The organism is Aurantiacibacter flavus, assembly GCF_039710615.1.
GTDB lineage: Bacteria > Pseudomonadota > Alphaproteobacteria > Sphingomonadales > Sphingomonadaceae > Alteraurantiacibacter > Alteraurantiacibacter flavus.
Genome location: NZ_JBDLBR010000001.1, coordinates 901347 through 958393 on the forward strand (window position 1 = coordinate 901347; position 57047 = coordinate 958393).

Sequence of the window (57047 nt, forward strand, 5' to 3'; positions counted from 1 at the left end):
TCAGGCCCATCGAGCGCGGCAGCGACAGGTCGCTGACGATACTCTTCAGGCGCTTGCGGTCGGAACCCGACGAAATCTTGCGGCTGATGCCGCCGCCATGGCTGGAGTTCGGCATCAGCACGCAGTAGCGGCCCGCCAGCGAGAGATAGGTGGTGAGGGCAGCGCCCTTGTTGCCACGCTCTTCCTTGACGACCTGCACCAGCAGCACCTGGCGGCGCTGGATAACGTCCTGAATCTTGTAACGGCGACGCAGCGCCTGACGCTTGGCGCGGGCTTCGTCGATTTCCTTCGCGCGGCTGCCGCCGCCACCGCGACGGCCATTGCCCTGACGGCGCGCGCGGCCCCGGCCCCGGCCACGACGCGAGCGCTGCTCGCCGTTGTCGTCCTCGCCGGACTCGCTGTCGTCACCTTCGTCATCGCCGTCAGCACTGGCATCTTCGCCATCGCTGTCGTCGTCCTCGCCGTTTTCGACGTGGCCATCCTCGATCGTCGCGACGTCGTCCTTTTCGGAGGTGTCGATCTCTTCGACGCCGGGTTCGCCCTCGTCGTCGTCTCCATCGTGACCGTCGAGGTCGCCATCGTCGCCGTCTTCCTGCTCGCGCAGCGCGGCTTCTTCCTCGGCGGCGGCCTGTTCTTCGGCCAGCAGCGCGTCGCGGTCGGCCTGTGGAATCTGGTAGTAGTCGGGATGGATTTCGCTGAAAGCGAGGAAGCCGTGCCGATTGCCGCCAAAATCGACGAACGCGGCCTGCAGGCTGGGTTCTACCCGTGTAACCTTGGCGAGATAGATGTTGCCCTTGATCTGCTTGTGTTCGGCAGATTCAAAGTCGAATTCCTCAATGCGATTTCCCTGGAGCACCGCCACCCGAGTTTCTTCCGGGTGGCGCGCATCGATAAGCATGCGCGTAGCCATTGATAAGTCTCCGGACAGCGGGGCGCGAGCAGGCGGCGCCTGCGCGGCTGCGCTGTCCCAATGTGTGAATCCCCGTAGCCATGGGCATTTTTCCAGTAGGCTGCGGGGGAGATGGACAGATTCCACGGGCGTTCCGCCCGACGGAACCGTGATTCGTGTCTGCAGCAATGCCAAGGCGCAGCTTCGTGTTCTGCGCAAAGCCCGGTTCGCCTGCGCGGCAGCACAGAGGCTGCGGCTGGGCGAGGGGACTTATGCTTGGCATTACGACATCAACCTGTAACTGCGGCGGAAAGAGGGGGAGCCCTTCCTTTCCAGACCTTTGCCGACCACTTTGGTCGGATTGCATTTCGCTAGCATTCGGGGAAAGGCTCGGCAACCTTGTTGCGCATTCGGGTCAATTTCTCTTTGCATCGTGCTAGGTAAATGCTCGAAGGGCCGACAGTGCCGTGGGGAATAGTGCAATACGGTGTCTGATCGCTTAAAGATAATGCTGATCTTTCTGGCGCCCGTGCTGCTGCTCGGGGTTATTTATGCCTGGGGTCTCACCATTCCTGTGCCTGTTCTCGGCCGCGGCTATGTGGTTCGGATCGATCTGCCTCAAGCCGGGCAACAGCTCGATCTCCCCGAAGTGCTGGGGCCGCAGGACAAGAGCCGGCCGCTGGTGGTTATCGACGCGGGCCATGGCGGGCTTGATCCGGGCGCAGTGGGGCCTGGCTTTCAGGAAAAGCGCATTGTGCTCGGTCTGGCGAAGGCTCTGCGCGACCGGTTGCTCGAAGACGGTGGCGTGCGGGTCGCCATGACGCGCGACGACGATAGCTTCGTGGTCCTCGCCGAACGCGTCGTCATCGCCCGCGAGCTTGGCGCGGACCTGTTCGTCTCGATCCACGCCGACAGCGCCGGCGAGCAGGCTGACGTCCGCGGCGCCAGCATCTATACGCTGAGCGATGCCGCAAATTCGCAGGCGGCCGCCCGCTTTGCCCAGCGCGAGAACGAGGCCGACGTAATCAACGGTCTCGACCTGTCCGGGCAGAATGAAGCGGTCGAGACGATCCTGGTTGAGCTTTCCCAACGGCAAACCGCCGCGCAATCGGACGAGTTCGCCTCGCTGATCGTGCGCGAGGGGGAGGGGCGGCTGGCATTCCATCCCCAGCCACGGCGGCAAGCCGCGCTGGCGGTGCTGCGTGCGCCCGATGTGCCCGCAATCCTGTATGAGGCTGGCTTTGTCAGCAATCCCGACGAGGCCAGGCGACTGGCCTCTGCCGAAGGTCGTGAAAACTTCGCTGAGACCATGGCGAGCGCAATCCGCATCTTTCTTGCCCGCAATGCGGCAGCTCCCTGAACGATCACGTTCAAGCTGTCGCATCTATCTGGCGCCGCACGGCAAGGCCATGCTAAAGGGCGCCGCAAATGAGTGACGATCATACCATGGACGACAGCTCCACCAGCCTTCGCATCCGCCGCAATGCAGGGGCCGCCTTTGGCCGCATCGGCGAGATCTGGCGTGCAAACCTGCTGGTCCGCCTTGCGGGCTACGCGCTGTTGCTGGGGCTGCTGCTCGCCGCCGCCCTGTGGGCCGTGCTGGTGCGCGATCTGCCCGATGCGGAAAGCCTGCTCGACTATCGCCCGAACCTGCCCACCGTTGTGCGCGGGATCGATGGCGAGATCGTCAGCCGCTACGAGCGTGAACGGCGCGTGGAGCTGCAGTTCAAGGACCTGCCGACGCAGCTGGTCAACGCTTATACCTCCGCCGAGGACGAGACCTTCTGGAGCCATGGCGGCATCGATGCCGGCGGCTTCGTCAACGCCGTGATCGACTATATCTCGAAGCTCGGCTCGGGAGAGCGGGCGGTGGGCGGCTCGACCATCACGCAGCAGGTGGCCAAGAACATTCTCGTCGGCAACGAATATTCGGTCACGCGCAAGCTCAAGGAGATGATCCTCGCCACGCGTGTCGAGAGCGTGCTGTCCAAGCGCGAGATCATCACCTTGTACCTGAACGAAATCCCGCTCGGGCGGAGGTCGTTCGGGGTGCAGGCGGCCGCGCGTGCCTATTTCGATAAGGATGTCGACGATCTCGAACTGCACGAGATGGCTTACCTCGCGATCCTGCCGCGTGCGCCGGAAGTCTATAGCCGCGCGAAGAACTTCGAGACCGCGCGCGCCCGGCGCAACTGGGTGCTCGAGCAAATGGAAGACAACGGGCATATTACCGGTGCCCAGATGGAGGCAGCCCAGGCCAGGCCGCTCGGTATCGTCAACAGCTCGAGCAGCAGTCAGACTGCCGATGCGGGCTACTTTCTCGAGGAAGTCCGGCGCGAACTGATCGAACGCTACGGTGAGGAGGCCGACGACGGGCCGAACAGCGTCTATGGCGGCGGGCTGTGGGTACGAACCTCGCTCGATGTCGAAATGCAGGATGCCGCGCGCGACGCGCTGCGCAATGCCATCCTGCGCTACGACAACAACCGCCCCTGGAAAAAGCCGATTGCCACGGTCAATCCGGGCGATGGCGATATGAAGAGCCAACTGCGCAGCTCCTATATCGGCATCAACTATCGTGACTGGCGGATCGCCGTGGTGCTCAGCCGGTCCGGCGGCTCGGGCAGGGTTGGCTTTGCTGACGGTGATGAAGGACGCCTGGCAGGATCGCTGCCGGATGCGCTGAAAACGGGTGACATCATCGCCGTTTCGCCCGAGGGCAATGGCTGGCGCCTACGCGGGATTCCCGAGGTCTCGGGCGGCTTCGTCGCCATGAGCCCGACCACGGGCCGCGTGATGGCAATGCAAGGCGGCTTCGATTCGCGGCTCGGCGCTTTCAACCGTGCAACCCAGGCGCTGCGCCAGCCGGGTTCGACCATCAAGCCGTTCGTCTATGCCACCGGGCTCGACAACGGTATGACACCGGCTTCGCTCATTCCCGACCGGCAATATTGCTACTATCAGGGTGCCAACCTGGGTGAGAAATGCTTCACCAATTTCGGCGGCTCGCGCGGCGGCGGGGAATACCCGATGCGCTACGGGCTGGAGCAGTCGAAGAACCTGATGACCGTCCACATCGCGATGGATTCGGGGATGGAGAACGTGATCAAGACGTTCGAGAACGTCGGCATTGCCGACAAGGATCAATACGATCCCTATCCCGCCTTCGCGCTTGGCGCGGGCGATACCACTGTAATGAAGATGGTGGCCGCCTATTCGATGATGGTGAACCACGGCAAGCTGATCCAGCCTTCGCTGATCGACTATGTGCAGGATCGTAATGGCAAGGTCATCTGGCGCGCCGACGAGCGGGCGTGCAACGGCTGCAACATGGACGAGTGGGACGGCGAGCCCATGCCCCGGTTCGAGCGCATGGGGGCGCAGCGGATGGACCCGCGCACCGCGTTCCAGATCGTCCATATGCTCGAAGGTGTGGTCCAGCGCGGCACCGCAACCCGGTTGAAAGTGCTCGAAATGCCGCTGTTCGGCAAGACCGGCACCAGCTCCGGCCCAACCAACGCCTGGTTCGTGGGCGGCTCGCCCGATATCGTGGCGGGAACCTATATCGGCTTCGACCAACAGTCGCGCACGCTTGGCGGCTATGTTCAGGGCGGCAACACGGCCGCGCCGATCTTCGTCGATTTCGCCAAGGCGACGCGGGATCGCTGGTCGGAACGGCCCTTTATCGCTCCCGATGGGGTGCGAATGGTGCGGATCGACCGGCGCAGCGGACGGCGCGTGTTCGATGGCTGGCCTTCGCAGGAAGCCGATGCGGTGATCTGGGAAGCGTTCAAGCCCGATACCGAGCCACGCCGCAGCGGGCGTGATGGCGATACCATTGCCGCCATGCGCGACCTGATCCTGGCGCAGTTGCGCAGGCGCGAGCAGGGCGGCGGCAATCAGGGCGGTGCTTCCGAGGGCGAGCCGAGCAACTTTGCCGAGGATCAGGGCGGCATCTATTAAAGCGCCGCCCGCGTTCCATGTCCTCAGCCCTTTCCCTTAGCGCCCGGCTGCGCTAGTCGGCGCGCTTTGTTTTAGCGGAGACCAATGCCATGCGTGCCGAAGGGCAGGCCCATATCGACCGGATCGAAGCCGCGCTGGCGCTGGTTCGGAAATCGCTCGACTGGGACGCCGCTCTGCGTCGGCTCGACGAACTGGAAGCGCGCGTGCAGGATCCGGACCTGTGGAACGATCCAAAGCACGCGCAGGCTGTCAGCCGCGAGCACAAGAACCTCAAGGACGCGGTCGAAACCGTGAACGAGATTGCCTCGGAAATGTCCGACGCGGTCGAGTTCATCGAGATGGGTGAGGCCGAGGGTGACGACGAGGTGGTGGCCGATGGCATGGCCACGCTCGCCTCGCTGGCCGAACGGGCCGACCGCGACAAGGTGAAGGCGCTGCTCTCGGGCGAGGCCGATGGCAACGACACCTATATCGAGATCCATTCCGGCGCGGGCGGCACCGAAAGCTGCGACTGGGCCGAGATGCTGTTCCGCATGTACTATCGCTGGGCCGAGAAGCGTGGCTTCAAGGTCGAGGTGGTGGAATATCAGGCGGGCGACCAAGCCGGCATCAAGTCGGCCACGCTGCTGATCAAGGGCGAGAACGCCTATGGCTATGCCAAGACCGAGAGCGGAGTTCACCGCCTTGTCCGCATCAGCCCCTATGACAGCTCGGCGCGCCGCCACACCAGCTTCTCGAGTGCCTGGGTCTATCCGGTGATCGACGACAATATCGAGATCACCGTCAACGATTCGGACCTGAAGGTCGACACCTACCGCGCCTCGGGCTCGGGTGGGCAGCACGTGAACACGACCGATTCCGCAGTCCGCATTACGCACATTCCTTCGGGGATCGTGGTCGCCTGCCAGTCCGACCGCAACCAGCTCAAGAACCGCGTTACCGCCATGAACATGCTCAAGGCCCGCCTCTACGAGCGCGAGATGGCCGAACGCGAAGCTGCGGCGGCAAGCGAATACGAGGAAAAGACCGAGATTGGCTGGGGCCGCCAGATCCGCTCCTACGTGCTCCAGCCCTATCAGATGGTGAAAGACCTGCGCACCGGCGTCACCAGTCCCACGCCCGACGATGTGCTCGATGGCGATATCGACGCGTTCATCGCTGCGGCGCTTGCGCTCAAGGTGACAGGCGAGGCGGTTGAAGTGGACGACGTCGACTAGGATCGCGCGCAATGGAAGGTCATCCAGCTTGCGATCTTTGCCTTCCGCGCTCTGGCGGAGTAATGGCGCCTGCCATGTCTGGCTTGCGCTCTCTGGTTGCCCTTGCATCATTTGCGTTGCTGGCTGCCTGCCAGCAGCCGGACGACGCTCGCGCACCGGGATCACAGGAATTTCCCAAGGCCGACCGGCCCGTTTCCGCTGGCGGGGCGACCGCCTTTTCGAATGAAGAGGCGCGCGACCGGCGGCAGGAAGCCGAAACGGTGATGGACCTCGCCGGGATCGAGCCCGGTATGAGCGTGGCCGATGTCGGCGCGGGTGAGGGCTATTACACCGTCCGCCTGGCCGCCCGCGTGGGCGAAACCGGACGCGTGCTGGCCAACGATATCAACGAGGATGCGCTGCGCCGCCTAGGTAGCAGGGTCGAGCGCGACCGGCTAGATAACGTGTCGATCAAGCCGGGCCTGCCCGACGATCCGCGCCTGCCGGTAAACAGCTTCGACCGCATCATGCTCGTGCACATGTATCACGAGGTGGAGGAGCCCTATGCCTTCCTCTGGCGAGTGCGTCCGGCGCTGCGCGAGAAGGGGCATGTAGTGGTGGTCGATGTCGATCGCCCGATCGACCAGCACGGCATCAGTCCGCAATTGCTGTTTTGCGAATTTGCCCGTGTGGGCTATCGGCTGACCGAGTTTGTTCGCAAGCCGGAAATCGCCGGCTATTATGCCGAGTTCGAAGCGGTCGGAGAACGGCCAGAACCGAGCGCGATAGAGCCGTGTGTTCAGGCCGATGTGGAAGATATGTCCGCCACCAGCTGATCGGTGGCGGCTCAGGGGAAGTAGATGACGTTCAAGGGTTTGAAGCCGATTATGTATGGTGGCCGCGAGGTGTGGCCGCTGGTGGAAGGTGGCAAGGGTGTTTCCGCCACCAACCACGCCAGCTCCGGGGCCTGGGCCGCGGCGGGTGGCATCGGCACGGTCAGCGCGGTCAACGCCGATAGCTACGACGCCGAGGGCAAGATCGTGCCCCAGGTCTATGAGCAGCTGACGCGCAAGGAACGGCATGAACAGCTGATCCGCTATGCCATCGACGGCGGCGTGGAGCAGGTGAAACGCGCTTACGATATTGCTGGCGGCAAGGGCGCGATCAACATCAATGTGCTGTGGGAAATGGGCGGGGCGCAGCCCGTGCTCGAAGGCATTCTGGAGCGCACCAAGGGCCTGGTCACCGGCGTGACCTGCGGCGCGGGCATGCCCTACCGCTTGTCCGAAATCGCGCAGCGCTATGACGTGCACTATCTGCCCATCGTCAGCTCCGGCCGTGCCTTCCGCGCCTTGTGGAAGCGCGCCTATCACAAGGTTTCGCACCTGTTGGCGGCGGTGGTCTACGAAGACCCTTGGCTGGCGGGCGGTCACAATGGCCTCTCGAACGCGGAAGATCCGAAGAAGCCGCAGGATCCCTATCCCCGTGTGGCCGAACTGCGCGCGATGATGCGCAAGGAGGGCGTGGCCGAAAGCGTACCGATCGTGATGGCTGGCGGCGTCTGGTATCTGCGCGAGTGGAACGACTGGATCGACAACGACGAGCTTGGCCCGATCGCATTCCAGTTCGGCACCCGCCCGCTGCTGACCGAGGAAAGCCCGATCCCGCAGGGCTGGAAAGATGCGCTGCGCACGATCCAGCCCGGCGATGTGGAGCTGCACCGCTTCAGTCCCACCGGCTTCTATTCGAGCGCGGTGCGCAACCCGTTCCTGCTCGACCTGATGGCGCGGTCGGACCGACAGATCCCGTATAGCCGCGTCTCGGCGGGCGAGCACACCGTGCAGCTCGACGTGGGTGTGAAAGGCAAGAACTTCTGGGTCACACCCAAGGACCTGGAACGGGCACGGGCCTGGGTGGCCGAGGGTCACACCACCGCGCTTAAGACGCCTGACGACACGGTGATCTTTGTCACCCCGGAAAAGCGCGCTGAAATCCGCAAGGATCAGGCCGATTGCATGGGTTGCCTGTCGCACTGCGGGTTCTCGAGCTGGAAAGACCATGACGACTACACCACTGGTCGCCTTGCTGATCCGCGCAGCTTCTGCATCCAGAAGACCTTGCAGGAAATCGCCCATGGCGCTCCGGTGGAGGAGAACCTGATGTTCGCCGGCCACGCGGCCTATCGCTTTGCGCAAGACCCGTTCTATTCGAACAACTTCACTCCCTCGGTGAAGCAGTTGGTCGACCGCATCCTGACCGGGGACTGATCTGGGCGGCAAGGCCAATCCGCCGCCCTTGCGCAATACGCTGCGCGAGGGACTGGCTTTGCCGGCTTTGCTTGCCAACCCTCTTCGCCCGCCGCGCAAAGGCAAGCGGATCGGGGAAGGGCGGGCGGTGCTGGTCATTCCCGGCCTGGCCACGGGCGATGTGTCTACCCTGCTGATGCGCCGCACCTTGCGCGCACGGGGGTTCGTGCCGAGCGGGTGGCGGCTCGGGATGAACCACGGGGCCGACCTTGCCAAGCTCGCCCGGCTCGAAGCGCGGATTGCCGCGCTGCACAGCCAGACAGGGCGCAAGGTGGTGCTGATCGGGTGGAGCCTTGGTGGCCTTTATGCCCGTATCCTTGGGCAGCGTGTGCCCGGGCATATCGCTTCGGTCATCACCGTCGGCAGTCCGTTCTCGGGCGGGCGGCGAGACAACGCCGGGTGGCGATATTACGAGATGATCAACGATCACACCGTCGACAATCCGCCTTTCGCCGAGGATTTCAGCATAAAGCCGCCGGTGCCGACCGTGGCAATCTGGTCGGCTATCGACGGGATCGTCGCGGCCCATTCGGCGCGCGGGCGCGACGACGAGAGCGATCTGCGCCTCGAAGTCAGGGCCCAGCACTTCGCACTCGGCACCTCGCGGCGTTGCATCGAGCAGGTCATCGAGGCCATCACCATGGCCGATGCGCTCGGCTGAGCTTGCTGCTCGGCGCAACTGCGGCTAGGGCGCGTGCCAATCTCTTTGAAATCGGAAGCAGACCCATGAAGATCAGCGGCGTGGACATCCGTCCCGGCAATATCATCGAATACGAAAAGGGCATCTGGAAGGTCGCCAAGATCCAGCATACCCAGCCCGGCAAGGGCGGTGCCTATATGCAGGTCGAGATGAAGAACCTCATCGACGGCCGCAAGACCAACGTCCGCTTCCGCAGCGCCGATACGGTCGAAAAGGTGCGTCTGGACACCAAGGACTACCAGTTCCTCTATGAGGACGGCGATATGCTGGTGTTCATGGACACCGACACCTTCGAGCAGATCCATCTGCCGAGCGACCTGCTGGGCGATGCCCGCCCCTTCCTTCAGGACGGCATGCAAGTTTCGCTCGAACTGTGGGAAGAGCGTCCGATCTCGGTCGAGCTGCCAAGCCAGATCGAAGCCACCATCGTCGAGGCCGACGCCGTGGTGAAAGGCCAGACTGCTTCTTCGAGCTACAAGCCTGCCGTGCTCGATAACGGCGTGCGTATCATGGTCCCGCCGCACATCGAAAGCGGTACCCGGATCGTGGTCGACGTTTACGAACAGAGCTACGTTGGGAAGGCTGGCTGATGCAGATCGCCCAGGCCGGGATCGATGATCTTGACCTGCTTGTCCCGCTGTTCGAATCGTATCGCGCCTTTTACGGCGGCCAACCACAACCCGAAAAGGCCCGCAACTTCCTGCGTGAACGCATGGAGCGCAGCCAGTCGGTTGTTTTGTTGGCTCGCGAGGGTGAAGAGGCTGGCGGTTTCGTTCAGCTCTATCCGCTGTTTTCCTCTGCCGCGATGGCTGACGTGCTGGTGCTCAACGATCTTTTCGTCGCGCCCAAACATCGCCGCAAGGGTCTCGCCGCAAGGTTGGTGAAGGCGGCAGAAGAATACGCTGTTGGGCAAGGTGTCAGTCGGCTTCGCCTGAGCACGCAGCACAGCAACACCTGCGCACAGGCGTTATATGAAGCTGCGGGTTGGGAACTTGACCGAGAATTCCGTACCTATAACCGCGCCCTCTAGATTTCAGGAAAAGGCATCATGGCAGCAATTTCAGGCCTCATTCGCGTGATGGAAAAGGCCGCCCGCAAGGCGGGTGCCCGCCTGCGTCGCGACTTCGGCGAAATCGAGAACCTGCAGGTCAGCCGCAAGGGCCCGGCCGACTTCGTATCCAAGGCAGACGAAGCCTCCGAGCGCATCCTGTGGGATGAATTGAAGGCGGCGCGGCCCGGTTGGGGCTATCTGCTCGAAGAGGGCGGCGAGATCGAGGCGGAGCCGGGGCAGCCGCGCTTCATCATCGACCCGCTCGACGGCACCAGCAACTTCCTCCACGGCCTGCCGCACTTCGCGATCTCGATCGCGGTGCAGGAGCGCAAGCTCGGCTCGGACGAGTGGGGCGAGGTCACGGCCGGTGTCATCTATCAGCCGATCACCGACGAGACTTTCTGGGCCGAGAAAACGCGCGGCGCTTGGCTGCAAGATGCACGGCTGCGCGTTTCAGGTCGCAGGCAGCTCAGCGAGGCGCTGATCGCCACCGGCACGCCCTATCAGGGCCACGGCAACTTCTCCGAATGGACCCGCATCTTTGGCCGTGTCGGCCCGAACGTTGCTGGCATTCGTCGCTATGGCGCGGCCTCGCTGGATCTTGCCTGGCTCGCCGCTGGCCGGTTCGACGGGTTCTGGGAAAGCGATCTTTCGGCTTGGGACACCGCCGCGGGCTGTCTGCTGGTGCGCGAAGCTGGCGGTTTCGTCTCCGACTATCGCGGGCGCAGCCTCACCATTTGCGACAAGCAGGTGATCGCCGGGAATGACCAGATGCACTCGCGTCTCCACAAGCTGGTGACAGAAGCGCTGAAGGCATAGCTTGTCATGGCGTGCGGCGGGCTGTATCGGCTTGCCGCCTGACCGATGCCTCCGTGGCGGAATTGGTAGACGCGCTCGACTCAAAATCGAGTTTCTTCGGAAGTGCCGGTTCGAGTCCGGCCGGAGGTACCAGGCATCGAGAGGGGCGCTCACGGCGCCCCTTTTTCGTTTTCTGCGTACAAGTTGCTATGATGTCTTTGCTTCACCTGCGCGCAAGGCTGGGATAGAGGGCGCTTATGCTCGCAATGCCTTCTTACCATGCGCTCGCAGCCATGGTGCTGACCGTCGCCGTGTTCTACCTGTTCGCGCGGGGGAAGATGTCGACCGAGATTGTTTCGCTCGGCACCATCGCGGTGATTGCGGTTGGCCTCTATTTCTATCCCTTGCCCGATACCCTGCCGACCGATGGCTTCGCGCTCGCTTTCGGGGGATTTGGCCACTACGCGCTGATCACGATCTGCGCGCTGATGATCATGGGACGCGGGCTGGTGGTGACCGGCGCACTCGATCCGGTGTCGCGCGCGCTCGAACGGGTGTGGAAGGTCAATACCCAGCTCGGCCTGTTCGTCTCACTGGGAATCGCCATGGGCCTTTCCATGATCGTCAACGATACGCCGGTGCTGGTGTTGCTGTTGCCAATCTTCGTCGCGCTCGCCCAACGCGGGGCGATGCCTGCTTCAAAGACACTCATCCCCATCAACGCCGCCGTTCTGATCGGCGGCATGGCGACCACCATCGGCACCTCGACCAACCTGCTGGTGGTCGGCATCGCAGTCGATCTCGGCATGCCGCAGATGAGCGTGTTCCACTATACCCCGATCGTGCTGGCGGCGGGTCTGGTCGCGTTCCCCTACCTGTGGCTGGTGATGCCGCGCCTGTTGCCCGATAACTCGCCCGACAAGGACCATGTCGAGCGCCGCTTCTTCGCCAAGCTGCGCGTAACCGAGCTGAGCGGGCTGGTGGGCAAGCACTTCGATGAAATCGTCGACACGCTGCCGGAAGATTTTCGCTTCGAGGAGCGGCCGACGGGTCCGTTCGAGGCGGGCCAGCGGATGATGATCTCAGGCACCCATTCCGGGCTTGAAAATGCAATGCGACTGCTGCGCGGGCCGGTAGCGCCCGCTTGGGTGATCGACCGCATCCAAAGCGAGGGGAAGGCGCGGGGCGAGGACATCGAGGTCGTTGAGATGATTGTGACCGGCGACAGTCGCCTGATCGGCCGCACGCTGGCCAGCAGCAATATCGCCGATCACTATGGCGTGGCCGTGCTAGGCATCCACCGCCCGGCCAAGCCGCTGGCCGAGGATCGCGGCAATGTCGATGCCGATGTGCGCCTCGCTGAAGGCGACGTCTTGCTGGTGATGGGGCTGGGCGATGGGCTGGAAGCCTTCACCGCTGGCGACGGCCTGCTCCGGCTCGAGGGTGCGCGCGAGATGCCGCGTCGGTCCAAGGCGCTGATCGCGGCTGCGATCATGTTCGGCTCGGTCGCCTTCGCCTCGGCCGGGCTGGTGCCGATTGCCATCTCCGCGCTGGCCGGCGCCATCCTCATGTTCGTGACCGGCTGCGTGAAGTTCGACCGGGTGGGCAGGGCGCTCTCGGGCAAGGTGATCGTGTTGGTCGCCGCCAGCATCGCTATCGGGCGCATCGTGCTCGATAGCGGCGCGGCCATGTGGCTGGGCGAGGCGCTGGCGCTAGGCCTGCAACATCTGCCACCGGCAGGCGTGATCGCCGCGATCATGCTGTTCGTTACCGTGTTGACCAACTTCGCCTCAAACGCCACGGCAGCCACTGTCGGTACGCCCATCGCATTCAATCTCGCCACGCAACTGGGCATGCCGCAGGAGCCGCTGGTGCTGGCCGTGCTGTTCGGCTGCAATCTGTGTTACGCGACGCCCATTGCCTATCAGACCAACATGCTGATCATGGCCGAGGGTCGGTATTCCTTCGCTGACTATCTGCGCACGGGTGTGCCGCTAGTGCTCATAATGGTCACCACGCTCAGCATCCTGCTGGCGATCAGCTACGGGATGTAGGCTTAGTCGCGCCGGGCCTTGCCGCTGCGCAAGGTAGAAGCGCGTTCGAGCGCTGCCAGCTGGATTTCGCGCTGGGTTGGGTCGAGCATGCCTGCCTCACGCAAGCCCTCGACCAGCGCCTCGTATTCCTCCTCGCTAAGACTATCGAGATAGGCCTGCGAGTAGCCCGCAAGGGACGAGCGAGTTCCTCCGCTCATAGCTCGGGACGGTGCGATCATACCGCCCGCTTGCACCGGCCGCATCATCGGTGCTCCGAAGGTGTCATCTGACTCCTTATAGAAATCGCCCGATTCGTCTGCGTTGGCGGATCTGTTGCTGTCGCGGCGCAGCAGCCTGGGATTGTTTTGCACGGCATCGGCTTGGGGGGGCTCGGCCTGTTCGGCCTGTACTTCACGATGGCTCCCGTCTGCCAACAACGCCACGAGCGTGGTGAGCGCAACCGTGGCCATAGCAAAGTGCTTGAAAAGGTTGGCCGGTACGGGGGGCTTCCTGATCTTTGCCATCGCAGGTCTAGCTAACTGATTAACCCTTAATATTCGCGTCCAATTTATGGTAAATTTGGTGTTTCGCACATTCCAGGTTGCGCGCTCCAGGCCGCCTGGTTGTAAAATTTACCGACAATTTATCCTTATCGGCTAACGCTCAGTGGCCGGGCTCGTGACCGGGGACAAACGGCAGGAATCATGATCCGACTATTCAAACACTACATCCCGCACGCTGTGCTGCTGCTCGGCTTGCTCGATTTCGTGTTGTTGCTACTGGGTGCCAATCTCGCGTGGACCTTCCGCGCGACGCAAATTGGAATGGAGCCCGGAACCCTGCCACAGCGGCTCGTTCCGCTGAGTGCCTTTGCCGTGACCACGCTTGCCGCAATGATCTCCGTGGGCGTTTACGGCGCCGACGCGCTGCGTTCGATGCGATTTGCCTGCGCGCGCCTGCTCGTCGCGGTGAGCCTTTCCATCCTTGCGCTTGCGCTGATCGACTTCCTCTTGCCGGGACACACCTTCTGGCGATCGACGCTTCTTTATTCGATGGGACTCTCCATCGCCCTACTGGTGACGAACCGGCTGCTGGTGGGCGGGCTGCTCGGCACGGCGGCCTTTCGCCGCCGCGTGCTGGTGCTTGGCGCGGGCCCACGAGCGCAGCGCTTGCTTGAACTGAGCGAGCGGCCCGGGAGCGGATTTGGCATAGTCGGCTATATCGCCATGGGCGAGCAGCAGAACAATCTCATCGCAGAGGCCATCGCGCGTTCGGCGATCCACGATCTGGCCAAATTCGTCAGCAATCTGGGTGTGACCGAAGTTGTGCTGGCGCTGGAAGAACGACGCAATGCGCTGCCTCTGAAAGACTTGTTGAGGATCAAGACGGCAGGCGTGCACGTCAACGACTTCTCGAGCTTCCTTGAGCGCGAAACAGGCCGCGTCGACCTCGATACGCTCAACCCGAGCTGGCTGATCTTCTCCGATGGCTTCTCATCGAGCCGGATGTTTTCGAGTTTCGGAAAGCGCGTTTTCGATGTGGCCGCCAGCCTCACCTTGCTGGCACTGACCTTTCCGGTGATTTTGTTTTTTGCTCTTGTCATCAAACTGGATTCGAAGGGCCCGGCTTTCTTCCGGCAGGAGCGGGTGGGGCTCTACGGCCAGAAGTTTGAGCTGGTGAAGCTGCGTTCGATGCGGACCGATGCTGAAAAGGACGGGGCCAAATGGGCTGACAGGGACGATCCGCGCATCACCCGCGTTGGCCGACTGATCCGCAAGATCCGCGTCGATGAGCTGCCGCAGGTGTGGACGGTCCTCAAAGGCGAGATGAGCTTCGTTGGCCCGCGGCCCGAAGTGCCCAAGTTCGTTGACGAACTGGATGCCGATCTGCCTTATTATGCCGAACGGCACATGGTGAAGCCGGGCATCACGGGCTGGGCGCAAATCAATTACCCTTATGGCGCATCGGTCGAGGATGCGCGCGCCAAGCTGGAGTATGACCTCTACTATGCGAAGAACTATACGCCCTTTCTCGACCTGCTGATCCTGCTGCAGACGCTGCGTGTAGTGCTCTGGCCTGAAGGTGCCCGGTAATGGGGCCGCTGTGGTTCCTGTTTGTCTCTTTTCTGTTCGTGGCAGCGGCTTCGGGCGCGGCAGTGCTTGCGCTTTGGCTCATTTCCAGCGAGCGCGCAAAAAGCCCGTCTAAGACGGCCAGCGCAATCGCACTCGGGATATCGAGTGCTTGGGCCTTTTGCGCGACTGGTTTCGGCTATCTCTCCATTCCGGCGCAACTGCTGCTCTCCGCCTCCTATCTCGCCTGGCTCTGGCTGCTCTATCGACTGTTTGGAGACGATGACCGCGACAAGAAGCTGGCACCGATCCGGCCTGTGGTGGCCTCGTTAGCGCTGGTCGAGCTGCTACACCTGGCAACGCTGCTGACCCTGTTCAACCATCTGGGCAACTCCGCGCAGGCGCAAGTGATCGGTCATTTTGTCGTCATATTTCGCCTGTTGTTCTGCGTTGGCGCGCTGGTCTTGGTACACAACCTCTATGCCGGGGCCGAGCAGCAGGCCCGCCAATCGCTGCGCTGGCCCGCCGCGGCGATGGGGGCAATGTGGCTTTACGACCTCAACTTCTACACCATTGCCTATCTGCTCAACCAACCGCCAGAGCTGCTGGCGCAATTGCGTGCAATGGCATTGCTGGCGGCGGTGGTGCTGCTCGCGGTCGGTTCGCTCCGCAACGAGTCCGAGCTGAAATTCCGGCCCTCGCGCACCTTTGCGTTTCAGTCCTTCTCGCTGCTGGTGATCGGCACCTACCTCGTGGTGATGGTGGTGGTGGCGCAGGCAATTTCCTATGCGGGCAACGCCTATGCTCCAACCATGCAGGCCGTCTTTATTCTGGCGGCGAGCGTAGTGGCCCTCGCGGTGCTGCCTTCGCCTAAGCTGCGCCGCTGGTTGCGGGTAATGGTGTCCAAGCACCTGTTCCAGCACCGCTACGACTACCGCACCGAGTGGCTACGCTTCACGGACACCATTGGGCGCGCCGGGCCGCAGGCACCTCCTTTGCCGCAGCGTATCGTGCAAGCCGTGGCCGACGTTACCGATAGCCCGGCAGGGTTATTGCTCACTCCGCTTGACGAAGGCGGGCTGGCGCTTGCCGCGCGCTGGCAATGGAGCACGATTGAGGTTCCGGGCGTGGCTGTTTGCTGCGAGAGCGCGCGCTTTTTCGAGCAAAGCCAGTTCATCCTCGACCTCGACGACCTGCGCGCCGGACGCGAACAGGATATCCCTCAAGGCGCCTATCCCGACTGGCTGTTTGAGGACGAGCGCGCGTGGGCGGTGGTCCCGCTTGTCCACTATGAACGCCTCGTTGGCCTCGTGGTGCTGGCACGCCCGCCACTGGCACGCCAGCTAGACTGGGAGGACTTCGACCTGCTGCGCGTGGTCGGCCGTCAGCTCGCGAGCTACCTCGCCGAGCATGCGAGTCAGGATGCGCTGGGCGAAGCGCAGCGGTTCGACGAGTTCAACCGCCGCATCGCCTTCGTGATGCACGACATCAAGAATCTCGCCAGCCAGCTTTCGCTGCTGGCACGCAATGCCGAACTACACGCCGACAAGCCCGAATTTCGCGCGGACATGCTGCTGACGCTGAGAAACTCGACCGACAAGTTGCAGGGCCTGCTGGCACGCCTCGGTCGCTACGGGGCCCAGTCCGGTGCGGTTCGCGAGCAAATCGATCTGGCAGCCCTGATCCGTTCGGTCGCCGGGCAATACAGCGCGCGGCATGAGGTGATCGCAACAAAGCATCCAACCTGCTTCATTGAAGCCAACACCGAAGCGCTCGAACAAGCGCTGGTCCATCTGGTGCAGAACGCCATCGAGGCGAGCGCTTCGAATTCGCCGGTGACGCTCGACCTGCGCGTGGAGCAGGGCACCGCGATTATCGAAGTTGCTGACAACGGTGTTGGCATGAGCCCCGAGTTCATCCGCACACACCTGTTCAAGCCGTTCCATTCCTCCAAGCCTGGCGGCTTCGGCATCGGCGCATTCGAGGCGCGCGAGATGATCCGCGCCATGGGCGGGCGGCTCGACGTCGAATCGCGCGAAGGACAGGGGACGCGCTTTTTACTCCGTCTGCCGACCAGCACAGCTGCCGCCGCGCAGTCCGATATCAACGATGTAAACGCCGAGGTGGCATGATGAGTGATCCCAAACCGACCCTGTTGATCGTCGAGGACGATGAAGGGCTGCAGGCACAGCTGAAGTGGTCTTACGACGATTTCGAGGTAGTGATCGCGGGTGACCGCGAAAGCGCGCTCGCCGCGCTGCGCGCGCATACGCCGCCGGTGGTCACCCTCGACCTTGGCCTGCCGCCCGATCCTGACGGCACGAGTGAGGGTTTTGCCGTGCTCGATGCGATCATGGCGCTGAAGCCTGACACCAAGGTCATCGTCGCCTCGGGCCATGGTGCGCGTGAAAGCGCCTTGCAGGCCATCGAGCGCGGCGCCTATGATTTCTACCAGAAGCCGGTCGATATCGACCAGCTCGGCCTGATCGTGCGCCGGGCGCTCAACCTGCACCAGATCGAATGCGAGAACCGTGCGCTGGCTGAGAGGGTCGGCGAGGAAAAGACCGTGCTCGGCCGCATGATCACCGCTGCGCCCGAGATGGTGAAGGTCGCGCGCACCATCGAGCGGGTCGCCAACACCAATGTCTCGGTCATGCTGCTGGGCGCAAGCGGCACGGGCAAGGAGCTGCTCGCCAAAGGCCTGCACGATGCCAGCAACCGGCGCGAAGGGGCCTTCATCGCGATCAACTGCGCGGCGATCCCCGAAAACTTGCTCGAAAGCGAGCTGTTCGGGCATGAGAAGGGGGCCTTTACCGGTGCCGTGAAAACTACCGAGGGCAAAATCGAGCTGGCCGATGGCGGCACGCTGTTCCTCGACGAAGTGGGCGATATTCCGCTGCCGTTGCAGGTCAAGCTGCTGCGCTTCCTGCAGGAGCGCACAATCGAGCGCATCGGCGGTCGCAAGGCGATCAGCGTCGATACGCGGATCGTCTGCGCTACCCACCAGAACCTCGAAAGCATGATTACGGAGGGCTCGTTCCGCGAAGACCTGTTTTATCGCCTCGCTGAGGTGGTGATCAAAATCCCCAGCCTTGCCGAGCGGCCGGGCGATGCGGTGCTGCTGGCCAAGGCCTTCCTCAAGCGGTTCGCCAAGGAAATGAACCCCGCCGTAACGGGCTTCTCTTCCGATGCGCTCGCCGCGATCGACAGCTGGGGCTGGCCGGGCAACGTCCGCGAGCTGGAAAACCGCGTGAAACGCGCGGTCATCATGGCCGATGGCAAGCTGGTGGGGGCCGAGGATCTCGATCTGGACGCGGGCGAGGAAGTGGCGGGTGAAGTGCTCAACCTCAAATGCGCGCGCGAACAATCAGACCGCAAGATGATCCGCCACGCACTGGCGCGCAGCGAGGGCAATATCTCGAACACGGCCAAGCTGCTGGGGATCAGCCGCCCGACGCTATACGACCTGCTGAAGCAGTACGACTTGCAGGCCTAGGCTTGGGACGATGGCTCCGCCTCGCCCGGGACTGCCCCGTGGCGACGGTTGAACCGGACCGACCACCACAGCGAGAACCCGATCAGCGTCGCTCCGATCAGACCGGTGAAGACCTCGGGAATATGCACGAGGGCCGATAGCAGCATGATCGCGCCAAGCACGATGATCGCCCAGAAGGCGCCGTGTTCAAGGTAGCGGTATTCGGCAAGAGTGCCTTGGCGGACAAGGTGGATCGTCATCGATCGCACGAACATGGCTCCGATAGAGAGCCCCAGCGCAATCACGATCATGTTGTTCGACAGGGCAAAGGCGCCGATCACGCCATCGAAGCTGAACGAAGCGTCAAGCACCTCGAGATAGAGGAATCCGCCCAGGCCCGAACGCATCACGGCGCCGCTCGCCTTCTTGGCCTGTTCCTTCTGGTCAAGCCAGGAGCCTAGCGCGTCGACCGCAATATAGGTGGCAAGGCCCAGTATGCCTGCCGTAAGGAAAGTCAGCGCCTCCGCTTCAGTCAGGAAAGTGGAAATAACCCACAAGACCACCAGCAGGAGGCCAATCTCGATTGCGGGCAAAGCAGACACACGCGACAGGCGCGTTTCTATCGCGGTGATCCAGTGAACGTCCTTCTCGCCGTCGAAGAAGAACTTGAGGCCGACCATCGCGAGAAAGGCGCCGCCGAAGCCGGCAATGCCGATATGCGCTGACGATACGATCCGTTCGTATTCCTGCGGATTGTTGAGCGAGAGATCGATCGCCTCTATCGGACCGATCCCCGCGGCGATGGCGACGATGGCAAGCGGGAAGATGATGCGGGTGCCGAACACGGCGATGGCAATGCCCCAGACGAGGAAGCGTTGCTGCCATTTCTCGTCCATCTCCTTGAGCACGGTGGCATTGACCACCGCGTTATCGAAGCTGAGCGAAACCTCCAGCACCGAAAGGATTGCCACGATCCAGAGGATCTCCAGCATCCCGCCAAAGCTGCCTGTGCTCGCTGCCCCATACCATACCGCCAGCCCGAAGCAGACGAGTGTGAAAACGAGCGAGAATTTATAGTAGCGCAGCAGTGTGGACATGAACCAGGCATCCCGCCGTGAGAAAGTTGGGTCGGTTGCGAACTAGGGAGCGCTAGGCGGGTGAGGCTGACGGCGCAAGCACTGCCCCCAGATACCCGTTGCGCTACTTAGGTTGATAGGTCTGATCTGGACCGGGAAAGCTGCGCTCGCGCACCTCCGTGGCGTAGGTCTCGGCGGTGCGGCTGATGAGGCCGGCCATGTCTTCATAGCGCTTCACGAAGCGGGGGACGCGTTCGAACATCCCGAGCATGTCCTCGGTAACCAGCACCTGCCCGTCGCACTGCGCAGAAGCGCCGATGCCGATGGTGGGGCAGCTCACCGCCTCGGTCACGGCGATGGCGATGGGTTCGACCACGCCTTCTACAACAATGGCAAAGGCGCCCGCATCGCACAGGGCCTTTGCATCGCTGACGATCTTGTCCGCCTCGGCATCGGAGCGCCCGCGCGCGCCATAACCGCCGAGCACATTCACCGCCTGTGGAGTGAGCCCGACATGGCCCATCACCGGAATCCCACGCTGGACGAGGAAAGCGACCGTTTCGGCCATGGCCGCGCCGCCTTCGAGCTTTACGGCAGCCGCGTTGCTTGCCTTCAGCAGCGTGGCGGCGGCTTCGAACGCGGCCTCGGGCGAGGCCTCGTAGGCGCCGAAGGGCATGTCGACCACGACCACCGAATGGTACGATCCGCGCACCACGGCGGCGGCATGGTTCGCCATCATGTCGAGCGTGACAGGGATGGTCGAGGGCAGGCCGTAAATCACCTGTCCCAGCGAATCTCCGACCAGCAGCATATCGCAATGCGGATCGAGCAGTTGGGCCTGCCGCGCAGTGTAGGCCGTGAGCATGACGATCGGTTCGGCGGTGACGCCTTCCACCTTGCGCGCACGGATCGCAGGCACCGTCAGCCGTTTCATCGGCGCAGGCGTGGGATTGGCGCGGCTGGTGGAGGTATCGAGCGTGAAGCTGGTGGACATGGTTTGCTTCTAGCAGATGGATCACTCGACGCGAGGGGCTTTTCCATGCATGTTCGCGGGATTGGTGGGACTTCAAGGGGTTTGTATGGTTGGATCCGGCGCAGTAGCGGCGAACGACGGCTGGTCGTCGCGCACGGCATTCCTGATGGCGGCGATCGGTGCCGCCGTGGGGCTGGGCAACATCTGGCGTTTTCCAACTCTGGCTGGTGAAAATGGCGGCGGCGCCTTCGTGCTGGTCTATGTCGTGTGCGTGGCGTTGATCGGCATGCCCATGGTGTTGACCGAGGTGCTGCTCGGGCGTGCGGGCGGGGGGCATGCCGATGCGGTGGGATCGGTGGCCGACGTGGCCGAACGCTCGGGCCGCAGCCGCAAGTGGGGCGCTTTTGGCCTGATCGAGGTGATCGCAGCCTTCTTCATCCTGTCGTTCTATTCGGTAGTGGCGGGCTGGGTGCTCAACTACGTGTTCCTGTCGGGCGGGGATGTGCTGTCAGTCGTGCTGGCGGGCAATCCCCTGTCGCCGGCCTTCGTCGGCCAAAGCCAGGCCGAGGTAACGGGCATGATGGGCACGCTATTCAGCTCGCCTGGACGGATGATTGCCTTGCACTCGCTGTTCATGGCCGTGACCCTGGGGATCGTGATGCTCGGGGTGGGCGGAGGTATCGAGAAGGCGGCCACCTGGCTAATGCCGGCCTTCTTCGTGCTGCTGGTTCTGATCACGATCTACGGCGCGTTCGCAGGTTCCTTTGCCGAGGCGGTGGTCTTCCTGTTTACACCCAACTTCTCGGCCCTGACCCCGCTGGCGGTGAACGAGGCGCTGGGGCAGGCGTTCTTCTCGCTCAGTCTCGGTTCTGCCGCGCTCATTACCTACGGTTCCTATGTCCCTGCTCGGGTAAGCCTCGGCTCGACCGCGGCGATGATCGCGGCTGCCGATACGGGGGTGGCGCTCCTTGCTGGCCTGATGATTTTCCCCATCGTGTTTGCTGCCGGGCTCGATCCTGCAGCGGGGCCGGCGCTTATTTTCCAGTCTTTGCCGGTGGCCTTTCAGGGGATGCCGGGCGGTGCGCTGGTGGGGTTGGCCTTCTTCTTGCTGATCTTCTTTGCCGCACTCACCAGCTCGATTTCGCTGCTGGAGGGACCGACCGCCTTTGCCATGTCAGCTTTCAAGCTCCGGCGCGGACCGGCGGCGATTTTGGTGGCCGTGTTGGCCTTCGCGATCGGGATTGCCTGTGCGCTGGGCTACAATGTGTGGTCGGACGTTCGACCGCTGGCGTTCTGGAGCGTCTTCGAAAACACCAACATCCTCGATTCTATCGACGGGGTGACGGGCAAGCTGATGTTGCCGCTGGCGGGGCTGGGCCTTGCGGTGTTTACCGGCTGGCGTGCCGACCGACGTCTGGTCGAAGCCGAGAGCGGTCTTTCGGGCGCAACCTTTGTGCTGTGGCGGGGGCTGGTCGCGTGGTTGGCACCAGTCGCGGTCGGTCTTATCCTGCTGTTCGGATTGTTCCCCGGCCTGTTGGGTTAGGGGCCGGGCCGCCCCAAAGGGATAGGGCGGCCTGGCCACGTAATCAGAGCATTGTTTCGGCGTGCTCGTCCTTCGCTTCATCGAGCATGTCGAAGCCGAACAGCATGCGCGCCGTATCGAGGAAGCCGAGGTCCGAGTTCCACAGCTCGGCCTGGCCCAGATCCATCCGGAGGAGGATCAGCTCGGGATCCTGCTTGCCCTGCGGATACCAGGCTTCGACCGGCTTGCCCCAGAATTGCTCGAGCCGTTCGCGGCTTGGCTCTTCGCTGAGCACACCGTTGAAACGGGCGAACATCTCGTGGTCCTTGGCGGCGAAGGTCGCGGTCACGGGGCCACCTTTGGCGAGGGCAGAGGAGCGGCGACCGAAGAACCAGATCGCGTGATTGGCATCCTTGTCGAGCTGCGCAGTCATCGGAACGGCAGTGGCGGGGTCGGTGTCCTGCTGGAGGAAGACGAACGGGCTGTCGTCGAGGGCCTTCCAGAACTTGTGTTTGAGCGCTTTGGTGTCGGTCATGAACAATCTCCTTTGTTTACCAACGGCGTGTCGGCCTTGCGGTTCCGCTCTTGTCATGTCCTTCTGGAAAGAACATAATAAGAACAAAGGAGTCGAATAATGGAGCTGGCCTCGCTGCCTCGAGCGGCGGAACTGGTGCATGCAGGGACGCGCAACCCGCGTTGGCATCCCGGCGCTGCCCCGGCGCTGCATAGCGAAATCTTTGCCGCCTCCAGCGATGGCGGCGGCATGGGCGCGCTGCTGGCGCTGGCAGGCGCGGCCCTGCGTCAGCGCGAGCGTGGCCGGGTGGAAGAGCGTGCGCTGCTGTGGGTGCAGGACAAGGCGGCGATCCGGCTGAGCGGGCGGCCCTATCCTCCCGGCCTGCCGCAAGCTCTTCGCCACCGGGTCATTCACGTTGCGGCAGACAGTGCCAAAGATGCGCTGTTCGCCTTGGAGGAGGGCCTGCGCTGCCGCGATCTGGCCTGCGTGATCGGCGAGATTGCCGGCAACCCCAAGGAGATGAGCTTCACCGCCTCACGTCGGCTCACGCTGGCGGCGGAACGGCATGACGTGCCGCTGTTCGTGCTCCGGCACGACGCTCGGCTCGATCTCGGCTCGGCGCGGATGCGCTGGCAGGTGCGCTCGGCACCATCGGTTCCGCCGCTGTGGGATCGCGGTGCTCCCGGCCATCCGAGCTGGCATGCCGAGCTGTTCCGTGCCCGCGGGCACGCTCCGGGAGAATGGACCTTGCGCGATGATGGACACGCCCTTGGCGCCGAACGGATCGCAGCGCCGGATCATGGCGATCTGGTGCCGGACGCTGACGCTCGATCGCTGGAGACAGGCTGAAGGCTGCACGCCCGGAACGGGGGCCGACGCTGCACCGCTGGTGCTGACTATCGACACGGCTCATGGCCCCCGCATCGAGGCGGTAAACGCGGCGGCGCTGGCCGAGGGAGCCGCGCCGGGCATGATGCTGGCCGATGCGCGCACCCTGTGCCCAAGGCTCGATCTGCGCCCGGCAGACCCGGCGGGCGACCTCGCCTTTCTTGAGCGGCTCGCCTTGTGGGCGCAGTGCTGGGGGCCATGGAGCGCGCTCGACGCGCCCGATGGCGTGCTGGTCGATGTGTCAGCGGTGGCGCACCTGTTCGGCGGCGAGGCGCGCCTGCTGGCCGACGTGACGGAGCGCTGCGCCGCACGCGGGCTGACCGTGCGGGTGGCCATCGCGCCCACGGCAGGGGCGGCCTGGGCGCTGGCGCATCACGGGCCGGAGCGCGCGATCCTTGCGCCGGAACACGATCCGCTGGCCCGCCTTGCCGATCTACCCGTTGCCGCGCTCAGGCTCGATCCCGATGTGTTGCTGGTGCTGCGGAGACTCGGGCTGAAGCGGATCGGCGATCTGGTGCGGGTCGAGAGCGGCGCGGGCGACCGGGCCGGCGGGCGCGATGCGCTGCGCCGCCGTTTCCGCACTCGCCACGCGGCCAGCGCCAACCCGCTGATCCGGCTCGACCAGCTGATCGGCCATGTACCCGAGCCACTGCTGCCCGTGACCATGCCCGAGGTGCCGCTGGTGCAGCGCCGCCTGATGGAGCCGATCCGCCACCGCGATCTGCTCGACACGGTGATGGCCGATCTGGCGGCGGATATGGAGCGGCTGCTCGAAGGCTGGGGCGAGGGGGCGCGGCGGCTCGATCTGGCCATGTGGCGCGTCGATGGCGAGGTGCTCACGCGCCGCCTCGACCTGGCCGCAGCCACTCGCGACGCCGCACATATCTGCCGCCTGTTCGCGGCAAAGCTCGACGATATCGACGCCGGGTTCGGGATCGAGATGGTGCGCCTCACCGCCAGCTGGGCACAGTCGCTGCCACTGGGGCAAGCCGATCTCGAAGCCGCCGCCGAGGAGCACGGCACGTCGCTCGCGGCCTGTATCGACCGGCTCAGCGTGCGGCTTGGGGCAGGCGCGGTGCGCCGCCCGGTGCTGCACCCCAGCCACATCCCCGAACGCAGCCTGCGCTGGCAGCCCCCGCTGGAGCCTGAGCCGCTCCATCAGGAGGAACTGCGCTTCCACGCGCGCCCGGCCAAGCTGCTCGACAAGGCGGAGGCGATTTCGGTGCTGTACGCCAGCCCCGATGGCTATCCGCGCCGGTTTCGCTGGCGCGGCGAGGTACATGAGGTGGCGCGGGTCGAGGGGCCGGAGCGGATCGCCCCCGAATGGTGGCGCGAGCGCGGCAATGCACGCCTACGCGACTATTACCGCGTCGAGGATGGCGAGGGGCGGCGTTACTGGATTTATCGTAGTGGCCTTCCCGATGACGGGCGCGGTGGAATGCCTGACTGGTTTTTGCAGGGGCTATGCGGGTAGGTGCACAACCCCTGCGAACAATCACCCCGCCGCCTTCTTCACCCGCCGGTTGCGCTGCACCATATTCAGCATCTCCACGCCGACAGAGAAGCCCATCGCCGCATAAATATAGCCCTTCGGCACGTGAACGCCGAAACCGTCGGCGATCAGCACGAGGCCGATCATCACCAGGAAGGCCAAGGCAAGCATCACCAGCGTCGGGTTCTTCTCGATGAACTTGGCCAGAGGATCAGCCGCCACCATCATGACGCCTACGGTGATCACCACGGCCGTGACCATGATCGGGATCTCGTCGGTCATGCCCACGGCGGTGAGGATCGAATCGACCGAGAACACCATGTCGATTGCCACGATCTGGAGGATCACCGTGCCGAAAGTGGCCGTCGCCGCGGCGGCCATGCCGGGGGTCTTGTCCAGCAGATCACCCGAATTGTCCTCCGGCTCCATCGAGTGGTGAATCTCCTTGGTGGCCTTCCACAGCAGGAACAGGCCGCCTGCCAGAAGGATCAGGTCACGGCCGGAGAAGGCGGTATCGAAAGTCGGCTCGCCATAGGGGCCGGGGGCGCCACGAATGCCGAGATCGAACAGCGGCGCCTGCAAGGTGACCAGCCAGCCGATCAGCATCAGCAGGCCAATCCGCATCACCAGAGCCAGCGCGAGGCCAATGCGGCGCGCGCGCTGCTGCTGGTCCACGGGCAACTTGTTCGAAAGAATGGCGATGAAGATCAGGTTGTCGATCCCAAGGACGACTTCGAGCGCAATCAGCGTAAGCAGCGCGAGCCATGCGCCGGGATCGGAAAGGAGGGCGAGGATATCCATCAATGGTCCCTGTTAATGGGGACCGCATTGCGAAACGGCCCCTGTTGAAGCGTCCGACATCACGAGCACAAGCTCGCCAGAGGGGCCCGGCCGCCAGTGTGCTCTAGCCGTGCGCAGGCCGAATGGAAAGGTTCAGCGATAGACGAATGTTGTTGGCGCTGCAATTTTAAGAACATATATAGAACATATGTTGCAGGCTGCGATTATCGGAAGTCGTGTCACCCGCTGTGAAGGCGTGTGAGGAAGAGATGCCTGACGCTCCGCTCACACCCGGCAAGCGCCATGTCGCGACCGATCCTGCGCTGATCGGTAAGCCCTCGCGCGCCAGCTTCGTCGAGCTGGGGGTGATGAGCTGTTTCTCGTTCCTGCGCGGGGCTTCCGATGCGGTCGACCTTGCGCTCACCGCGCGGGCGCTGGGCTATGATGCGCTGGGCATTGCCGATGCCAACTCGATGGCAGGCGTGGTGAGAGTGCATGGCGAGGCCAAGGCACTGAAGCTGCGTCCGGTGATCGGCTGCCGGATCGAGACAGTCGAGGGGCTGGCCTTCCTCGCCTATCCGCAGGATCGCGCCGCCTATGGTCGGTTGTGTCGGCTGATTTCGGCAGGCCGGATGCAGACGTTGAGCGGCGAGTGGCAGGACAAGGGCGCTTGCGCGATTTCGCTGGCGATGCTGGCGGCTCATTGTGAAGGGGTACACTTGATCGCGCTGCCACCGCGCGATCTGATGGCGGAGTTCACCATTGCGGTAGAAGATAATGTGGTGGCCTTTCCGGTGCAAGAAGCACGCGGGGACGCGGAGGCGCGGAGTAGTATTTCGTTCTCAGAGGCGCAGAGGCACAGAGAGGGCACTTCTCCGCAAAGCGGCAATTCCACACGCTCCGTCACATCTGCCGGAAAAGTTGGAGATGAAGAGCGGCTGAGCCGCGAGCGTAAGCCCTCTGCGCCTCTGCGCCTCTGCGAGCGCCCTCAAAACCTCCGCGTCTCCGCGTCTTCGCGTGAACCCAAAACCCGTCCGCTCACCAAGGCGTATGCCGACCTGCTCCCGCATCTCGCCCGCCAGCTGCCTAACCTGAAACATCTCGCCGCCAGCTTCCTCTATGCCGGCGATGACATCGCGAGGATCGAGCGGCTCGACATGCTCGCGCGCGCCAATGGTATGACGATCCTTGCCACCAACGATGTCCACCACCACGCCCCTGAACGCCGTCCGCTGCAAGACGTGATGACCGCGATCCGCCACAAGACCACCATCGCCCAGGCGGGCCACCTGCTCCACGCCAATGCCGAACGGCACCTGAAGTCTCCGCAGGAGATGGAGCGCCTGTTCGCCCGCTGGCCCCACGCGATTGCAGCGGCACGGCAGGTGGCCGATGCCTGCACCTTCGATCTGGAGCAGTTGACCTACGACTACCCCGAGGAGATATACCCCGAAGGCCGCAACCCGCAGGAGCATCTTGAAGCCGAGACATGGCTCGGTGCGGAGCGGTGCTATCCGCCCGAGGAGTTTCCGCAAGGCGTCCCCTCATCGGTCCGCGAAACGCTGGAGCGCGAACTCAAGCTGATCGGCAAGCTCGGCCTCGCGCGCTATTTCCTCACCATCAAGGACATCGTCGATTTCGCCCGCGGGCAGGAGCCGCCGATCCTGTGCCAGGGGCGCGGCAGCGCGGCCAATTCGGCGGTCTGCTACGTGCTCGGCATCACCAGCGTCGATCCCGCCAAACACGCGCTGCTGTTCGATCGCTTCATCTCCGAGGAGCGCAAGGAGCCGCCCGATATCGACGTCGATTTCGAGCACGAGCGGCGCGAAGAGGTGATCCAGTACATCTACAAAAAATATGGCCGCCACCGTGCGGGGCTGTGCGCGACGGTGATCCACTACCGCCCGCGCATGGCCATCCGCGAGGTGGGCAAGGTGATGGGGCTCAGCGAAGACGTAACCTCGGCGCTGGCGCGCACGGTCTGGGGCAGCATGGGCCGCGAGGTGAGCCACCGCCACGCCGAGGAAATCGGCATGGACCTATCCGACCCGCACCTCAGGCGCGTGCTGGCACTGACCGAGCAGATGATCGGGATGCCGCGCCATCTCAGCCAGCATGTCGGCGGCTTCATCCTCACCGCCAGCCCGCTCACCGAAACGGTGCCGATCGGCAATGGCGCCATGCCCGAGCGCTCGTTCATCGAGTGGGACAAGGATGATATCGACGCGCTCGGCATCCTCAAGGTCGACGTGCTGGCGCTGGGGATGCTGACCTGCATCCGCAAATGCCTCGATCTGCTGGAGGATCACCATGGCCGCACGCTGACGCTGGCGACGGTGCCGCGCGAGGACGAGGAGACCTATGCCATGCTGCGAAGGGGCGATTCGCTGGGCGTGTTCCAGGTCGAGAGCCGGGCGCAGATGAACATGCTGCCCCGGCTGCGCCCACGCGAGTTTTACGATCTCGTGATCCAGGTCGCGATCGTGCGCCCCGGCCCGATCCAGGGCGATATGGTCCACCCCTATCTGCGCCGAAGACGCGGGGCAGAGGCGGTGGAGATACCCGCGCCGAGCCCCGAACACGGCCCGCCTGATGAACTGTCGAGCATTCTCAAGCGGACCTTGGGCGTGCCGATCTTTCAGGAGCAGGCGATGAAGATCGCGCTCGATGCGGCGAAGTTCAGCGCGCTTGAGGCAAACCGGCTGCGCAAGGCCATGGCCACCTTCCGCAGCCGGGGCATGGTCGACGAGCTGCAGGATATGATGGTCGGACGCATGATAAAGCGGGGCTATGACCCGGAGTTTGCGGAGCGGTGCTTCAACCAGATCAAGGGCTTTGGCGAATATGGCTTTCCGGAAAGCCACGCAGCCAGTTTCGCGCATCTGGTCTATGTTTCAAGCTGGCTGAAGTGTCACTTCCCCGCGGCCTTTGCCTGCGCTTTGCTCAATTCGCAACCGATGGGGTTCTATGCCCCGGCGCAAATCGTGCGCGATGCGCGCGAGCATGGTGTCGTGGTGTTGCCGGTCGATGTGAACCACTCGGAGTGGGATTGTACGCTGGAGCTTGTTGAGGATTCACGCGGAGGCGCGGAGACGCGGAGTGGAGTTTCACTCACAGAGGCCCGCCAATCCGCCAGGCAGGACCGTCACATCGCCCTGCGTTTGGGTTTTCGCCAACTCGATGGGTTGCCCGAACACGCTGCCGCCATGCTGGTCGCCGCACGGCAGGCGGAAGGTGTCTTTGCCGATGTGAGCGATCTTCGCGAACGCGCGCGGTTGATCCCCCCGCATATCGAAAAGCTCGCCAGCGCCGACTGTTTTGGCTCGCTAGGCCTCAGCCGCAGGCAGGCGCTGTGGGATGCGCGCAGCCTCGTCGCCGCGCCCGATCTGCCGCTGTTCACCCATGCCGAAACGCGCGATGAAGGCGCCGAGCGGGGCCGGGCGGTGCTCCCCACAATGCCGCTCAGCGAGGAGGTCGTCACTGATTATCAGACCACGCGGCTCAGCCTGAAAGCGCACCCGATGAGCTTCCTGCGCGCCTCGCTGGGCGAGCGCGGGTTTGTCCGCGCCGCCGACCTGCGCGCGCGCAAGAACCGCACGATGGTGCAGGTCGCCGGCGTGGTGCTGATCCGCCAGCGCCCCGGTTCGGCCAAGGGCGTTTGTTTCATCACCATCGAGGATGAGACCGGCATCGCCAACGTGGTTGTCTGGCCCGACCTGATGGAGCGTTTGCGCCGCGTGGTGATGGGCGCACGGCTGATGGAAGTGCGCGGGCGGGTCGAGTATGACGACGAGGTGGTTCACATCATCGCCCAGCATATCACCGATACGACACACGACCTGCATCTCCTGTCGGATGACCTGCTCTCCACTCCGCTCGCGCGCGCCGATCACATCAAGTCGCCACTGCCCAGCGGCAAGGTCAACCCGCGCGACAATCTGCGCGAAGGGGCGGACGATCCGGTCGAACCGTGGCAAGATCCTCCGCCCGGCAACCGCGATTGCGGCTTCCACGGCCCCGATTTGCGAGGCCATCCGCGCGATCTTCGGATCATTCCCAAGTCCCGCGACTTTCACTGACATGGCCAGACCAAAGCGACGCCGCCAATCGCGCAGATTACCAGCGCCTGGAACTTGGGCCAGCCTCATGGCGCTGGTCGCCTTCGTATATGCGGGGTGGATATGGCTGCAGGAGAACCCGCAGCATAACCCCTGGGCACCGCTCGATCTGCGCCAGGAACGGGGCTGGGCCACCGCCGCCAAGCTCGAACTGGCGCGCGAGGATATGGCCGAGTGCCGCGCCGTGCTCACCAGCAGCGAGGTGACCTTTACCGCGCTCGATCCCTCAGGTGAGGGGGAGTGTCGCCGTGAAGATCGGCTGACGCTGCTGCACCTTTCGCTGACGCCCGCCCGCCCGCAAATGACCTGCCCGGTCGCAATCGGGCTGGAACTGTGGACGCAAGACCTCACGCCGCTCGCCACAGATATGCTCGGCTCGCCTATCGCGCGGATCGAGCAGCTCGGCACCTATTCGTGCCGCCGGATGTATGGCGCGGATAGCGGCGACTGGAGCGAACACGCCACCGGCAACGCCATCGACATCGCCGCTTTCGTGCTGGAGGATGGCCGTCGGATCAGCGTGCTCGACGACTGGGACGACGAGGGCGGACGCGGCCAGTTCCTCTATGCCGCACGCGACAGGGCCTGCGCCAGCTTCGGAACCGTCCTATCGCCGGACTACAACGCCGCGCACGCCGATCACTTCCACCTCGACCAGGGGCGCCCGGCAATGATCGGCGCCTGTCGCTAGGCTCAGACCGGTTCGAGCGCGTAACCCGCAGAGCGCACGGTGCGGATCGGATCGCGCGCATTGTCGAACGCGATGGCTTTGCGCAGGCGGCGGATATGCACGTCGACCGTGCGCTCCTCGATCTCGCTGCCCGTGCCCCATACCGCGTCTAGCAACTGGCTGCGCGAGAACACCCGGCGCGGGTGCTCCATGAAGAACTTGAGCAGGCGATATTCGGTCGGGCCGATCTGCAGGGAGCGGCCACGGCGCTCCACCCGATGCGCGACCGGATCGAGCTTGATGTCGCCCGTCTCGATCGTCTCGCCCGCCAGCGCCGGGCGCACGCGGCGCAGCACTGCCGATACACGCGCCAGCAACTCGCGCGGCGAAAACGGTTTGGTTACATAGTCGTCGGCGCCGGTCTCCAGCCCGCGCACACGATCATCCTCGGCCTCGCGCGCGGTCAGCATGATGATCGGAACGTGGGCGGTCGCCTTGTCGCGGCGCAGACGGCGGCAGACCTCGATCCCGCTGGTGCCCTCGATCATCCAGTCGAGCAGGACCAGATCGGGCGTCTCCTCAGCCGCCATGACCAGTGCCTCGTCACCATCCGCACTGGTGCGCACCTCGTAGCCTTCACTGGCGAAGCGGTATTCGAGCAGTTCGGCAAGCGCCGTATCGTCTTCGACCAGCAGGAGTTTGGGAGTGGACATAATGCGAAACCTCATGGGCGGCCGCACAAGCGCGGGCCGACGTCACGCGGTTATGGCATTTTTTCGACAGATTTGTGACAATGAGACACAACGCTGACAACGAACCGCCTTTAGCGTTCGATATCCTGTGGATAGGTGCCGACCGCGGCGAAGTGAACCATTTCGGCCACGTTGGTCGCATGGTCGCCGATCCGCTCGATATTGCGCGCCACGAACAGCAGCTGCGCCGCGCTCGAAATGGTGGCAGGATTTTCTACCATGTAGCTAACATAATTGCGGAAGATGCTGTCGTAGAAAGCGTCGACCTTGGCGTCGGCTTCGATCACGTCGCGCGCCACGATGGGGTCGCGCGCAGCATAGGCGGTCAGCACGTCGTGGACCATCTCGATGGCCACCTCGGCCATGGCCGGCAGCAGCGTGAGCGGCTCGAACCGGGCGCGGCCTTCGATGCGGCCGGTGCGCTTGGCGATGTTCTTGGCATAGTCGCCGATCCGCTCGATCACGCCGCCGATCTTCAGCGCGGCAATGATTTCGCGCAAGTCGTCAGCCATCGGCGCGCGCAGGGCGAGCATCCGAACCGCCATCGCATCGACCTCGGCCTCAAGCGTGTCGAGCTTCTTGTCGCGCTCCACCACCTCGGCGGCGAGCACCTCATCACCATTCAGCATGGCCTCCATCGCCTGATGGATCGCAAGCTCGGCCAGACCGCCCATTTCGGCGATCAGCCCGCGCAGGCGGGTGATGTCCTCGTCGAAGGCCTTGACGGTATGTTCGCTCATCAGCCGTAACGCCCTGTAATATAGTCCTTGGTCCGTTCTTCCGCCGGGTTGGTGAAGACATCGGAGGTAAGACCGTATTCGACCAGATGGCCGAGGTGAAAAAAGGCAGTTCGCTGCGACACGCGCGCTGCTTGCTGCATCGAATGGGTGACGATCACAATAGCATAATTACCGCGCAGATCATCGATAAGTTCCTCGATTTTGGCGGTAGCGATCGGATCGAGCGCGCTGCACGGCTCGTCCATAAGGATCACCTCGGGCTCCACCGCAATGGCGCGCGCGATGCACAGACGCTGCTGCTGGCCGCCTGAAAGCGCGGTGCCGGTATCGGTCAGCCGATCCTTGACCTCGTTCCACAGGCCCGCGCGGAGCAGACTCTTTTCCACGATCACATCGAGATCGGCCTTGCTGTCGGCCAGCCCGTGAATGCGTGGGCCGTAAGCGATGTTCTCGTAGATCGACTTGGGGAACGGATTGGGCTTCTGGAACACCATGCCAACCCGTGCGCGAAGTTGCACGACGTCCATCCCGCTGTCGTAGATGTCCTCGCCATCGAGCGCGATCTTGCCAGTGACGCGCGCCGAGGGGATGGTGTCGTTCATGCGGTTGAGCGAGCGCAGGAAGGTTGACTTGCCGCAGCCGGAGGGGCCGATAAAGGCGGTCACATATTCGCTGAACACGTCGATCGATACCGTGTCGATCGCCTGTTTGTCGCCATAGTAAACCGACACGTCGCGCGCGGTCATTTTTGCGGGGCCATGCTCGGCGCGCTCGGCGTCGATCGAGGGCATGGCCGCCCGCACTTGCGGGGCTTCCGGATTGTCGGTCATCACCATTTTTTCTCGAAGCGGTTGCGCAGGTAAATGGCAAGGCCATTCATCAGCAGGAGAAACACGAGGAGGACGATAATAGCCGCGCTGGTGCGTTCCACAAACCCGCGGTCGATTTCGTCCGACCAGAGAAAGATTTGCATCGGCAACACCGTGGCGTTGTCGGTAAACCCATCAGGCGGAGTGGCAACGAAGGCGCGCATGCCGATGAGCAGCAGCGGAGCAGTTTCGCCGAGAGCGCGCGCCATGCCGATGATGGTGCCGGTGAGGATGCCGGGCAGCGCCAGTGGAAGCACATGGTGAAAAACCACCTGGATCGGCGAGGCACCGATGGCAAGAGCGCCGTCGCGGATCGAAGGCGGAACCGCCTTGATCGCGTTGCGCCCCGAAATGACGATTACCGGCATGGTCATCAGCGCGAGGGTCAGGCCGCCGATCAGCGGCGCCGAACGGTAACCGGGAAAGATAGTGAGGAACACGGCAAGGCCCAGGAGGCCGAAAATGATCGAGGGCACGGCGGCAAGGTTGTTGATCGAAACCTCGATGATCTCGGTCCAGCGGTTCTTCGGTGCATACTCCTCGAGGTAAAGCGCCGCCAGCACACCGATTGGAAAAGCGAGAACAAGCGTGACGATCATCGTCAGGATCGAGCCTTTGAGCGCGGCCCAGATGCCGGCAAGCTGCGGGTCGGTCGCGTCCGACCGGGCAAGGAAGCCGATGTCGAAGCGCTCGGCCAGCTTGCCTTCGGCCGCGAGCCTCTCGGCCAACGGCTGAAGCTGGAGCTGGCCGTCTCCGGCAAAAGCGGAGGCAAGCGAGTTGCTCGCCGGAAGCCATAGCGTGGTAGACCGATTGAGGATCGTGGGATCGGCAATGATACGCTCGGCGACCGAGCGCCAGGCATCCGTGTTCAGCTGTTCGGCGCCTTGTTCGCCCAGGCTCTGCTCGGCCGAGAAGGCGACGACGTCGGGCAGTCCCTGGCTTTCGAGCGCGCGGATCTGCACCGCGTCGCTATCCACTGTTGGATCGAGCGAGAGGGCGGCCCCGGAAAGGTCGATCTCCAGCCGCAACTCGGCGCGCTGAAACCCGCCCAGCCCGTTTAGCGTCATCGTCACCAGCAGAAACAGCAGCATGGCGATCGAGAAGCCCACCGCCGCCATGCCGAGGTACTTGAAGCGCCGCTCGGCAGCGTAGCGCTTCTTCAGCCGGGCGGCGAAGGCCGGGGTGCGGGTGGGACCGAGAGGGGCGGCGGTGTCAATCATAGGCTTCACGGAACCTTTTCACCACGCGCAGGGCTATGAAGTTGAGCGCCAGCGTCACCATGAACAGCACGAAGCCGAGCGCGAAAGCGGCCAGCGTGGTCGGATGATCGAAGCTGCCTTCGCCGGTGAGGAGGGCGACGATCTGCACTGTCACGGTGGTCATCGCCTCGAGCGGGTTGGCGGTGAGATTGGCGGCAGTCGAAGCGGCCATCACCACGATCATCGTCTCACCGATGGCGCGGCTGATCGCCAGCATCACCCCTGCCACAATGCCTGGCAGCGCGGCGGGAACCAGCACGCGGCGGATCGTCTCGTTCTTGGTCGCGCCCATTGCGAGGCTGCCATCGCGCATCGCCGATGGCACGGCGGCGATAGAATCGTCGGCCATGGAGGAAACGAAGGGAATGATCATCACGCCCATCACCAGGCCGGCCGAAAGCGCGCTCTCGCTCGATGGATTGGACACGCCGACGGCCACGGCCAGATCGCGAATCGCAGGGCCGATGGTGAGCGCGGCGAAATATCCGTAAACCACGGTGGGCACACCTGCGAGAATCTCAAGCGCAGGCTTGGCCCAGGCGCGGAAGCGCGGGTTGGCATATTGGGTGAGGTAGATGGCGCTCATCATGCCGATTGGGATCGCCACGATCATGGCAATAATCGCTCCGATGAACAGCGTGCCCCAGAACAGCGGCACCGCGCCATAGCGGCTGGGGTCGATAGCTTCGACCCCGCTCATCGGATCGGGGTTCCACTGGATGCCCAACAGGAAATCGAGCGGCGAAACCATGCTAAAGAAGCGCCAGGTCTCGAACACCAGCGTCGCGAAGATGCCGAGTGTGGTGAAGATCGCCACCAGCGAGAAGGCGAGCAGAACGCCCATCACCATGCGTTCGACATGGTTGCGCGCGGCAAGGTCGGGCTTGAGGCGCAGGAAGACGTAGACTGCCGATGCGCCTGCGATCAGCAGGGCAATGCCGATCCCGATGTAGGTGTAGAACTGGCTCGACGCGGCGTAGACCTCGGCCAGCGCGCGAGCCTCGTCGTAGAAGTTCGGTCCGCCCGGGTTGCTGGCGAGATTGCGCGCTTCGGCGAGGATAGCCATGCGCTGCTGCCCAAAGGCGGGCAGGCCTCGCGCTGCCGGGCTATCCAGCACCTCGGCCATGACAAGCTGCGACGAGATCGGCCCCCAGGCCAGCAGGAACAGCGCCATCGGCACCGCCACCCACAACGCGGCATACCACCCGAAGTGCGACGGTAGCGCGGCATGGCGTCTCGCTGTGCTGTTGGCGCGGAAGGTTTGCGCGCGCGCACGTGCGAACAGCCAGGCCACGAGGCCAAGGCCAAGAGCAAGCAGGATCGGCAAAGCAGGCGACATGCTGAGCGCTTCGTCCGGCTACTGGAAATCGGCCGGGGTGAGTGCGGGGCGGGAAGAGATCGCTGCGTCCATCTCGGTCATCTTCTCGGCCGGGTTGGCGACCAGGCCGACCTTGGCGAGCGGGCCCTCGGCCGTCCAGTTGTCGCGCCAGACCTGAAGATATTCGACCATGCCGGGAATGGCGCCGACATGGTCATTCTTTACATAGACATAGAGCGGACGCGCGCCAGGATAGGCGAAGCTGGCGATATTGTCGTAGGTCGGTGCGACCCCGTTCATCGTCAGGCCTTGCAGCTTGTCCAGGTTCTCTTCGAGATAGGAATAACCGAACACGCCGATGGTGTTGGGGTTGCTCTCGATCTTCTGCACGATCAGGTTGTCTTGCTCGCCCTGTTCGACGAAGGCTCCGTCGGCCCGCACTTCGGTGCAGATCCGGTCTTCTTCCTCTTCGCTCAGCCCATCGGGCAAAGGCCCGGCCTCGCAGCCGACCGCGAGCACCAGCTCCTTGAGCGCATCGCGCGTGCCCGAGGTCGACGGCGGACCATAAACGAGAATCGGAAGATCGGGCAGCGAGGGATCTATATCGGACCAGTTGCTCGCCGTCTGCTCGCCGCCATAAGGGTTCGCTGCGAGAGCACGATAGACGATCTCGGGGGTCAGGGCGATCGTTATGCCATCACGCGCAGAGGCGAAGGCGATACCGTCCAGGCCGACCTGGATTTCGGTGATGGCGTTCACACCGTTGGCGGTGCAGGTCTCGAACTCGCTCTTCTTCATCCGGCGCGAAGCATGGGCAAAATCGGGCGTATCCGGCCCGATACCACCGCAGAACAGTGCAATGCCCGCGCCCGAGCCGATCGCCTCGATAACCGGCGACGAATATTCGGGATAGGATCGAGCGAAGGTCTCCGCCACCACCTTGGCAAACGGATAGACGGTCGAGGAGCCCACGGCGCGAATCCCCGCGCGGCCTTCCTCGGCATCGCCGCAGGCAGAAAGCAGCGCGCTGGCGGCCGCAAGCATGAGCAGGGCAGGTTTCGCATCCATCGGCAATTCCAATTCCTTCCGAACACAACCTAGGTCAGCCAGGTTACGCGGTGGCTACAGCCAAGGTCGGCGATCAAAGCAACCCCTGATTTCGTGACTCTTGGGGACTGTGTCTCTCAGGCCAGCCTGCGAACCTAGGCTTCGGTCACCAGCGGAAGCTTCACTTCCACCGTCGTTCCCTTGTCGAGCTTGCTACTGATGTCGAGCCGACCACGGTGCCGTTCGACGATATGCTTCACGATAGCAAGACCCAGTCCGGTGCCGCCTTGTGCGCGGCTGCGGCCCGGATCGGTGCGGTAGAAACGGCGAGTGAGGTGCGGGATGTGTTCGGGCGCAATGCCTTCGCCCTCGTCACGCACGGTGATGACCGCCATCTCGCGTGTTCCATGTTCGAGCATGACGGTGACGGGCTTATCCTGCCCACCATATTTCATCGCGTTATCGACCAGATTGCGCACGAGCTGTTCGAGTTGGCGCGAATCGCCGCGTACGGGAAATGCGCCTTTGGGAATGTCGCAGACGAGGCGATCGATTCGATTGGGGCCGGCCCCGTCGCGCGCGGCCTGCATCACGATTGGTCGCAGGTCGATTTTTTCGCGCGGGTGGTCGTGCTTTTCCGCCTCCACCCGGCTCAAGCTCATCAGATCGTCGACCAGCGCCTGCAACCGTCGGGCCTCTCGCAGGACCGTGCCGTAAAACTTGCTGGCCTGTTTCGGATCGACGCTTTCGCCTTCGTCCTCCAACGTCTCCATATAGCCGATGATGGATGCGAGCGGCGTACGCAGCTCGTGGCTGGCATTGGCGACAAAATCGGTATGCGCGCGGCTGACATCGGCCTCGGCGGTGCGGTTGACCAGTTCGATCAGGCAATAACGCTCGTCGATCGGTTGCCGCGTCATCTGCCAGCTCGACCGTGGCCCGGTGAGGCCCTGCACAGTAGTCGAGCCGCCCTTGGGCCGGGAAAGCAGATCGACGGCTGCCGGATGGCGCAACGCAACGCGTGCGTCCTGCCCGACCACATGCGCGCCGATCGCTTCGCGCGCGGCGGCATTGGCGGATATGATTCGATTTCCGTCGAGCATCAGCACCGGGAGGCCCGAATGTTCGATCATGTCGCGCATGCCCGAGCGCGTCATCTTCACGCTGTCGAGTTCGAGCGTGCGGGGCGGAGGAGGCGGCGGCGCGAACAGCCAGAGCGAACCTATCCACACCAGGCATGCCCCGGCGACAAGCCAGAAATCCATCCCGGCAGCGACCAGAACGGCGCCCGTTATCAGCGCAAGTGCGATACCGGCATATGGCAGCGGACGTCCACCCATGCTGCGTGCCACAGCACAAGGTTTGCGGCTTGGCTAGGGAGAAGTTGGCGAGGGCCGGATTAAGTCCGGCTGGTGACCCCTACGGGAATCGAACCCGTGTTTCAGCCGTGAGAGGGCCGCGTCCTGACCGCTAGACGAAGGGGCCGCAATGGCCGTGTAGTAAAGCGCGCCTCGCGCTGGTGACCCCTACGGGAATCGAACCCGTGTTTCAGCCGTGAAAGGGCCGCGTCCTAACCGCTAGACGAAGGGGCCATGCGCGAGGCGAGCGGCGCACTTAGGGGGGCTTTGGATTCGGGTCAACCCCTCATCGCAACACGGGGCAAAGACTGTGCAGATCAGTCGGCCCAGGCGGCATCTTCCAGATGCAGTTCGGCGGCGGGACGGCTGCCCCAGTCGTCGATCTTGGCGCGCCCGGCCAGATGCAGCAAGCGACCCCTCGCGCCGTGCAGAAGGGCCTGCCCCATGTCACTTTCCGCCGCGCGAAAGGCGATTGCCTTGAATGAAGCGCCGTCCTGCCCGGCAGCGATCACGCGCAGGTGATCCTTCCCGACTACGTCGGCCTTAACGAGCCGCACCGGCCCCACGGCGACGCGCGGCCCGGGCCAGCCCATGCCATATGGGCCTGCCGCTTCGAGCGAGGTAACAAGATCGGGCACCAGCCCGCCCGGAGCAACCGCGATATCGAGCAGCATGGTCTGTTCCGCACTGGCCCGGGCGACCTGCTCGGCGAGCCTTTCGTCGAGCCAGTCGGAGAAGCCTTCGAGCTTATCCCCAGCCACGGTGAAGCCTGCGGCCATTGCGTGCCCGCCACCCGCCACCAGCAGTCCTTCAGCCCGTGCGGCGATGATCGCTGCGCCGAGGTCCACGCCCTGTATCGAGCGGCCAGAGCCTTTGCCTTCTCCGGTCTCCGGGTCGATCGCCACCGCAAGGGCAGGACGCCCATGTTTTTCCTTGAGCCGCCCGGCCACGATGCCGATCACGCCGGGGTGCCATCCGTTTCCCGCCACGGTGATCACCGCGCGGTTATGTTGCGCGGAGATCTGCGTTTCGGCCTCTTCCTGTACTTCGGCCTCGATGGCGCGGCGCTCTTCGTTGAGCTGGGAAAGCTGGGCGGCGATCTGCCGTGCTTCCTCCGGGTCTTCAGTGGTCAGCAGGCGCACGCCGAGCGTTGATTCGCCCACACGCCCGCCGGCATTGATTCGCGGGCCCAGGGCAAAGCCGCAGTCGCTCGCCTGCGGGGCGGCTTTCAGGCGGCTGGCGTCGATCAACGCAGCCATTCCGATGTTTGCACGCTTGGCCATGACCTTGAGCCCCTGCGCCACGAACGCGCGGTTTAGCCCGCGAATCGCCGCCACATCGGCCACGGTGCCCAAGGCCACCAGATCGAGCAGACCCATCAGGTCGGGTTCCGGCCGGTCTTTGAAATATCCGCTGGTGCGCAAGCGGCGCACCAGCGCCACCGCGAGAACAAAAGCAACCCCGACCGCCGCCAGATGTCCGTGCGCGGCGGCCTCGTCATCCTCGTCGAGCCGGTTCGGGTTCACCAGAGCAAGGGCAAGCGGCAACTCAGGCGCGCACTTGTGATGGTCGACCACGATCACGTCGATTCCCGCATCGTGCGCCTCTGCCAGCGCATCGAAGGCCATTGCCCCGCAATCGACCGTTACGACAAGGCTCGATCCCGCGCGGCCAAGCTCGACCAACGCAGCTCCGCTCGGACCGTAGCCTTCGAGCAAGCGGTCGGGGATATAGTGCCCCGCATCCAGCCCCAACTGGCGCAGCAGACGGATCAGCAGAGCGGAACTGGTAGCCCCATCGACATCATAGTCACCGTAGATCGTCACCTGTTCCTGTGCGATCACTGCCTCGGCCAAACGCTCTGCCGCGCGGTCCATGTCGCGAAAGATCGAGGGATCTGGCAGGAAGCCGCGCAGACTTGGTTGGCGATGCCGGTCGAGGTCGTCTGGAGCCACACCGCGCGAAAGCAGCAACTGGGTGACAATGTCGTTGCTCAGAGCTTCGGCAGGGGAGGCAAGGGCCATATTGCCGCCCCGCCACAGCCAGCGTTTGCCGGACAACGACCGATCGACCCCAAGGACAGTAGTGTGGTTGTACATTTTCGCGGGGCTAGGCCATGCGGAAACTATGGGAAAGAGGATCCGCTCCCTCGTCTACATATTCTCACAGAGCAGCGTATGCTAAAGTTTGTGAACCCTAACATTGTATCTGTCATATTGGCTGTGCTCCGGAATTCAGGAGCGAGGTTCGCCCTTGCCCACATCGCGGGGCGGGAAGCGAGCCTGTGGATTGGGAGATCAAGGCTATCGTCAGCGTCGAAGGCCGGGACTTTCGGGAAGACCGATCTGCCGTCTCGCTCATCTTCGATGCGGGCGGAAGGCCAGATATATCCGCGATCGCCACGATCGCAGCGAGCAACGGGAATTTCTCGCTGAACTCCAACCCTCCGGGAATTTCCCTCGGCGCGAAAGGATGGGTTGAACTGCTCGTCAATGGCCTGACTTTCGACGTGACCGGTCTTCGTCCGGGTCCAGGAGACGCGCAGCCCGAACAAAAGCATCTCTTCGGACTGACAGGGACATCGGACTTCGCCGCCTGCGAGACCGTAACCATCAGACCCGGCACCCATCTGTCTGGTGGGAGAACCATGTTTCCGGTGCTGCGAAGCCTCGCATTGGTTGCCGCCCTGCTTTCTGATCTGCCGCAGCTGCGCGCAATCGCCTGGCATCCCGCCCGTTCATGGAGCGAACCGGGCTACTTTCGTTCGATTGTATTTCGCTGGATTGAGGGCGGGGTCTTTCCCGGCCTGGGGCTCACAGCCGTCACGCCCACCGAGGAAGGCGGATTGATGAGCGAAGGGTTGGCGACCTTCTCCGGGCAAGAGCTGGTGCTCTCACCCGAACTCGCGCGTGATCGGGCCGAGGGCACCAAGCTGGCGCTGCGTCTGATAAACTGGCTGACCGAGAACGGCAGGATAGACGAGGGTACGTCGATCATGGGGCCCTCGGGCGAAACGCTGCATCTCGTGCCTGACGCCAATCAGCAATTTGTTAAGGTGACTGCGTCTTTCTGACCATGTGGGAACGGGTCGCAATACGAGCGCAGCCGCTGCGGCTGGCGCTTGCCGCGCTGTGCAAGCAACAGCGCGGCGCAAATTGCCGTTCCGTTCGGTCAATCGGCGCGACGCTCCCGGATTCCAGCCCGAAATGCAGCGCCACCACCTGCTGCCGCGACAATTGTTCTTCAAGCCTTGCTTTGCCAAACTGATCGAGGCGGTTGGGAACGACCGGCTCGGTTATGACGACTTTCGGCGCAACGGGTTGCTCCTCCCCGCTACCGAGGATGCCGCCTTCAGCGCGTGTTTGCCTCTCCATCGCGGGCCGCACCGAGCCTACAACGAGTTGGTGATGGAGCGGTTCGGGCAGATCGAAGCGCGCTGGTCGCGCCTACACAGACACGCGCCTGAAGCTGCGCTCGGCGAAGCGTTGATGCGGCTCGATTTGCTGCGCAACGCGCTCCGGAATAAACTGCTCAATGTTGGCACGCGACCGTACCGCCTCAATCGACACGACCCGCTGGGCAAAGGGCTGGACTTTGCCGAACTCGATGCGATGGCCGATGCCCTGTGGGCGAGCAGCAACTGGACGCGGCACTGACTCGCCGCATCCAGCGCTAATGCTCTTAGGCCTTACCCATTCCTGGCCCGTGGTGCGCAGAGTTTGCCGCCGAGAGGATCGCACGCACGCTGGCGGTCGCAACGTCCTCGTCGATGCCCACACCCCAGACGATGCGCCCATCAGGCAGGGCACATTCGAGATAGGCCGCCGCCCGCGCATCGCTGCCCTTGCCCATGGCATGTTCGGTATAGTCGAGCACATCCAGCTCAAGGCCATAGGCGTCGCGGATTGTGGCAAGCACTGAAGAGACCAGCCCCTTACCGCGCCCGGAAACGCGCTGCGGCTCGCCATCGACCTCGACCGTGCCGGTGAAGATGCGCGTGCCGTCGCCAGCGCGGCTTTCCTCGTAATCAACCAGACGGAAGTGACGCGGCTCAACCTTCACGTAGTAGGCCTTGCGGAAGCAGGTCCAGATGTCCTCCGCATTCAGTTCGCGGCCGAGTTCGTCGGCCATCTGCTGCACGTGCTTGGAGAAATCGGCCTGGAGGCGCTTGGGCAGTTTCAGCCCCTGACCCTGTTCGAGCACCCAGGCAAAGCCGCCTTTGCCGCTCTGCGAATTAACGCGGATCACCGCTTCATAACTGCGACCGAGGTCGGCGGGGTCGATCGGCAGATAGGGCACGCGCCACAATTCGTTATTCTGGGTCGAATGGGCTTCGAAGCCCTTCTTGATTGCGTCCTGATGGCTGCCCGAGAAGGCTGTGAACACCAGCTCGCCGCCATAGGGGTGGCGCGGGTGGACCGGGAGTTGGTTGCAGTACTCAACCGTCTCAATGACCTTGTCGATGTCCGAAAAGTCGAGCCCCGGATCGACGCCTTGCGTGTACATGTTCATCGCCACGGTCACGAGGCAGCAGTTCCCGGTGCGCTCGCCGTTGCCGAACAGGCAGCCCTCGACGCGGTCGGCGCCGGCCATCATGCCCAGCTCCGCCGCAGCGACGCCGGTACCGCGGTCGTTGTGCGTGTGGAGCGAGATTACCGCCGCCTCGCGGTTGGGCAGGTTGCGGCAGAAATACTCGATCTGATCGGCATAAATGTTGGGCGTCGCCGCCTCGACCGTTGCTGGCAGGTTGAGGATGATCGGCCAGTCCTTGGTCGGGCCGACGATCTTCATCACAGCCTCGCAGACCTCAAGGCTGAAATCGAGTTCGGCGGTCGAGAAGGTCTCCGGCGAATACTGGAAGTGCCACTTCGTATCGGGCTGCTTCGCCGCCTCGTCGACGAGCAACTGCGCGCCTTTGATCGCGATGGCCTTCACGTCTTCGCGGCTCATCCGGAACACGATGTCGCGCCAGGCGGGGCTCACCGCGTTGTAGAGATGGACAATCGCCTCGCGCGCGCCCCGCAAGCTCTCGAAGCTGCGGCGGATCAGGTCTTCGCGGCTCTGCGTGAGGACCTGGATCACCACATCCTCGGGGATGCGATCTGCCTTGATGAGGCCGGTGATGAAGTCGAACTCGGTCGCCCCGGCAGCGGGGAAGCCGACCTCGATCTCCTTCACGCCGACTTCGCACAGGAGGTCGAAGAAGCGGTTTTTCTTCACCGCATCCATCGGGTCGATGATCGACTGGTTGCCATCGCGCAGATCGGTGCTGAGCCAACGCGGTGGCGTGGTGATCGTGCGGCCGGGCCACTGGCGGTCGGCCAAGGGCACCTGCGGAAAGGGCTGGTATTTGCGGGACGGATCTTTGAGCATCGGCATGATGGAGTTGCCTTATCGCCTGACGCGCGCACGGCAAGACCGCGCGCTGCTGTTTCTTTACGAAGCTGGAAGGGCCCTTAGGCGGGTTCCTGCCACGCGGGCAGGACAAATGGCGCGCCTAAGGGCGCGTAAGTCGAAGCAGCGAAAGAAGCTCGCGGGTGCTCATAGAAGCATCATATGCGGGCAGGAGCGCCGAATGTCCAGCCCCGCCGCCATGTCGCCAAACGCAAGAAGCGCGCGAGGTATGGCCCCGCGCGCTCCTGCTGTGGGTTCTGAAGTAAAGCTTACTTCTCGAAGGCAACCGAGATTTCGAGTTCGACCTCGTCGCTGATGCCGAAGGGGATACCCCATGCGAGGTTCCAGTCCGACCGCTTGATGGTGGTCGTGCCGTGGAAGCCGAGCGTTGTCTTCTGGCTCATGGCGTTCGTGCCCATGCCGGAAAGCTCGGCCTGAATGGTCACAGGCTTGGTCACACCGTTGAAGGTGAGATCGCCCATGATGTGCGCAGTGGTGTCGCCGGTCTTGTGGACGGCGGTCGACACGAAGCGGGCAGCCTCAGGTTCAGGGCCGAAGAAGTCGGGATCGCCGCCGTCCTTGCCGGGGCGCAGCAGGTGGTCTTTCAGGCCTTCGCTCGGCACGGTGACCGCAGCAATCGGAATGGTCACGTCGAGCGCGGCGGCTTCGACATTGGCCGGATCGATCGAAAGCGTGCCTTCAACGTCGCCGAAAATGCCGAAATAGTCATTGAAGCCGAGGTGGCTGACTTCCCATACGACCAGCGAGTGTGAAGGGTCGGTGGCATAGTCGCCCGACTCGACGGCAGCGAGGTCGATAGCGCCCGGGGCGGGCGCGCCCTGTGCGTTGAGGCTGCCGATGGCAACAGTGGCGAGGCCTGCGGCGGCTAAGGTGGCGAGGATGGTCTTGCGCATTCGAGATCTCCCGTTCGAAAAAGCTTAGTTAATTGATAGAGTCAAATTGAGGCATGTCGAGGTTCAATGTGAAGGCGGCGGCGCACCTTGTCCACTGCGAACTCGCGAATAGGTCGCATTCTTAGATGAATACATCACGCTCGCGTCAGTCCCGAAGACGGTAGACAAGGCGGTAGCGGCCGGGTCCGGTTTGAAGGCTTAGCGCCAGTTCGTAATGCTTGGCCAGTTCGCGCTCGACGATGGCGCGGGTTACGCGGTTGCCTCGGCTGTAGGCGGGCAGGTCGGTGACCACTGCATCGGGTCGGGCGGCAAAAATGCGCTCGACTTCGAGGCGGCTGTTTACGCCCAGCGCTTCGGCCTCGTTGGCCATGTTGAGTGAGCCGGGGAAGGCAAAGGGAGTTGGCAGGCAACTGCCCGACAGCCGATAGAGCGCGGGAAAGCCATCGTGGACATAGAGGCAGCCCGGCACCTCTCCGATGGCTTCCACCATCGCCATTGCTTCGGTGCGCCCGCCCTTGGTCTCTTCATAGTGGTAGAGCAGGTACTGTCCGGCGACAGCGCCAAGCGCGAGCAGGGCGATGCCAGTCTTGCGCCAGCGCACGAAGGCGGGCGCGAGCACCACGAACAGCGGAGCGAACAGGGGGATGAAATAGTGCGGGCTGTAAGCGCCGACGAGCAGAATCGCCGCCAATGCCACGGCCAACCATTGCCATTCGAAGCGCCGCTCGCGCAGGTCCGTCCGCTTCAGTGTCGCAAGCAACAGGAGCGCGGGCAAAAGCACGATCGCCGCGCTTCCCAGCAGATCCTCGCCCATGACTGACAGCTCGTCGGGCACGCGCAGGAATTGCGATTGGAAATTGGCAAAGGCGAATGCGTCGAATGCGCCGATATGCCAGTAGATCGCAATTGCCGCGAGCGTCGGCAGCATGGCCAACAAGGCCCAAACTGCAGCCCACTCACCAATCCGTCTGACACACCAACCTCGGCGATGAGCAAGCGCAAGAAGCCATAGTCCGAAGAACAGCCCCTCGAGGCCCGCAGTATACTTGATCTGGATCGCCAGCCCCACCAGCGCCATCGCGGCAGCCCCGTCGCCAGCGAGGTGTGGCCCGCGCCGATGCACGAGGAAGGCCGCACCTGCAACCAGCGGAGTGTAAAGCACCGAAGCTTGGGTGCCTTCGCCTTGCGCAAGGTTGAGCCAGATAACGTAAGCCAGCCCGCCCATGAACGCGGCCCTGCCGTCCGCTCCGGCGCGTCGGGCCATGCGACGAATAAACTCGGCAGTGGCAACGACCGCCACAAGACCGCCGATCTGGCTCGCCAGCAGACCGTCACCGCCGAACAGCTGCCCGATCCAAACGAACGCCGCAAAGAGAGAGAACAGGCCGACCGGCTTGCGGTCCCAGATGTCGACATAGGGGAGGGCGCCATCGAGCATGCGGTCGCCCACCAGCAGATAATACTGCTCGTCGAACTCGATCACTGGATTGCCGAATGTCTGCGCACGCAGGATCGCCGCCGCGATCAGAAGCCACAGGACGGGCGGAACGCGGCGCATAGCGTTCATGTCTGGTGCTGCTCTTCCACGAGCGAATCGAAGGCGGCGAGGTATGCTTCTGCTGCGTTTGACAGACAGTGCCCTCTAATCGCTTGCGCGATGACCTCTGCGGTGGGGAAGGGCCGGGCCGCACGCTCCAGCACCGCCTGAGCAAGATGCGCCGCATCATGAGCGGCGACCAGCGTCCCAAGCGAAGGATCACGCGCAACGATGTCCGCGAGCCACGGGGTGCATGGGGTTGCCACAAAGGGCACTCCGGCCACCAGCGCTTCGCCGATTACTGCGGGAACGCCCTCGTAGCGCGAGGTCATCAGCAACATGTCCGCCTGCCGAAAGAAGGGCACGGGGTTAGACACATGACCTTGGAGAGTGACGTGATCCTCAAGCCCGAGCCGAACCACTTCGTGGCGCATGCGTGATTCCATGGCTCCGCCGCCGATCATTGTCAGCGCGAAGGGAACACCCATATCGCGCAGCTTCGTGGCCGTGGCGAGCGCCAGCAGCGGATTCTTCTGCGGCTCAAGCCGACCGACAAATAACAAGGATAGCGGAGAGCGGGGCTGCCCATCGCGGGCAATGATGAGCGCGTCATCATCGAGAAAGGGGTCCGGAATTGCGATGGTCCGTGGTGTCGGGACGAGTTGCGCCAGTTCATCACGCAAGCCGAGGGACATGGCCACCAGCTTGTCCACTCCGCCAGACCACCAGTTCGCGAGCGCGTGCGCGATCCGGCCTGTTCCCAGCTGGTCAGGGACCAGCGGATTGCTGACCTTACCGACAATCGGCACCTGCGGCATCACGTGCTTGAGCGCACGCGCGACGGCGAAATGGAAATTGCCGATCAGAAACACGGCATTGGGCGCGAGCGCCTTGGCTGGCCCCGCCATGGCCGCGCCCAAGCGCATGCGCGAGAAGGTGCTGCGCGGTACCGGCTCTGCCAGCACCTCGATCCCGACACCGCCCGGTACCTGCGCACGCATCGGTCCGTCGCTCGCACCCGCCAGCACGGTGACACGCCGCCCCCGGCGGACCCATTCGCCCGCCAGACGAAAGGCGATCCGCTCCGTCCCGCCAAGCGAGAAGTCGTGGATCGGGATCAGGATGTGCCGTGCGCTTGCCTCGCCCATATCCCGCTCGAACACGAAAAAGCGCGCCATGGGAAGGCCATGGCGCGCTTTTTGCGATTCCGTTTATGCGATCAGGTTCAGTTCTTTTCCTGGTCGACCAGCTTGTTCTTGCCGATCCACGGCATCATCGCGCGCAGCTTGGCGCCGGTCTGCTCGATCGGGTGGGCTTCGGCAGCCTTGCGGCTTGCCTTCAGCTCGGGCTGGCCAGCACGGTTGTCGAGCACGAAGTTCTTCACGAAGCGGCCCGACTGGATGTCGGCGAGGACGCGCTTCATCTCGGCCTTGGTCTCTTCGGTGATGATGCGCGGGCCGGTCACGATATCGCCATATTCGGCGGTGTTCGAGATCGAGTAGCGCATGTTGGCGATGCCACCTTCATAGAGCAGGTCGACGATCAGCTTGGTCTCGTGCAGGCACTCGAAATAGGCCATCTCGGGGGCATAGCCCGCTTCGGTCAGCGTCTCGAACCCGGCCTGGATCAGGTGGGTGATGCCGCCGCAAAGCACGGCCTGCTCGCCGAACAGGTCGGTTTCGCATTCTTCCTTGAAGTTGGTCTCGATGATGCCCGAGCGGCCACCGCCAACGCCCGAGGCATAGGCGAGCGCCACATCGTGCGCATTGCCCGAAGCGTCCTGGTGGACCGCGATCAGGCACGGCACGCCGCCGCCCTTCTGATATTCGCCGCGCACCGTGTGGCCGGGGCCCTTGGGCGCGATCATGATCACGTCGATGTCACTCGGCGCTTCGATCAGGCCAAAGTGGATGTTCAGGCCATGTGCGAAAGCGAGCGCGGCACCGGGCTTCATGTTGCCCTTGAGGTCGTTGTCCCAGATCGCGGCCTGATGTTCGTCGGGCGCGAGGATCATGAGGATATCGGCCCAGCCGGCAGCTTCGCTGTTCGACAGTACCTTGAACCCGGCGCCTTCAGCCTTCTTGGCCGAGGCCGAGCCGGGGCGCAGCGCGATGGCGACGTTCTTGCAGCCCGAATCGCGCAGGTTCTGCGCATGGGCGTGGCCCTGCGAACCATAGCCGAGGATGGCGATATTCTTGTCTGCGATCAGGTTCAGGTCGCAATCGGCGTCGTAATAGACTTTCATCTCGTCTTTCCTGCTTATCTTATGGAGTCGCTCTGCGGGAAATGCGCTGAGCGCGCGACTCGGAAAAAAGTGCCCCTAGCGGCAATGCCCCCCGTTCGGGAACGGGAAATATAGTTTCATTGTAACGACCGGACGTCCGGCGCTCAGACGCCTTCGCTCCCGCGCATCATCCCAACCACACCCGTGCGGCCAACCTCGACCAGTCCCAGCTCGCGCATCAGCGAGATGAAGCTGTCAATCTTGTCAGGTGGCCCGGTGATCTCGAAAACGAAGCTTTCGGTCGTCGTGTCGACCGGGCGGGCGCGGAAGATATCGGCCAGGCGCAGGGCCTCGACGCGCTTCTCGCCCGTTCCCTTGACCTTCACCAGCGCCAGCTCGCGCTCCACATGCGGGCCTGCCGCAGTAAGATCGACGACCTTGTGCACGGGCACCAGCCGTTCGAGCTGGGCCTCGATCTGGTCGATCACCTGCGGCGGACCGTTGGTGACGATGGTGATGCGGCTGATAGCGTGGTCGTTCGAAATATCGGCCACGGTCAGGCTGTCGATGTTGTAGCCGCGGGCGGTGAACAGGCCGGCGATCTTGGCGAGGATACCCGCCTCGTTGTCGACCATGATGGCGAGCACGTGCCGCTCGGATTCGCGATGGTTGATCTTCATAGTCTGCGCGCCTCTTAGACCAGTGCCTTGGCTTCGTCTTCCATGGTGCCGGCCACCATGTCGCCATAGAGCAGCATTTCGGTGTGTGCCGCGCCGCTCGGGATCATCGGGAAGCAGTTGGCTTCCTTCGACACCAGGCAGTCGACCATCACCGGGCCATCATGCTCCAGCATGGCCTTGATACCGGCGTCGAGTTCGCTCTCATCATGAATGCGAATGCCCTTCCAGCCATAGGCTTCGGCCAGCGCGACGAAATCGGGCAGGCTGTCGGAATAGCTGTTCGAATAGCGGCTCTCGTAGGTCAGTTCCTGCCACTGGCGGACCATGCCCATATATTCGTTGTTGAGGATGAACACCTTGATCGGCAGGCGGAACTGGCTCGCCGTGCCCATCTCCTGAATGTTCATCTGGATCGAGGCTTCGCCCGCAATGTCGATCACGAGGCTGTCGGGATTGCCGAGCTGCGCGCCGATAGCGGCAGGCATCCCATAGCCCATGGTGCCAAGCCCGCCCGAGGTGAGCCACTTGTTAGGCCCCTGAAAGCCGAAGTACTGCGCGGCCCACATCTGATGCTGGCCGACCTCGGTGGTGATGATCGGGTCCTGCTCTTTCGTAAGAGCATAGAGCCGCTCGACCGCGAGCTGCGGCATGATCTCGTCAGCCTTGGCCGGGTAGGAGAGGCTTTCACGCGCTTTCCATCCGGTGATGCGCGCCTTCCACTCGGCAAGATCGGCGGCCTTGCGATTGCCCCAGGCTGCGATCATCTGTTCGAGGACGTGTGCACAGTCGCCCACGATCCCGAGATCGACCGGCACGATCTTGTTGATGCTGGCCCGGTCGATATCGATGTGGATTTTCTTCGAACCCGGCGAGAAGGCATCGAGGCGACCGGTCACCCGGTCGTCGAACCGCGCGCCTAGGTTGATCATTACGTCGCACTGATTCATCGCCATGTTGGCTTCATAGGTGCCGTGCATCCCCAGCATCCCGAGCCAGTCGGCATGATCGGCAGGAAAAGCGCCAAGCCCCATCAGCGTAGATGTGACCGGCGCGCCGGTAAGCGCCTGGAACTGGCGCAGCAGCTCGCTGGCGCGCGGACCCGCGTTGATCACACCGCCCCCCGTGTAGAACACCGGTTTTTCGGCATTGGCGATCAGCTCGATGGCCTCGGCAATTTCGTCCGCCGGGGCGATCAGTTGCGGCTGATAGCGCTTTGGACGCTGCGGCGCAGTGTCCTCGAGGCGCGCGGTGGCGATCTGGACGTTCTTGGGAATGTCGATCACGACCGGGCCGGGACGGCCGGTGGTGGCGATCTCGAAGGCTTCGTCAACCGCCGCAGCAAGCTGCTCGGGATCTTTGACCAGATAGTTGTGCTTGGTGCAGTGGCGCGTCAGGCCGACGGTGTCCGCCTCCTGGAAAGCATCGGTGCCGATCAGGTTCGTCGGAACCTGCCCGGTGATGACGACCAGAGGAATGGAATCGAGGAAGGCATCGGCGATACCGGTAATCGCGTTGGTCGCGCCGGGACCGGAGGTGACCAGCACGACGCCGGGCTTGCCGGTGCTACGGGCATAGCCTTCGGCTGCATGGGCCGCGCCGGCTTCGTGACGGACCAGAATGTGGCGGATGCGCTCGTCGGCGAACAGCTCGTCGTAGATCGGCAACACGGCGCCGCCGGGATAGCCGAACACATATTCGACCCCATGCCGCACCAATGTCTCGATCAATATCGCAGCGCCACTGCGTTCGTCTGCCACGTGAAATTCCTTTCTCGCTTCGGGAAATGATTGGCCCGGCATGATCGCTCATGCCGGGCCGTTCCTCTCCGAATTCCTGCAGCGGCTCTATGAGACATTAAATGTCATGTCAACCCTTATCTTAGTAATAAACTTTCAAAATGGATCGCGAGATCGATATTTTCGGGCGAGGCGCGTTTCCATTCGTCTGGCAGCTGGTTGCGAAGCCATGTATATTGCCGCTTGGCATAGTTTCGGGTGGCGCGCTGACCCGAGATGATCGCATCGGCCATCGACAGCCGCCCGCGCAGGACTTCGCCCATTTCCTGCACACCGATGGCGCGCATTACCGGCAGGTTGTCGTCGAGCCTGCGAGCAAAGAGCGTCTCCACCTCCTCAAGCGCACCGGCTTCGACCATCGCGGCAAAGCGCTGGTCGCATCGCTCGAACAGCGCCTCGCGTTCGGGGAGCAGGACCAACGGAGCAAGCGTGACCCGGTCGGCGATCCCGCCTTCGAGGTGTTGCTGCCATTCGAGCATCGAACGCCCGGTCGCGCGCACCACTTCCAGCGCGCGGGCGACCCGCTGGCTGTCACCGGCGTTTAGTTCGGCGGCGCGGGCGGGGTCTTCGTCCTGCAAGGCTGCATAGGCCTCGGCCACGGGCAAGGCGCGCACCTGCTCGCGCACGGCGGGATCGATGGCTGGGATCGGCGCGATTCCTTCCAGCAGGGTGCGGATATAGAGACCCGTCCCGCCGACAAGGATCGGTACCGCGCCCGCGTCATGCGCGGCGAAGACCTCTCGCTTAGCGGCCTCGGCCCAGTCCGCCGCCGAACAAGCCTGTGCGCCGTCCCATGAACCGAACAGCAGGTGGGGAACGCCCTGCATCTCGGCCTCTGTCGGGCGGGCACTGATAATTGAAAGATCGGCATAGACCTGCGCGCTGTCGGCATTGATCACGCGCGCCTCGCGCCCACGCTCCTGCAAGGCAAGCGCAAGCCGCACGGCCAGATCACTCTTGCCGCTGGCGGTTGGCCCTGCAATGAGCGCCAGCGCGTTTTGTGGCGCCCTTTCCGATGGAGTTTCCTTAGTGCTCATTGCCCGCCTGATAGCAGACCCCGCGAAGCTGCAAACCGGCCTCGACGCCGCGCTTGCCGAATTGAAAGCAAAGGGCTTGCCTGCCGCCTGCGCCGAGTTGCTCGATGCCAATTCCCGCGTGTTGCAGATCGAGTGCCCCGGTGATGATATGGCCACGCTGCGCGCCGTGATCGACAGTCACTTCGGCCAAACCGACGGCCTGATCGCGCGCGACGAGATCGCCGTGCCGCACTTGTTCGTGTCGGACATGGATTCGACCATGATCGGGCAGGAATGCATCGACGAACTGGCCGATTTCGCGGGCCTTAAAGAGAAGATTGCCGACATCACCGAACGCGCAATGCAGGGCGAGCTCGACTTCCGCAGCGCACTGCGTGAGCGGGTCGCGCTGCTGACCGGGCTTGATGAGGCCGCGATCCAGCAGTGTCTCGACGAGCGCATCCGCCCCAACGACGGCGCGCGGGTGCTGGTCGAGACGCTCAAGTCGCGCGGCTGCCGGACCGCGCTTGTGACCGGCGGTTTTCACCACTTCGCCGATGTTGTGGCGGATCAGATCGGGTTCGAGCGTGTGGTCGGCAACCGGCTGGAAGTTGCTGATGGGAAGCTCACTGGTGGACTGGTCGGCGACATCTGCGATAGCTCGACCAAGCAGGCGGTGCTCGAAGAAGAACTGGCCAAGCTGGGCGACGGCGCGATCAGCATGGCGGCGGGCGATGGCGCGAACGACATTCCGATGCTCGAAGCCTCGTCCTACGGGATCGCCTACCGCGCCAAGCCCAAGGCCCGCGCTGCCGCTAATGGATGGGTGGAGCAGGGCGACCTGACCGCCTTGCTCGAACTGCTCGAAATTCCGCGTGAGGAGTGGTTGGGCGGTTAGGTTAACTGGCTGCTTCGGCGGTCAACGCATCCCACTCGTCCCAGTCGATCTCTCGCCCGGGATAGGCGACCTTCGCAAACGGCCATTCCTGCGCGACCCAGTCGCGCACCCAGCGATAGAGTCCAGCGTCGAACCCCGCATCGTACTGCGCCTTGGTGACCCAGAGCATGACCACTGCATCGTAACGATCGACGGGACTAGGGCGGACATAGACACTGCCCAGTTCGTGCTGCCCGTCGGGCGTAAGCACGCCGTAGGCAAAGCTCTTACGGGCGGCGAAGCGGGCCGCCTCGGTCTCCATATCGACCATCGAATCTGCCAGCGTCAGCCCGGTATGGGGCCAGCCAGTGCTGCGGGTGAAGGTCTGCTGGAGGTGCTCGATCGAGGACATGTAGGCAGCGTAGTCCTGCTCCACCACGTCGGGCCCGAGCGGCACGAGCTTGAAGCCCGGCGCCTCGACCAAGGTGGGCGGATCGAAATCGGCGGGAATGAAGGTGGAGGCCGGGGCGGCAGCGACCTCTGTATCGGCCGCTTCGTTCGCGACACATACAGCCGAAACACACAGGCCGAGCGCCGCGACCGACAGCCCCAACGTCTTACTCGCTTGCCACTTACGCATGGAACTACCCACCTGATATTACCAATCCAAGGCTATGTAATATCAGGTGGGTGGCTGGCTGCAAGCTAGAAGGCCAAACCTGATCTCAGGCTGTCGGCATGGACCCCGGCCGCACATATTGGAACATATGCGCGACATAGTCGGCCTTGCCGAGATCGACGCCCCCCGCGCGCAAGATCGCATAGGCGATCATGATGTGAAAATAGAACTGCCCCAGCGCCCAGTCGCGCGCATATTGCGCGGCAGTGAGGTCGAACACGATACCCATCGGCAGCGCATGTTCGAGCGGACGGTCCTCATCGCCAGCAGGCATATCCTCGGCAAGCTTACGTACCTCGGCCAGCACCTGCTCGATCCGTGCGCACGCATCAGCAATGGTGCCGGGCTGCTCGCCTGCATTGCGCCCTTCAGTCAGAAGTTCGTCAACCAGCGGCGGGAGATCCTCGCCGCGCAGCCGATGCATCCCTTCCAGCGCCTGCACGCAGGAGAAGCGAACCTGCGTCGCCAGCGGCAACATGTCATCGGCCAACCGCTTCGATAGCAGCGTCTCGGTTTCGGCCTCAGGAAGTTGCTGGACCGCCTTGCCCAACCACGCCGACAAAGCGCCAAGCATTTGAAGATAGGTCGGCACGAGAATGTCGGCGAGTTGCATGACGGTTAGCCCTCCATCCAGTCCTTGAAGAAAGCCCTGTGCGTTTTGCGCAGCTCCTCCACTTCGACCCCGAACAGCGACGAGCCGCCCACGGTGCCGATCCGCCTGAGGCCGCTTGACGCGGTCTCATCGTCGCGGGTGCCCTTGGCGATTTGTGCCTGGAACGCCTCGTTGTCGGGCACGGTAACGATGTAGCGCCCCTGATCCTCGCCGAACCACCAGCGGGCCGGGTCGTAGTCGGGATGATTGACGGTTTCCGCGCCAAGCCCGCTCTGCATTGCCATTTCGGCGAGCGCCACGGCCATGCCTCCGTCCGACACGTCGTGAACCGCGTTGACGAGACCTGCCGCGATCAGCTCGCGGATGAATTCGCCCGAGTTCTTCTCCAGCGTCAGGTCGACATGCGGCGCGCGGCCTTCTTCGCGGCCATGAATGATCCGCAACCACAGTGACTGGCCGACAAGGCTGCGCTCCGGGTTGGGCGTGGCCCAAGGCTCGGCACCGAGCAGATAGATCGCGTCGCCTTCCTGCTTGAACGGCGCGGTCATCATCGTTGCATAGTCATCGATCAGGCCGACGCCGCCGATGGCAGGCGTAGGCAGGATCGCCGAGCCGCCGCCGGTCGCCTTGCTTTCGTTATAGAGTGAGACGTTGCCGCTCACGATCGGGAAGTCGAGCACGCGGCAGGCTTCGCCCATGCCATCGAGCGCATGGACCAGCTGGGCCATGATCTCGGGCCGCTGCGGGTTGGCGAAGTTGAGGCAGTTGGTCACCGCCAGCGGACGCGCGCCAACCGCGCACAGATTGCGATAGGCCTCGGCAATGGCCTGCTTGCCGCCCTCGAACGGGTCGGCATAGACATAGCGCGGGGTGCAGTCGGTGCTGATGGCAAGCGCCTTCTTGGTGCCATGGACGCGCACCACACCGGCATCGCCGCCGGTCTGCAAGGTGTCCGCGCCGACCTGGCTGTCGTACTGCTCGGAAATCCAGCTACGGCTGGCGAGATCGGGGCTGCCGATCAGCTTAAGCAGATCGCCGCCGATATCGGTGCCGCCCGGAACATTTTCCAGCGGCTTCGTGCCCGCCCAGGCGCGGTATTCCTCGCGCGAGAGATAGGGCCGGTCGTACAGCGGCGCGTCGGCCGCGAGCGGGCCGAGCGGAATGTCGCAGACTACCTCGCCATCGAATTCGAGCACCATGTGCCGGGTGTCGGTCACTTCGCCGATCACGGCAAAGTCCAACTCCCACTTGCGAAAGATTTCCTCCGCCATGGCTTCCTTGCCGGGCTTGAGCACCATGAGCATGCGCTCCTGGCTCTCGCTCAGCATCATTTCGTAAGGCGTCATGCCAAGTTCGCGGCAGGGCACCATATTCATGTCGAGCCGGATGCCGGCCTTGCCGTTGGTGGCCATCTCCACGCTCGACGAGGTCAGGCCCGCCGCGCCCATGTCCTGAATGGCGACGATGGCATCGGTCGCCATCAGTTCGAGACAGGCCTCGATCAGCAGCTTTTCGGTGAAGGGATCGCCGACCTGCACCGTCGGGCGCTTGGCCTCCGCGTCCTCTCCGAAGTCGGCGCTGGCCATGGTCGCGCCGTGGATGCCGTCGCGCCCGGTCTTCGAGCCGACATAGACAATGGGGTTTCCCACGCCGGTGGCAGCGCTGTAGAAAATCTTGTCAGCATCGGCGACGCCCACGGTCATCGCATTGACGAGGATATTGCCATCGTAGGCCGGGTGGAAGTTCGTCTCGCCCGCCACGGTCGGCACGCCCACGCAGTTGCCATAGCCACCGATGCCCGCGACTACGCCCTGCACGAGGTGCTTCATCTTCGGATGCTCGGGTCGCCCGAAGCGCAGCGCATTGGCGTTCGCCACCGGGCGCGCGCCCATCGTGAACACGTCGCGCAGGATGCCGCCAACGCCCGTCGCCGCGCCTTGATAGGGCTCGATGTACGAGGGATGGTTGTGGCTCTCCATCTTGAAGATCGCGGCTTGCCCATCGCCAATGTCGATCACACCGGCATTCTCACCGGGGCCGCAGATGACCCAGGGCGCCTCGGTCGGCAGCTTTTTCAGATGCAGCCGCGACGACTTGTAGCTGCAATGTTCGGACCACATGACCGAGAAAATGCCAAGCTCGACCATGTTCGGCTCGCGTCCCAGCGCATTCAGCACGCGCTCGTATTCCTCGGGGCTGAGGCCGTGTGCCTCGACGACTTCAGGGGTAATTTCGCTCATGCTCAGCGCCTCTAACGCTGGCTGCGGTGGAGCGCCAGTCCTCCTGCGCTTGACCATGCCACTCATCCCCGCCAAACGTGGCTTCCATGGAGGAAAACCCTGCACAAATCGCCGATCTGAGCTTCGAAGACGCGCTGCGCTCGCTCGAAGACGTGGTGCGCAAGCTCGAAGGCGGCGAAGTTCCGCTCGACGAATCACTGGCGCTGTATGAGCGCGGCGAGGCGCTGCGTCGCCATTGCCAGACACGGCTCGATGCGGCGCAGGAACGGATCGAAAAGATCGTCGCTGCAGCCGACGGCACGCCGACTGGCACTGCGCCGTTCGACGCTGGCTGAGGGAGCGCAGGGGGATGGGGCTTATCCTGGCTGATGATTTGCTCGGGCGCGGGCTGGCGCAGGTCCAGCGCGAGGTCGACAGCGCGTTCGATGCTATTCTTCCGGTGCCTGAAGATTCGCGTGCCCGGCTGGTCGAGGCGATGCGTTATGCCGTGATCGGCGGCGGCAAGCGGGTGCGCCCGTTGCTGGTGGTCACCGTGGCCGAAATGTATGGCGCGAGCCGCCATGCCGCGATCCGCGCCGCCTGTGCGCTCGAAGCGATCCACGTCTATTCGCTGATCCACGATGATCTGCCCTGCATGGATGACGACGACCTGCGTCACGGCAAGCCGACCGTCCACAAGGCCTTCGACGAGGCCACGGCCGTGCTGGCGGGCGATTCGCTGCACGCGCTGGCGTTCGAGCTGCTGTCTGACGAACGCGTGAGTTCCGATCCCTTCATTCGCGCCGAACTGGTGCGCACTCTGGCTACGGCCAGCGGGCACAAGGGCATGGCGGGTGGCCAGATGATGGACCTTGCCGCCGAAAGCCAGGACTTCGACCTGCACACAGTCACCCGGCTCCAGCAGCTTAAAACCGGTGCGCTGCTGATGGCAGCGGTGGAGATGGGCGCGATCCTCGGCAAGCTGACCGACGAGGGCCGCAATCACCTGCGCAATTACGCCCGTGACATCGGCCTCGCGTTCCAGATCGCGGACGACTTGCTTGATCACGAGGGCGACGAGGAACTGGCAGGCAAGGCGCTCCGCAAGGACGAGGGGCAGGGCAAGGCGACCTTTGTTTCGCTAATGGGCGCCGAAGCCGCCCGCGCACAGGCGCAGGCTTTGAGCGAACAGGCCATTGGCCACCTGGCGCAGCATGGCGAAGAGGCTGACCTGTTGCGTTC

The 57047-nt window shown here is 63.6% G+C and carries 48 protein-coding genes and 3 tRNA genes (2 of these 51 cut by a window edge); 24 read left to right on the top strand and 27 right to left on the bottom strand.

Annotated elements, in window-relative coordinates:
• Positions 1 to 910, bottom strand: the 5' end (the start) of a protein-coding gene (locus ABDJ38_RS04240; RefSeq protein ID WP_346783813.1) for an Rne/Rng family ribonuclease. 1922 nt of this gene lie to the left of the window's left edge; the window shows 910 of its 2832 coding nt (coding positions 1-910); it begins with the start codon at positions 908 to 910; its stop codon lies off the left edge, out of view.
• 487 nt (positions 911 to 1397) lie between these two features.
• Here ABDJ38_RS04240 and ABDJ38_RS04245 point away from each other — a divergent pair, with 487 nt between their 5' ends.
• The 11 genes from ABDJ38_RS04245 (at position 1398) to ABDJ38_RS04295 (ending at position 12957) form a co-directional block, all read left to right on the top strand.
• Positions 1398 to 2249, top strand: coding sequence for an N-acetylmuramoyl-L-alanine amidase family protein (locus ABDJ38_RS04245; RefSeq protein ID WP_346783814.1), 852 nt, complete (start codon positions 1398 to 1400; stop codon positions 2247 to 2249).
• Between the two features lie 68 nt (positions 2250 to 2317).
• Positions 2318 to 4852, top strand: coding sequence for a penicillin-binding protein 1A (locus ABDJ38_RS04250; RefSeq protein ID WP_346783815.1), 2535 nt, complete (start codon positions 2318 to 2320; stop codon positions 4850 to 4852).
• 89 nt (positions 4853 to 4941) lie between these two features.
• Positions 4942 to 6069, top strand: coding sequence for a peptide chain release factor 2 (gene prfB, locus ABDJ38_RS04255; RefSeq protein WP_137679130.1), 1128 nt, complete (start codon positions 4942 to 4944; stop codon positions 6067 to 6069).
• A gap of 74 nt (positions 6070 to 6143) precedes the next feature.
• Entirely contained in the window at positions 6144 to 6884 is a 741-nt protein-coding gene (locus tag ABDJ38_RS04260) for a class I SAM-dependent methyltransferase (RefSeq protein WP_346783816.1), read from the top strand.
• Positions 6885 to 6908: 24 nt separating this feature from the next.
• The gene (locus ABDJ38_RS04265; protein ID WP_346783817.1) at positions 6909 to 8315 is read left to right on the top strand and encodes an NAD(P)H-dependent flavin oxidoreductase; all 1407 of its coding nucleotides are present in this window, start codon (positions 6909 to 6911) and stop codon (positions 8313 to 8315) included.
• A gap of 58 nt (positions 8316 to 8373) precedes the next feature.
• Positions 8374 to 9015 carry an esterase/lipase family protein gene (locus ABDJ38_RS04270; protein WP_346783818.1) on the top strand — a complete coding sequence of 214 codons (642 nt, stop codon included), beginning with the start codon at positions 8374 to 8376 and terminating at the stop codon, positions 9013 to 9015.
• Between the two features lie 65 nt (positions 9016 to 9080).
• Entirely contained in the window at positions 9081 to 9644 is a 564-nt protein-coding gene (gene efp / locus ABDJ38_RS04275) for an elongation factor P (RefSeq protein ID WP_346783819.1), read from the top strand.
• Positions 9644 to 10084: a GNAT family N-acetyltransferase gene (locus ABDJ38_RS04280; RefSeq protein WP_346783820.1), complete on the top strand. Its 441-nt coding sequence runs from the start codon at positions 9644 to 9646 to the stop codon at positions 10082 to 10084. The genes efp and ABDJ38_RS04280 overlap by 1 nt, the downstream gene beginning before the upstream one ends.
• Before the next feature lie 18 nt (positions 10085 to 10102).
• Complete coding sequence (locus ABDJ38_RS04285; RefSeq protein ID WP_346783821.1) at positions 10103 to 10924, top strand: inositol monophosphatase family protein; 822 nt, start codon at positions 10103 to 10105, stop codon at positions 10922 to 10924.
• A 47-nt stretch (positions 10925 to 10971) separates the two neighbouring features.
• A tRNA-Leu gene (locus tag ABDJ38_RS04290) sits at positions 10972 to 11056 on the top strand.
• 104 nt (positions 11057 to 11160) lie between these two features.
• Positions 11161 to 12957 (top strand): SLC13 family permease, encoded by a 1797-nt coding sequence (locus ABDJ38_RS04295; RefSeq protein WP_346783822.1) that lies wholly within the window; start codon positions 11161 to 11163, stop codon positions 12955 to 12957.
• Positions 12958 to 12959: 2 nt separating this feature from the next.
• On the opposite strand, the gene ABDJ38_RS04300 is transcribed toward ABDJ38_RS04295, so the two are convergent.
• The gene (locus tag ABDJ38_RS04300; RefSeq protein ID WP_346783823.1) at positions 12960 to 13460 is read right to left on the bottom strand and encodes a hypothetical protein; all 501 of its coding nucleotides are present in this window, start codon (positions 13458 to 13460) and stop codon (positions 12960 to 12962) included.
• Positions 13461 to 13640: 180 nt separating this feature from the next.
• On the opposite strand from ABDJ38_RS04300, the gene ABDJ38_RS04305 reads away from it, so the two are divergent.
• From ABDJ38_RS04305 to prsR, 3 genes are read left to right on the top strand one after another with little or no spacing between them, the layout of a single operon-like run.
• Positions 13641 to 15029 (top strand): TIGR03013 family XrtA/PEP-CTERM system glycosyltransferase, encoded by a 1389-nt coding sequence (locus tag ABDJ38_RS04305; RefSeq protein WP_346783824.1) that lies wholly within the window; start codon positions 13641 to 13643, stop codon positions 15027 to 15029.
• Positions 15029 to 17137 (top strand): XrtA/PEP-CTERM system histidine kinase PrsK, encoded by a 2109-nt coding sequence (gene prsK / locus ABDJ38_RS04310; protein WP_346783825.1) that lies wholly within the window; start codon positions 15029 to 15031, stop codon positions 17135 to 17137. Before ABDJ38_RS04305 ends, prsK begins: the two co-directional genes overlap by 1 nt.
• A complete protein-coding gene (prsR, locus tag ABDJ38_RS04315; RefSeq protein WP_346783826.1) occupies positions 17137 to 18501 on the top strand; it encodes a PEP-CTERM-box response regulator transcription factor in 1365 nt (454 codons plus the stop codon). Before prsK ends, prsR begins: the two co-directional genes overlap by 1 nt.
• Here the strand turns inward: prsR and ABDJ38_RS04320 are convergent.
• Together ABDJ38_RS04320 and panB are read right to left on the bottom strand one after the other, a co-directional pair.
• On the bottom strand, positions 18498 to 19577 hold the full coding sequence (locus ABDJ38_RS04320) for a DUF475 domain-containing protein (RefSeq protein WP_346783827.1): 1080 nt from the start codon (positions 19575 to 19577) through the stop codon (positions 18498 to 18500). The two genes, prsR and ABDJ38_RS04320, sit on opposite strands and share 4 nt — an antisense overlap.
• Before the next feature lie 103 nt (positions 19578 to 19680).
• On the bottom strand, positions 19681 to 20550 hold the full coding sequence (panB, locus tag ABDJ38_RS04325; protein WP_346783828.1) for a 3-methyl-2-oxobutanoate hydroxymethyltransferase: 870 nt from the start codon (positions 20548 to 20550) through the stop codon (positions 19681 to 19683).
• An 85-nt stretch (positions 20551 to 20635) separates the two neighbouring features.
• Here panB and ABDJ38_RS04330 point away from each other — a divergent pair, with 85 nt between their 5' ends.
• Positions 20636 to 22072 (top strand): sodium-dependent transporter, encoded by a 1437-nt coding sequence (locus ABDJ38_RS04330; protein WP_346783829.1) that lies wholly within the window; start codon positions 20636 to 20638, stop codon positions 22070 to 22072.
• 43 nt (positions 22073 to 22115) lie between these two features.
• Here ABDJ38_RS04330 and ABDJ38_RS04335 read toward each other — a convergent pair whose 3' ends face one another.
• Positions 22116 to 22586 (bottom strand): pyridoxamine 5'-phosphate oxidase family protein, encoded by a 471-nt coding sequence (locus tag ABDJ38_RS04335; protein ID WP_346783830.1) that lies wholly within the window; start codon positions 22584 to 22586, stop codon positions 22116 to 22118.
• 99 nt (positions 22587 to 22685) lie between these two features.
• Between ABDJ38_RS04335 and ABDJ38_RS04340 the strand changes: the two genes are divergently transcribed.
• Both ABDJ38_RS04340 and ABDJ38_RS04345 read left to right on the top strand, forming a co-directional pair.
• Positions 22686 to 23414, top strand: coding sequence for an ImuA family protein (locus ABDJ38_RS04340; RefSeq protein WP_346783831.1), 729 nt, complete (start codon positions 22686 to 22688; stop codon positions 23412 to 23414).
• On the top strand, positions 23320 to 24927 hold the full coding sequence (locus ABDJ38_RS04345; RefSeq protein WP_346783832.1) for a DUF6504 family protein: 1608 nt from the start codon (positions 23320 to 23322) through the stop codon (positions 24925 to 24927). Before ABDJ38_RS04340 ends, ABDJ38_RS04345 begins: the two co-directional genes overlap by 95 nt.
• 21 nt (positions 24928 to 24948) lie before the next feature.
• Here ABDJ38_RS04345 and ABDJ38_RS04350 read toward each other — a convergent pair whose 3' ends face one another.
• On the bottom strand, positions 24949 to 25746 hold the full coding sequence (locus ABDJ38_RS04350; protein ID WP_346783833.1) for a TerC family protein: 798 nt from the start codon (positions 25744 to 25746) through the stop codon (positions 24949 to 24951).
• 248 nt (positions 25747 to 25994) lie between these two features.
• Between ABDJ38_RS04350 and ABDJ38_RS04355 the strand changes: the two genes are divergently transcribed.
• Together ABDJ38_RS04355 and ABDJ38_RS04360 are read left to right on the top strand one after the other, a co-directional pair.
• Entirely contained in the window at positions 25995 to 29804 is a 3810-nt protein-coding gene (locus ABDJ38_RS04355; RefSeq protein ID WP_346783834.1) for an error-prone DNA polymerase, read from the top strand.
• A 67-nt stretch (positions 29805 to 29871) separates the two neighbouring features.
• Positions 29872 to 30534, top strand: a complete 663-nt coding sequence (locus ABDJ38_RS04360; protein ID WP_346783835.1) for an extensin-like domain-containing protein — start codon at positions 29872 to 29874, stop codon at positions 30532 to 30534.
• 2 nt (positions 30535 to 30536) lie between these two features.
• Here the strand turns inward: ABDJ38_RS04360 and phoB are convergent, their stop codons facing one another.
• From phoB to recJ, 10 genes are all read right to left on the bottom strand, one after another.
• Positions 30537 to 31226, bottom strand: a complete 690-nt coding sequence (phoB, locus tag ABDJ38_RS04365) for a phosphate regulon transcriptional regulator PhoB (RefSeq protein ID WP_346783836.1) — start codon at positions 31224 to 31226, stop codon at positions 30537 to 30539.
• Positions 31227 to 31336: 110 nt separating this feature from the next.
• Complete coding sequence (phoU, locus tag ABDJ38_RS04370) at positions 31337 to 32005, bottom strand: phosphate signaling complex protein PhoU (protein WP_170308108.1); 669 nt, start codon at positions 32003 to 32005, stop codon at positions 31337 to 31339.
• Positions 32005 to 32796, bottom strand: coding sequence for a phosphate ABC transporter ATP-binding protein PstB (gene pstB / locus ABDJ38_RS04375; protein ID WP_346783925.1), 792 nt, complete (start codon positions 32794 to 32796; stop codon positions 32005 to 32007). The genes phoU and pstB overlap by 1 nt, the downstream gene beginning before the upstream one ends.
• Positions 32797 to 32834: 38 nt before the next feature.
• The gene (pstA, locus tag ABDJ38_RS04380; protein WP_346783837.1) at positions 32835 to 34094 is read right to left on the bottom strand and encodes a phosphate ABC transporter permease PstA; all 1260 of its coding nucleotides are present in this window, start codon (positions 34092 to 34094) and stop codon (positions 32835 to 32837) included.
• On the bottom strand, positions 34087 to 35472 hold the full coding sequence (pstC, locus tag ABDJ38_RS04385; protein WP_346783838.1) for a phosphate ABC transporter permease subunit PstC: 1386 nt from the start codon (positions 35470 to 35472) through the stop codon (positions 34087 to 34089). Before pstC ends, pstA begins: the two co-directional genes overlap by 8 nt.
• A gap of 18 nt (positions 35473 to 35490) precedes the next feature.
• Positions 35491 to 36519, bottom strand: a complete 1029-nt coding sequence (locus ABDJ38_RS04390; protein ID WP_346783839.1) for a substrate-binding domain-containing protein — start codon at positions 36517 to 36519, stop codon at positions 35491 to 35493.
• Positions 36520 to 36653: 134 nt separating this feature from the next.
• Positions 36654 to 37838 carry a sensor histidine kinase gene (locus ABDJ38_RS04395; protein ID WP_346783840.1) on the bottom strand — a complete coding sequence of 395 codons (1185 nt, stop codon included), beginning with the start codon at positions 37836 to 37838 and terminating at the stop codon, positions 36654 to 36656.
• Positions 37839 to 37908: 70 nt separating this feature from the next.
• Positions 37909 to 37983, bottom strand: a tRNA-Glu gene (locus ABDJ38_RS04400).
• 32 nt (positions 37984 to 38015) lie between these two features.
• A tRNA-Glu gene (locus tag ABDJ38_RS04405) sits at positions 38016 to 38090 on the bottom strand.
• A gap of 83 nt (positions 38091 to 38173) precedes the next feature.
• Positions 38174 to 39955 carry a single-stranded-DNA-specific exonuclease RecJ gene (gene recJ / locus ABDJ38_RS04410; RefSeq protein ID WP_346783841.1) on the bottom strand — a complete coding sequence of 594 codons (1782 nt, stop codon included), beginning with the start codon at positions 39953 to 39955 and terminating at the stop codon, positions 38174 to 38176.
• Between the two features lie 185 nt (positions 39956 to 40140).
• On the opposite strand from recJ, the gene ABDJ38_RS04415 reads away from it, so the two are divergent.
• A complete protein-coding gene (locus ABDJ38_RS04415) occupies positions 40141 to 40929 on the top strand; it encodes a hypothetical protein (protein WP_346783842.1) in 789 nt (262 codons plus the stop codon).
• 58 nt (positions 40930 to 40987) lie between these two features.
• Complete coding sequence (locus tag ABDJ38_RS04420) at positions 40988 to 41512, top strand: AHH domain-containing protein (protein ID WP_346783843.1); 525 nt, start codon at positions 40988 to 40990, stop codon at positions 41510 to 41512.
• A 25-nt stretch (positions 41513 to 41537) separates the two neighbouring features.
• Here ABDJ38_RS04420 and leuA read toward each other — a convergent pair whose 3' ends face one another.
• From leuA to miaA, 8 genes are all read right to left on the bottom strand, one after another.
• The gene (gene leuA, locus ABDJ38_RS04425) at positions 41538 to 43235 is read right to left on the bottom strand and encodes a 2-isopropylmalate synthase (protein WP_346783844.1); all 1698 of its coding nucleotides are present in this window, start codon (positions 43233 to 43235) and stop codon (positions 41538 to 41540) included.
• Between the two features lie 284 nt (positions 43236 to 43519).
• The gene (locus ABDJ38_RS04430) at positions 43520 to 44164 is read right to left on the bottom strand and encodes a YceI family protein (protein ID WP_346783845.1); all 645 of its coding nucleotides are present in this window, start codon (positions 44162 to 44164) and stop codon (positions 43520 to 43522) included.
• Positions 44165 to 44309: 145 nt separating this feature from the next.
• The gene (locus ABDJ38_RS04435) at positions 44310 to 45731 is read right to left on the bottom strand and encodes a hypothetical protein (RefSeq protein ID WP_346783846.1); all 1422 of its coding nucleotides are present in this window, start codon (positions 45729 to 45731) and stop codon (positions 44310 to 44312) included.
• Complete coding sequence (locus ABDJ38_RS04440; RefSeq protein WP_346783847.1) at positions 45728 to 46879, bottom strand: glycosyltransferase; 1152 nt, start codon at positions 46877 to 46879, stop codon at positions 45728 to 45730. The genes ABDJ38_RS04435 and ABDJ38_RS04440 overlap by 4 nt, the downstream gene beginning before the upstream one ends.
• A 47-nt stretch (positions 46880 to 46926) precedes the next feature.
• Positions 46927 to 47946, bottom strand: a complete 1020-nt coding sequence (gene ilvC, locus ABDJ38_RS04445) for a ketol-acid reductoisomerase (RefSeq protein ID WP_346783848.1) — start codon at positions 47944 to 47946, stop codon at positions 46927 to 46929.
• 143 nt (positions 47947 to 48089) lie between these two features.
• The gene (ilvN, locus tag ABDJ38_RS04450) at positions 48090 to 48605 is read right to left on the bottom strand and encodes an acetolactate synthase small subunit (protein WP_346783849.1); all 516 of its coding nucleotides are present in this window, start codon (positions 48603 to 48605) and stop codon (positions 48090 to 48092) included.
• Between the two features lie 14 nt (positions 48606 to 48619).
• The gene (gene ilvB, locus ABDJ38_RS04455) at positions 48620 to 50362 is read right to left on the bottom strand and encodes a biosynthetic-type acetolactate synthase large subunit (RefSeq protein WP_346783850.1); all 1743 of its coding nucleotides are present in this window, start codon (positions 50360 to 50362) and stop codon (positions 48620 to 48622) included.
• Between the two features lie 116 nt (positions 50363 to 50478).
• Positions 50479 to 51438, bottom strand: a complete 960-nt coding sequence (miaA, locus tag ABDJ38_RS04460; RefSeq protein WP_346783851.1) for a tRNA (adenosine(37)-N6)-dimethylallyltransferase MiaA — start codon at positions 51436 to 51438, stop codon at positions 50479 to 50481.
• Here miaA and serB point away from each other — a divergent pair.
• On the top strand, positions 51431 to 52315 hold the full coding sequence (serB, locus tag ABDJ38_RS04465) for a phosphoserine phosphatase SerB (protein ID WP_346783852.1): 885 nt from the start codon (positions 51431 to 51433) through the stop codon (positions 52313 to 52315). The two genes, miaA and serB, sit on opposite strands and share 8 nt — an antisense overlap.
• A 1-nt stretch (position 52316) precedes the next feature.
• On the opposite strand, the gene ABDJ38_RS04470 is transcribed toward serB, so the two are convergent.
• The 3 genes from ABDJ38_RS04470 to purL all read right to left on the bottom strand — a co-directional run bounded on the left by ABDJ38_RS04470 (position 52317) and on the right by purL (position 55826).
• Positions 52317 to 52934, bottom strand: a complete 618-nt coding sequence (locus ABDJ38_RS04470) for a twin-arginine translocation pathway signal protein (RefSeq protein WP_346783853.1) — start codon at positions 52932 to 52934, stop codon at positions 52317 to 52319.
• Positions 52935 to 53019: 85 nt separating this feature from the next.
• Positions 53020 to 53586 carry a DUF1993 domain-containing protein gene (locus tag ABDJ38_RS04475; protein ID WP_346783854.1) on the bottom strand — a complete coding sequence of 189 codons (567 nt, stop codon included), beginning with the start codon at positions 53584 to 53586 and terminating at the stop codon, positions 53020 to 53022.
• A gap of 5 nt (positions 53587 to 53591) precedes the next feature.
• Positions 53592 to 55826 (bottom strand): phosphoribosylformylglycinamidine synthase subunit PurL, encoded by a 2235-nt coding sequence (gene purL, locus ABDJ38_RS04480; RefSeq protein ID WP_346783855.1) that lies wholly within the window; start codon positions 55824 to 55826, stop codon positions 53592 to 53594.
• 86 nt (positions 55827 to 55912) lie between these two features.
• Between purL and ABDJ38_RS04485 the strand changes: the two genes are divergently transcribed.
• Together ABDJ38_RS04485 and ABDJ38_RS04490 are read left to right on the top strand one after the other, a co-directional pair.
• Positions 55913 to 56161: an exodeoxyribonuclease VII small subunit gene (locus ABDJ38_RS04485; RefSeq protein ID WP_346783856.1), complete on the top strand. Its 249-nt coding sequence runs from the start codon at positions 55913 to 55915 to the stop codon at positions 56159 to 56161.
• 14 nt (positions 56162 to 56175) lie between these two features.
• A protein-coding gene (locus tag ABDJ38_RS04490; protein ID WP_346783857.1) for a polyprenyl synthetase family protein crosses the window boundary here: on the top strand, positions 56176 to 57047 show its 5' portion. It continues 34 nt past the right edge of the window; only the first 872 of its 906 coding nucleotides appear in the window; the start codon lies at positions 56176 to 56178; the stop codon falls past the right edge of the window.

Bases quoted from the DNA above. Each gene is read 5' to 3' on its own strand.
- ABDJ38_RS04245 (WP_346783814.1), top strand. From the start codon at position 1,398: ATGCTGATCTTTCTGGCGCCCGTGCTGCTGCTCGGGGTTATTTATGCC.
- ABDJ38_RS04250 (WP_346783815.1), top strand. From the start codon at position 2,318: ATGAGTGACGATCATACCATGGACGACAGCTCCACCAGCCTTCGCATC.
- prfB (WP_137679130.1), top strand. From the start codon at position 4,942: ATGCGTGCCGAAGGGCAGGCCCATATCGACCGGATCGAAGCCGCGCTG.
- ABDJ38_RS04260 (WP_346783816.1), top strand. From the start codon at position 6,144: ATGTCTGGCTTGCGCTCTCTGGTTGCCCTTGCATCATTTGCGTTGCTG.
- ABDJ38_RS04265 (WP_346783817.1), top strand. From the start codon at position 6,909: ATGACGTTCAAGGGTTTGAAGCCGATTATGTATGGTGGCCGCGAGGTG.
- efp (WP_346783819.1), top strand. From the start codon at position 9,081: ATGAAGATCAGCGGCGTGGACATCCGTCCCGGCAATATCATCGAATAC.
- ABDJ38_RS04280 (WP_346783820.1), top strand. From the start codon at position 9,644: ATGCAGATCGCCCAGGCCGGGATCGATGATCTTGACCTGCTTGTCCCG.
- ABDJ38_RS04285 (WP_346783821.1), top strand. From the start codon at position 10,103: ATGGCAGCAATTTCAGGCCTCATTCGCGTGATGGAAAAGGCCGCCCGC.
- ABDJ38_RS04295 (WP_346783822.1), top strand. From the start codon at position 11,161: ATGCTCGCAATGCCTTCTTACCATGCGCTCGCAGCCATGGTGCTGACC.
- ABDJ38_RS04300 (WP_346783823.1), bottom strand. From the start codon at position 13,460: ATGGCAAAGATCAGGAAGCCCCCCGTACCGGCCAACCTTTTCAAGCAC.
- ABDJ38_RS04305 (WP_346783824.1), top strand. From the start codon at position 13,641: ATGATCCGACTATTCAAACACTACATCCCGCACGCTGTGCTGCTGCTC.
- prsK (WP_346783825.1), top strand. From the start codon at position 15,029: ATGGGGCCGCTGTGGTTCCTGTTTGTCTCTTTTCTGTTCGTGGCAGCG.
- prsR (WP_346783826.1), top strand. From the start codon at position 17,137: ATGAGTGATCCCAAACCGACCCTGTTGATCGTCGAGGACGATGAAGGG.
- ABDJ38_RS04320 (WP_346783827.1), bottom strand. From the start codon at position 19,577: ATGTCCACACTGCTGCGCTACTATAAATTCTCGCTCGTTTTCACACTC.
- panB (WP_346783828.1), bottom strand. From the start codon at position 20,550: ATGTCCACCAGCTTCACGCTCGATACCTCCACCAGCCGCGCCAATCCC.
- ABDJ38_RS04330 (WP_346783829.1), top strand. From the start codon at position 20,636: ATGGTTGGATCCGGCGCAGTAGCGGCGAACGACGGCTGGTCGTCGCGC.
- ABDJ38_RS04335 (WP_346783830.1), bottom strand. From the start codon at position 22,586: ATGACCGACACCAAAGCGCTCAAACACAAGTTCTGGAAGGCCCTCGAC.
- ABDJ38_RS04340 (WP_346783831.1), top strand. From the start codon at position 22,686: ATGGAGCTGGCCTCGCTGCCTCGAGCGGCGGAACTGGTGCATGCAGGG.
- ABDJ38_RS04345 (WP_346783832.1), top strand. From the start codon at position 23,320: ATGATGGACACGCCCTTGGCGCCGAACGGATCGCAGCGCCGGATCATG.
- ABDJ38_RS04350 (WP_346783833.1), bottom strand. From the start codon at position 25,746: ATGGATATCCTCGCCCTCCTTTCCGATCCCGGCGCATGGCTCGCGCTG.
- ABDJ38_RS04355 (WP_346783834.1), top strand. From the start codon at position 25,995: ATGCCTGACGCTCCGCTCACACCCGGCAAGCGCCATGTCGCGACCGAT.
- ABDJ38_RS04360 (WP_346783835.1), top strand. From the start codon at position 29,872: ATGGCGCTGGTCGCCTTCGTATATGCGGGGTGGATATGGCTGCAGGAG.
- phoB (WP_346783836.1), bottom strand. From the start codon at position 31,226: ATGTCCACTCCCAAACTCCTGCTGGTCGAAGACGATACGGCGCTTGCC.
- phoU (WP_170308108.1), bottom strand. From the start codon at position 32,005: ATGAGCGAACATACCGTCAAGGCCTTCGACGAGGACATCACCCGCCTG.
- pstB (WP_346783925.1), bottom strand. From the start codon at position 32,796: ATGCCCTCGATCGACGCCGAGCGCGCCGAGCATGGCCCCGCAAAAATG.
- pstA (WP_346783837.1), bottom strand. From the start codon at position 34,094: ATGATTGACACCGCCGCCCCTCTCGGTCCCACCCGCACCCCGGCCTTC.
- pstC (WP_346783838.1), bottom strand. From the start codon at position 35,472: ATGTCGCCTGCTTTGCCGATCCTGCTTGCTCTTGGCCTTGGCCTCGTG.
- ABDJ38_RS04390 (WP_346783839.1), bottom strand. From the start codon at position 36,519: ATGGATGCGAAACCTGCCCTGCTCATGCTTGCGGCCGCCAGCGCGCTG.
- ABDJ38_RS04395 (WP_346783840.1), bottom strand. From the start codon at position 37,838: ATGGGTGGACGTCCGCTGCCATATGCCGGTATCGCACTTGCGCTGATA.
- recJ (WP_346783841.1), bottom strand. From the start codon at position 39,955: ATGTACAACCACACTACTGTCCTTGGGGTCGATCGGTCGTTGTCCGGC.
- leuA (WP_346783844.1), bottom strand. From the start codon at position 43,235: ATGCCGATGCTCAAAGATCCGTCCCGCAAATACCAGCCCTTTCCGCAG.
- ABDJ38_RS04430 (WP_346783845.1), bottom strand. From the start codon at position 44,164: ATGCGCAAGACCATCCTCGCCACCTTAGCCGCCGCAGGCCTCGCCACT.
- ABDJ38_RS04435 (WP_346783846.1), bottom strand. From the start codon at position 45,731: ATGAACGCTATGCGCCGCGTTCCGCCCGTCCTGTGGCTTCTGATCGCG.
- ABDJ38_RS04440 (WP_346783847.1), bottom strand. From the start codon at position 46,879: ATGGCGCGCTTTTTCGTGTTCGAGCGGGATATGGGCGAGGCAAGCGCA.
- ilvC (WP_346783848.1), bottom strand. From the start codon at position 47,946: ATGAAAGTCTATTACGACGCCGATTGCGACCTGAACCTGATCGCAGAC.
- ilvN (WP_346783849.1), bottom strand. From the start codon at position 48,605: ATGAAGATCAACCATCGCGAATCCGAGCGGCACGTGCTCGCCATCATG.
- miaA (WP_346783851.1), bottom strand. From the start codon at position 51,438: ATGAGCACTAAGGAAACTCCATCGGAAAGGGCGCCACAAAACGCGCTG.
- ABDJ38_RS04470 (WP_346783853.1), bottom strand. From the start codon at position 52,934: ATGCGTAAGTGGCAAGCGAGTAAGACGTTGGGGCTGTCGGTCGCGGCG.
- ABDJ38_RS04475 (WP_346783854.1), bottom strand. From the start codon at position 53,586: ATGCAACTCGCCGACATTCTCGTGCCGACCTATCTTCAAATGCTTGGC.
- purL (WP_346783855.1), bottom strand. From the start codon at position 55,826: ATGAGCGAAATTACCCCTGAAGTCGTCGAGGCACACGGCCTCAGCCCC.
- ABDJ38_RS04485 (WP_346783856.1), top strand. From the start codon at position 55,913: ATGGAGGAAAACCCTGCACAAATCGCCGATCTGAGCTTCGAAGACGCG.